Consider the following 54,326-nt stretch of genomic DNA (forward strand, 5'->3'; position numbering starts at 1 on the left):
CGGTGGTCGCCGTGCTCGATTCCTTCGCCCTCGGCTTCGGGCTCGACTACGCCTCGCCCGACGACATCTGGCAGCCGGGGACGCCGACGCGGAGTCTCGGCCGCCTCATCGCCACCGCCGAGCGCGGCGACGCACGCTCCGACCGGGTCTTCGAGCTCGGCCTCGAGCTCGTGCTCGACGCCCTGCGGCTCCGGCTCGCGCGACTGCGCGACGACTGAGCGCACGCCGCCGCCCCGCGGCATCCCCGGGCGCCCGCGGGGCGCCTCTTCCGTAGCCGCCGCCCAGCCCGATACCGTGATTCCGCGGCGCCCCGACGGCGGGCGCGCAGAAATGGGGAACTCGAAATGGCCGCAATCGACGACATCATCGCCGACCTCCCGATCGGCGACATCGCCGCCAAGCTCGGGGTCGACGAGGCCACCGCGAAGCAGGCCGTCGGCGACGCGCTGCCCGCACTGCTCGCCGGCATGGGCGCCAACGCCGCCGACCCGGCCGGCGCGGCGTCGCTCGAGAAGGCCGTCGCGAAGCACGACCCGAAGCTCGTCGAGGGCGGGGTGAACCTCGCCGACGTCGACGAGGCCGACGGCGAGAAGATCGTGAAGAACGTCTTCGGGGGCAACACCGACCAGGTCGTCAAGGCGCTCGACACGAAGGAGGGCGGGGCGGGCAACCTCATCGGGCAGCTCCTCCCGATCCTCGCGCCGATCGTGATGAGCTTCCTCGCGAAGCAGTTCCAGCAGAAGCAGGCCGCGCCGGCCGAGAGCGAGGCCTCCGGCGGCGGCATCGGCGACCTGCTCGGTGGCCTGCTCGGGGGCGGCTCCGGCAGCTCGGGCGGCTCGAGCTCGGGCGGTGGCCTCGGCGACCTGCTCGGGGGGCTCCTCGGGGGCGGCTCGGGTGGCTCGAGCTCGGGCGGTGGCCTCGGCGACCTGCTCGGCGGCCTCCTCGGCGGCGGCAAGCGCTGAACGGTCGACCCGCCCCGAATAGACTGTCCGGGTGTCACTGAACCCCGAGCTGCAGGGGCGGGTCTACCCGTCCACCGAGCCATACCTCGTCGGCCGTGAGAAGGTGCGCGAGTTCGCCCGCGCCGTGTTCGCGACGAACCCCGTCAACCTCGACCCCGAGGCCGCCGCGGCCGCGGGCTACGCCGACGTCGTCGCCCCGCCGACCTTCGCCGTCGTCGTGCAGGAGCACTCGCTCGCCCAGCTGCTCGCCGACTCCGATGCGGGCATCGACTTCTCGCGCGTCGTGCACGGCGACCAGCGCTTCACCTCGACCCGGCCGATCGTCGCGGGCGACCTACTCAGTGCGACGCTCACGGTCGCGAGCGTGAAGAGCCTCGGCGCCCACTCGATGGTGACCGCCGAGACGGCGATCACCGATGCCGCGGGCGAGCACGTCGTCACCGCGATCTCGACGCTCGTCATCCGAGGAGAAGACTGATGGCCGCCCCCGACTTCGCCTCCCTCGCCGTCGGCGACGTGGTCGCCGAGCGCGAGTTCCCGCTCACCCGCGACTCGCTCGTCCGCTACGCCGGCGCATCCGGCGATTTCAACCCGATCCACTACCGCGACGACGTCGCCGCGTCGGTCGGCCTGCCGGGCGTGCTCGCCCACGGCATGCTCACGATGGGCTTCGCCGTGCAGCCGGTCGTCGACTGGGCCGGCGACCCCGGCCGCGTCGCCGACTACCAGGTGCGGTTCACTCGTCCCGTCGTCGTCGACCCCGTCGACGGCGCCCTCGTCACGGTCTCGGCCAAGGTCGGCCAGCTCGACGAGGCCGCGACCGTCGCCCGCATCGACCTCACCGTCAAGCTCGGCGACGACACCGTGCTCGGCAAGGCGCAGGTTCGCGTCGCGCTCGCCTGACATGACCGGCGCCGCCTCGTTCTCGGAGCTCACGACCCTGCGGGTCGGCGGGCCGATCGCCCGTCTCGTCACCGCGACCACCCAGCGCGACCTCGTCGACCTCGCGGTCGAGTCATGGTCGACGGATGACCCGTGGCTCGCGCTCGGCGGCGGCTCGAACCTGCTCGTCGGCGACGGCGGCTTCGACGGCACCGTCATCCGCGTCGCGACCAAGGGCATCGAGGTGCTGCCCCGAGCAGGCGAGGGCGACGACGTCGCGCGCCTGCGTGTGCAGGCGGGCGAAGTGTGGGACGACCTCGTCGCGTGGACGGTCGAGCACGGCTACTCGGGCCTCGAGGCGCTCTCGGGCATCCCCGGCTCGGTCGGCGCGGCACCCGTGCAGAACATCGGCGCCTACGGCCAGGAGCTCGAGTCGACGCTCGTCGCGATCGAGTTCCTCGACGAGGGCGCCGAGCGCCCGCGGCGCATGACCGCGGAGGAGCTCGAGCTCGGCTACCGCACCTCGGTGCTGAAGCAGGGGCTTCGCGGCATCGTCGTCTCGGTCGAGCTCGAGCTGCACGACACCGCCTCCGAGTTCGCGGTGCTCGGCGAGGCGCCGGGGCAGCCCATCGCCTACGCCCAGCTCGCGGGCGCCCTGAACGTGCAGCTCGGCGACCGGGTGCCGATCGCGCGGGTGCGCGAGACCGTGCTCGCGCTGCGCGCCTCGAAGGGCATGGTGCTCGACCCCGACGACCCCGACTCGGTGAGCGCGGGCTCGTTCTTCACCAACCCGATCGTGACCGAGCGCACGGCCCGCGCGATGCCGGCCGACGCGCCTCGCTGGTACCTCGAGCCCGACGAGCCCGACGAGGTGACGCCGCTCTCGACGATCGCCTCGGGCACCCCGCTCGACGCGTTCCTCGAGCTGCAGGCCGAGATCGAGGCATCCGACCCCGAGGCGCCGGCGGAGGCCGCCGGACCCGGACCGCTCGTGAAGCTCTCGGCCGCGTGGCTCATCGAGCACTCGGGCATCACGCGCGGGTTCGCCCTGCCCGGGTCGCGCGCCGCGATCTCGTCGAAGCACACCCTCGCGCTCACGAACCGGGGCGGGGCGAGCGCCGATGAGCTCGCGCAGCTCGCGCGCTTCGTGCAGCAGCGCGTGCAGGCCGAGTTCGGCATCGTGCTGCGGCCCGAGCCCGTGCTCGTGGGCATCGAACTCTAGGCGGGCGCCGAGTCGCACTAGGGTCGGACGGGTGGACCGCACCGACTTCATCGAACACCGCCGCCCCGACGGCGAGCTCGTCGGCTGGCTGCGCCCCGACGGCGAGGGGTTCGTGCCCGTCGACCTGCTCGGTCGCGAGCTCGGCGACGCCGTCGACTGGCTCGCGGGCGAGGAGCAGCTCGAGGCGCACGGCATCGGCTACCTCGCCGACCCGTACGTGCTGCGGCTCGACGACGGCTCCGAGTTGCGGGTGCGCATCACCGAGGTGAGCACCGACCGCATCGTGGTCAAGAAGGACGACTTCGGGGCGATCGACATCCCGCTCATGCGGTTCGAGCTCGCCTGGCCGATGCCGGCCGAGCTCACCCCGCTCGGCGATCGCGAGCTGCCCGTCTGGTGAGGCGCTGAAGCCGTCGCGTGCCGCGGGCGGTCAGCCGCGTGCGGCGCGGCGCTGGCGCTCGCCCCTGCGGATGAGCCCGACGATGCCGAAGAGCGCGACGACGACGCCGACCACGGCGAGCAGGTAGAGCGGCACGAGCGGCATCGGCACGGCGGCGATCCAGAACAGCACCTCGTCGCGGTGCTGGAGGTCGACGAGCGTCCAGAGCGTGAACCCGGCGATCGTGCCGAACAGCAGCGCCCAGACGAGCGCGCCCCAGCGGATGGTCGGGCGGGGGAGCGGTGCGACCGCCCCGGCGTCGTGGCCGGTCGAGGAGGTCGCGGTCGCGGTGGGCCGGTCGCCCGGTGCGGGCGCGGGCGGCGGCACCAGCGGGGCGTCGTCGGCGAGCACTCGGTCGAAGGCGAGCGTCTCGATGCCGTCGTCGAGACGGGCTGTGGTGTCGAGACGCGCGGTCTCGTCGAGACGGGCCGTTTCGGCGAGCCGCTCGGTGTCGTCGCGGCGCTCGTCGGGCGTGGGCTCGGGCATGTTCGCTCCGTTCATTCGAAGACCTCGATGAAGACCGATCCGCTGTTCTGCCGGAGGACGAGTCGCGCGTCGGCGGTCGTGCCCTCGGAGTCGTCGGTCGCCACATCGCCGAGCACCAGGATGCGGCGGTCGACGTCGACGTCGCCGAACTGCCGCTGCGACGGATTGCCGTCGGCGTCCCAGACGGTGTAGCTGATGGCACCCGCGTCGCTCGCGTCGAGCACGATCGACGTGTTCGGGTCGACGGTGATGTAGGTGTCGCCCGTGCCCTGGGTCAGGGTGATCACCTGCGCGTCGTTCGGATAGCCGTCGTACGAGCCGACCGAGACGTACGCGTCGCCGACGGGCTGCAGGAGCTGCTGCGGGTAGCCGAGCGAGATCGACTGGTTGGGGGCGATGAGCGTGCCGTACGGGGCGAAGGCCGACACCGCGGTGCTCACGAGCATCGCCACGAGGCTCGCCGCGGTGATCGTGGCGAGGATGCCGCTGCGGCGGCGTCGGAGGGCGGCGACGACCATGCCGAACGAGAGCACGAGGGTCGCGGCGGCGAGGGCGATCGCCGTGCTGAACGCCGCGGTCTCGGGGTCGCCGAAGGCCCAGATCGCCGTGATCGCGCCGGTCACGACGGCGATGCCGAGGAGGGTGAACACGTACGCGGCGCTCGCTCGGGGGCGGCTCGCCCTGCGGGCGGCGCGGGCGGCGGTCGCCTGCGCCTGGAACTCGAGTGCGCGAGCACGCGTCTCCTCGGCGGCCTGCTCGCGCGCGGCCCGGTCGGCCTCCGCCTGACCGGCCTTCCACTCGGCGTGCGAGGCGCGCCAGGCCTCGTGCTGGGCCCGCCAGTCGGCGATCGCGGCCGCGTCGGCGCCCTCGGCGGGCACCGGCGGCTCGACGGTCGAGGGCGGCTGGGCGGGGGCGGTGGTGGATGCCCCGGCAGCCGCGGTGCCGGCCGTGAACGCGACGGCCGAACCGGCGGGTGCCGTGCCGGCGACACCGGCGTCGACGATGGGCCCCGTGCCGGCGGCACTCGGCGCGGAAGCCATTCGTGCCGCACCGCCGGCCGGGGAGCTGTTGGAGGCCCGACGGACGAGCCAGACGATGAACCAGACGATCGCGCCGACGACGAGCAGGCCCCAGACGACCCGCAACGGCCAGGTGAGGTCGAACCCGAAGACCGGGTCGGCGATCTGCCAGTCGGGCCACCAGCGCCAGCCGAGCCATCCGCCCTGCACCAGCGGGATGAACCCGATGACGCCCATCACCGCGATGCCGACGACCGCGGGGTCGACGATGCCGCGAGTGAGGCGCTCGAGGTGGATCTCGCCCTCGACGTCGGGCAGCAGCAGCCAGGCGATCGCGTAGACGAGTACGAACGGCGCTCCGAGCACGGCGAGCACGACGACGATGCCGCGCACGATGATCGGGTCGATGCCGAGTCGGGCGCCGACGCCCGCGCAGACGCCGCCGAGCCAGCCGGCCCGCCGCGGCACCCCGAGGCGGCGGAGCCAGGCGTAGAAGCCGGGGCCCGTGGCATCCGGGCCGTTCGGAGACGAACCGACCGCCCCGTCGGCCTGCTGGCCGGCGGACGTGGAGTCCCCCTGCACATCCTCCGGCGCTGGGCCGGCCCCTGGGGCGGTCTGGTTCGTCTCCATGCTTCGATGCTGGCAGCCGGGCAGGGCCGCCCGCCATGGGGTGGATCCCTGATTCGACCCTGATCGTCGGACCCCAGCCCGTGGCCGCGGCCCCGTGGTCTGCTTGGATTGCAGTCATGGAGCAGCGTGCGGTGCCGGAGGAGGCCGCCTCGGCGACCGCTTCGACGCCGCCGAGGATGACGCGCCCCCGCGACTGCCTCGCGACGGGCACCGCGGCGGGGCTCGCCGAGCACCTCGGCTGGCCGGTGTGGATCGTGCGTGCTGCGTTCGTCGTGACGAGCCTCGCGAGCGGCGCCGGGCTGCTGCTCTACCTCTGGCTCTGGGCGCTGACCCCGTGGCGGGAGGGCGAAGCGCAGCCGACCCGGCGCGCGCCGGTCGCCTGGATCCTGATCGTCGCCGCGACCGTGTGCCTCATCATCGCGTGGGCGACGCCGGGGCGCGTCGTCGAATCGGGCGGGGAAGGCCTCGTCGCCTGGCTGGGCCTCGTCGCCGCCGGGGTCGCGCTCGCCGCCGGAGCGGGGGCGTGGGCGACGCTCGTCGACCGTCCTGACCCCGAGCGCGGGCCGCGGGCCGAACTCGCGATCCGCATCGTCGCGACGGTGCTGCTCGCGGTCACGGCGCTCGCCCTCGTGCTCGGGCCGACCGCGTCGTGGTACCCGGTGCCGACGTTCGTCGCCGCGTTCGCCGCACTCGTCGGCATCGCGCTCGTGTACCTGCCGACCCTGCTCGCCCAGTGGCGCGAGCTCAGCGACGAGCGCACGAAGCGCATCCGCGAGGAGCAGCGCAGCGAGATCGCCGCGCACCTGCACGACTCGGTGCTGCAGACGCTCGCCCTCATCCAGAACCGGGCCGGCGCGACGAGCGAGGTCGCCCGCATCGCCCGGGCGCAGGAGCGTGAGCTCCGCGACTGGCTGTTCGCGGGCGACGGCCCGGCCGACAGCGACCTCGGCACCGACCTGCGGGACTTCGCGGCGGCGCTCGAGATCGACTATGCGGTGACGGTCGACGTCGTCGTGGTCGGCGAGATCCGCGAGCGGGCGAGCGGCGAACTCGCGGCGGCGGCGCGCGAGGCGATGTTGAACGCGGCGCGTCACGCCGGGGGAGAGGTGTCGGTGTACGTGGAGTCGAGCCACGAGGCGGTCGAGGTGTTCGTGCGCGATCGCGGGCCGGGGTTCAGCCTCGCCGAGGTGCCGGGCGACCGGCTCGGCGTGCGCGAGTCGATCATCGGCCGGATGCGCCGGGCCGGCGGCTCGGGCTCGGTCGCGCCGGGTGCCGGCGGGGTCGGCACCGAGGTCCGCCTGCGCTTCCCGGCCGAGCGCGTGAACGGGGAGGCGAGCCGTGGCTGAGCGGGTGCGGGTCGTCGTGGTCGACGACCATTCGATCTTCCGGTCGGGCCTGAAGGCCGACCTCGACGACACGATCGAGGTCGTCGGCGAGGCGCACGACGTCGAGTCGGCGGTCAGGGCGGTGACGGATGCCTCGCCCGACGTCGTCCTCCTCGACGTGCACCTGCCCGGGGTCGCGGTGCCCGCGGGCACGAGCGGCGGGGCCGAGGTGATCCGGCGCGCGGCGAACGCCGTACCGGGCACGAAGTTCCTGGCGCTCTCGGTCTCGGACAAGGCCGAGGACGTCGTCGGCGTGATCCGAGCCGGGGCCCGCGGGTACATCACGAAGGGCTCCTCGGGCGCCGACGTCAGCCGGGCCGTGCACGCCGTCGCGGGCGGCGACGCCGTGTTCTCGCCGAAGCTCGCGGGCTTCGTGCTCGACGCCTTCGGCGCCGCGGTCGGCGAGACGGCGCAGGCGAGCGACGAGCTCGACCGGCTCTCGGCGCGCGAGCAGGAGGTCATGCGGCTGATCGCCCGCGGCTACGCCTACAAGGAGGTCGCCGCCGAGCTCTTCATCTCGACGAAGACGGTCGAGACGCACGTCTCGGCGGTGCTGCGCAAGCTCCAGCTCTCGAGCCGCCACGAGTTGACGGCGTGGGCGAACGCGCGGCGCCTGCTCTGAGGCATCCGCACGCGTCGCGGCGGGCGCGGGCTACCGCTCGAGGAGGGCGTCGCGCACCTCGCGGCGCAGCACCTTGCCGATGAGCGAGCGCGGCAGCTCGTCGAAGGGCTCGATGCGCTTGGGCACCTTGTACGGCGTGAGGCTCGCCCGGCAGAAGTCGCGCAGCGCCGTCTCGTCGAAGACCGCGCCCTCGCGGAGCTCGACGCCGGCGGCGACGATCTCACCGCCCGAGCGGCCGGGGAGGCCGACGACGGCCGCCCCGCGCACGTCGGGGTGCGCGAGGAGCGCGACCTCGACCTCCGACGGCGAGACGTTGAATCCGCCCGTGATGATGAGCTCCTTGCGGCGGTCGACGATCGTGACGAAGCCCTCGCCCGAGACGCGCACGATGTCGCCGGTGCGCAGCCAGCCGCCCGGCAGCAGGGTCTCGGCGGTCTCGGCGGGCCGCCGCCAGTACCCCTGGAACACCTGCGGCCCGCGCACCAGCAGCTCGCCGGCCTCGCCCTCGGGCAGGTCGACGTTCGGGTCGTCGGGGTCGATCACGCGGATCTCGGTGCTCGGGAACGGCACGCCCACCGTGCCGGGGCGCCGCGTCGGCCCCATCGGATTGCCGAGGGTGATCGGCGAGGACTCGGTCATGCCGTAGCCTTCGACGAGCAGCCCGCCGGTCGCGTTCTCCCACAGATCCACCGTCGCGATCGGCAGGCTCATCGCCCCCGAGATGGCGAATCGGATGTTGCGGAGCGCGCGCGGGTGCTTCACGGCGTCGCGCACGAGGCGGTCGTAGATCGGCGGAACAGCGGGCAGGAACGTCGGCGGCGAGTGCCGCGCGGCGTCGAGCACGAGCTTCGAGTCGAACGTCGGGAACAGCACGAGCCGCGCGCCGATGCTCATCGCGAAGGTGAGGCAGAGCGTCATGCCGTAGGCGTGGAACAGCGGGAGCACCCCGTAGAAGACCTCGTCGCCCTCGGTGAGGCCCGGCACCCAGGCGCGGCCCTGCATCGCGTTCGCCCGCAGGTTGCGGTGGCTCAGCACCGCGCCCTTGGGCGTGCCGGTGGTGCCGCTCGTGTACTGCAGCACGGCCGTGTCGTCGAGCCCGGGGCGCGGGTGCCGCTTCGAGAGCGCGCGTCGCGAGACGAGGCGCTCCCACGCGACGAGGCCGCGCGCCGTCGGGGTCGTCGTGAGCGCGGCGCGCGAGCGGCGCGCCTGCGGGATCGGCAGCCGGAGCGCCAGGCGCTTGCCGAACGGGAACGCGCGCGTCAGGTCGATCGCGACGATGTGGTCGGGCCGGATGTCGCCGGGGAACTCCGCGACCGTGTCGGCGACCTTGTTCCAGACGATCGCGACCTTCGCCCCGTGGTCCTCGAACTGGTGCCGCAGCTCGGGCGGCGTGTAGAGCGGGTTGTGCTCGACGACGATCGCGCCGAGCCGCAGCACCGCGTAGAACGCGACGACGTGCTGCGGGCAGTTCGGCAGCACGATCGCGACGCGGTCGCCCGCCTCCACGCCGAGCCGGCGCAGCCCCTCGGCAGCCCGGGCGATCTGCTCGCCGAGCTCGTCGTAGCTCGTCTCGGCGCCGAAGAACTCGAGCGCGGTGCGACGGCGGAACCGGCCGACCGCGTCGTCGATCATGTCGACGAGGGTCTGCGACGGCTCCTCGATGGTGTGCGGCACGCCCTCGGCGTAGTGCGCGAGCCAGGGGCGGTGTTCATACGGGGTCATGCGAGCCTCTCGAGGCCATCGAGCATGCGTCGACGACGGGCTCGGCCCCTCGTTCCGGCGGTGCATGCGGATGCCACGTCAAGCGTAGGCGCATCCGCATGCACCGCACCGAATGGGTGCCGGTCAGCCCTGGGCGGGCGTCGACCCCGTCGCCGAGGAGACCGCCTCGCCGTCGTCGGCCGGACCCGTCACCACGGTGCCGCGTCCGCGCAGGGCCTGCTCCGCGGCATCCGCCTCTGAGCCTGCGATCGCCTCGCCGCGGGCGACCATGCCGGCCTCGTCGGAGAGGGGGATCTGCTTGAGGAACAGCGCCAGCACGAACGCCGCGAGGATGAACGGGATGAGGTACCAGAAGACGGGCGCCAGCGAGTCGGCGTAGGCCGTCACGATCGAGTCGCGCACGGGATCCGGCAGCTCGGAGAGGCGCTGCGGGTCGAGCGTCGACATCGCGTCGCCGGCCTGCGCGGCGCTCGCGCCGGCGTCGGTGAAGATCTTCGTGAGGTTCTCGGAGAGTCGGGTCGTGAACATCGCGCCGAAGATCGCGACGCCGAGCGACGCGCCCACCTCGCGGAAGTAGTTGTTCGTGCTGGTCGCGGTGCCGACCTGGGTGGCCGGCACGGCGTTCTGCACTACGAGCACGACGACCTGCATGATGAGGCCGAGACCCGCGCCGAACACGAACAGGTACACGCAGATCAGCCAGATCGGGGTGTCGGCCGAGAGCGTCGTCATGGCGAGCATCGCCGCCGCGGTCACGAGGGTTCCGGCGATCGGGAATGCGCGGTAGCGGCCCGACTTCGAGATCGCGATGCCCGACCAGATCGAGGTGCCCATCATGCCGGCCATCATCGGCAGCATCAGGAGACCCGACGCCGTCGCCGAGGTGCCCGACGACATCTGCAGGAAGGTCGGCACGAACGCGATGGCCGAGAACATGCCGATGCCGAGGGTGAAGCCGATCGCGGTCGCGTTGATGAAGACCGGGTTCTTGAAGAGCGAGAGCGGGATGATCGGGTCCTCCGCGCGGGCCTCGGCCCAGACGAACGCGCACGCGGCGGCGAGGAGGCCCACGCCCCACGCCCAGGTCTCGATCGCGTCCCAGCCGTGCTCGGCGCTGCCGCCGAAGTCGGTGAAGAAGATGAGGCAGACGGTCGCGGCCGAGAGCAGCATGACGCCGAGCACGTCGATGCGGTGCGTGGCCTTCTTGCTCGGCAGGGTCAGCGTGAACCAGGCGATGGCGAACGCAGCAATGCCGATCGGGATGTTGATGTAGAACGCCCACTGCCAGGTGAGGTGGTCGACGAAGTAGCCGCCGAGGAGCGGCCCGGCCACGGCCGAGAGGCCGAAGATCGCGCCGAGCGGGCCCATGTACTTGCCGCGCTCGGAGGCCGGCACGATGTCGGCGATGATCGCCTGCGACAGGATCATGAGCCCGCCGCCGCCGAGGCCCTGCATGGCGCGGAACGCGACGAAGGCCCAGAAGGTCGGCGCGAACGCGGCGCCGATGGAGGCCACCGTGAACAGTGCGATCGCGATGAGGAAGAGGTTGCGGCGCCCGAGCACGTCGCCGAACTTGCCGTAGATCGGCATGACGATGGTCGTCGCGAGGAGGTAGGCGGTGGTGATCCACGCCTGGTGCTCGACGCCGCCGAGCTCGCCGACGATCGTCGGCATCGCGGTGGAGACGATGGTCTGGTCGAGGCTCGAGAGCAGCATGCCGGCGATGAGCGCCGAGAAGATGATCCAGATGCGCCGCTTCGTGAGGAGGAGCGGCGCGGCCTGGGCGGGCGGTGCGGTGGTCATTCGGTTCCTTCGGGGGTGGGGGAGAAGAGGGCGCGTGCCGAGTCGAGCGACTCGAGGAGCAGCGCCGCGAAGTCGGTGGTGTTGCCGGGGGCGAAGTAGCGTGCGGCCGAGGCGCGCACGACCGTGCCGATGAGCTGCACGGCCATCGCGGCCCGGGGGTCGCCGGGGGCGAGACCCTCGCGGAACTCGATGACCCCGGTCATCCTGCGCTCGAGCTCTGCGCCCTCGCGCATGAACTTGGGGAGCAGCCCCGGCTCCCGTTCGACGAGCATCTCGGGGTTCGGCTCGTCCTCGGGGTGTTCCACGTCGAAGGGGATGCTCGCGATCGCGAGGCCGACGAGATCGCGCATGAGCGTCGCCGAGATGCCGGCGGCATCGCTCGGCCGCGCGTTCACGAACTCGGTGAGGGCCTCTTCGTCGAGCGTGTCGTCGCGGTGGCCGACGACCGCGTCGTCCTTCGCGTGGAAGTAGTTGAAGAAGGTGCGGCGGGAGACCCCGACGCGTTCGCAGAGCTCTTCGACGGTGAATCCGCTGAGGCCGCGCTCCATGGTGAGGAGGCGCGCCTGCCGGGTGAGTTCACGGCGGGTGCGCTCCCGGCGCTGTGCGCGGACGCCCTCGGGTTTCGTTGCACTCTCGCTCATGAAGTGCAATTTTGCACTATTCGATCAAGAGTGCAAAATCAGAGTAGGCCGAGCTCCATCGCCCGGGTCACCGCACGGGTGCGGTCGTTCACCTCGAGCTTCTCGAAGATGTGCAGCAGGTGCGTCTTCACCGTCGCCTCGCCGATGAACAGCTCGCGTGCGATCTCGGGGTTCGACCGGCCGGCCGCGACGAGGCGCAGCACCTCGAGCTCGCGCGGCGACAGCGAGGGCGCGGCATCCGCCGGCTCCGCGGCGTCCGCGCGCACGCGGGCGACGAGCTTCGCCGCGATCGACGGCGCGAGCACGGTCTCGCCGCCCGCCACTGCGCGGATCCCCGCGAGGATCTCCTCCTGCGGCGCCGCCTTCAGCAGGTAGCCGCCCGCGCCCGCCTCGATCGCCGACAGGATGTGCTCGTCGGTCTCGTAGGTCGTCAGCACGAGCACCCGGGTCCCCGGCACCTCGGCGACGATCTCGGCGGTCGCCGACGCGCCGTCGACCCCTGGCATGCGCAGGTCCATGAGCACGAGGTCGGGATGCTCCGTGCGCGCGAGCTCCACCGCCTCGGCCCCGTTCGACGCCTCCCCGACGACCTCGATGCCGGCTGCCGTGCGGAGCAGCCCGACGATGCCGGCCCGCACGATCGGGTGGTCGTCGGCCACGACGACGCGGATCGGATTCATCCCCGCTCCTTCCGCGGCACCGTCACCCGCAGCAGCGCACCGCCGCCCGGGGCGGCACCGAACTCGAACGCCCCGCCGACGAGCGCCGTGCGGTCGCGCAGGCCCGCCAGCCCGAAGTTCCCCGGCTCCGCCGGCTCGCCTGCGCGCGAGGGTCCGACGCCGTCGTCGCGCACGGTCAGCTCCACCCGCTCGGCCGACGCCCGCACGGCGATCTCGGCCCGGTTCGCCTGCGCATGCTTGCGCACGTTCGCGAGCCCCTCCTGGGCGCACCGCAGCAGCACGACCTCGAGCTCGCGGTCGAGCCCCGTGGCATCCGCGTCGATGCTCACCCGCACCCCCGTCTCGCGCTCGAAGGCGGCGCCGAGCCGGCCGAGCGCGGCGGCGAGGCCGCCGTCGGCCGAGACCGGGGCGAGCGAGGCGACGAGGCCGCGGGCTTCGGTGAGCGCCTCGCGCGCCATCTGCTCGATGAGCTCGACATCGCCGCGCGCCGCAGCCACCGCCTCCCCGTCGACCGCCGCGAGGCGGTTCTCGGCGCGTTGGGCCACCATCACGAGGCCCGTGAGGCTCTGGGCGATCGTGTCGTGGATCTCGCGGGCGAGCCGGCCCCGCTCCTCGTTCACGCCCGCGTCGCGGTGCATCGCCGCGAGCTGGCCCTGCGCCGCCTGCAACTCGTCGTACAGCCTGATCCGCTCCTCGCCGATCTGGGCGATGTGCGTGATCCAGAGGCCGAGCGCGAGGCTGAAGCCGAGCGAGAGGCCCGCGACCGTGAGGCCGGCGAACCAGCCGCCGAGTCCGAAGTGCGCGAGGTACCCGACGAACAGCGCGAGCGCGACCACCACGTTGGCGATGATCGCGCGCCGCGTCGACGGGGCCGTGATCCAGATGAAGGGGTAGGCGAAGGCCTGCAGGATCGACGCGCCCGGGTCGTAGGCGACGCCCGTTCCGACGACGGCCGCGAGCACGATCGTGATGACCACGTGGCGCGTCGCGTCCTCGCCGCCGATGCCGCCGCGCAGGTAGGCGAAGTAGAGCACCAGGAACACGCCCGAGACCGCCCACGCGCCCCAGTCGCCGGGGCCGTAGGGCGGTTCGGCGAGCCCGAACAGCACCGTCACCGCGGCGACCGCGAGCGCCCCGAGATCCCACCAGCGGCGGTTCAGCATGTCGTCATGCTCTCACGGGGCGATCACGGCGCTCGCGCGGCCCGCGCGCCTCAGGCATCCCGTCGGATCCAGCGGAACGTGATCCGGCTGAGCACGAGCCCGACCACGAGCCAGATGCCGAGTGCGATCGCGACGCCGGGCAGGTTCCACGACTCGTTCTGCTCGAGCACCTCCCAGCCCTCGGGCAGGAACACGTAGCGCATGCCCTGTGCGATCCACTTGAGGGGGAAGAGGCTCGCGATGTCCTGCAGCCAGGTCGGCAGCATGTTCCACTGCAGGTAGACGCCCGAGATGAACTGCAGCAGCAGCACGATCGGGATCACGACGGCGGTCGCGCTCTTGCCGCTGCGCGGCACGGCCGAGAGGGCGATGCCGACGAGGGCGCAGGTCACGAGGCCGAGCACGAACACCCAGGCGAAGGTGAGCCACTTCTCGGGTTCGGTGGGCAGGTCGATGCCGAGCACGAGCCATCCGGCGAGGATGAGCAGCGCCGCCTGCAGCGTGCCGGTCACGAAGACCTGGCCGATCTTGCCGAGGAAGTAGCTGATCGGCGACAGCGGGGTGCCGCCGAGGCGCTTGAGCGTGCCGTTGCTCTTCTCCAACGCGATGTCGACCGCGAGGTTCTGCACGCCCGACAGCAGGATGCCTGCGGCGATCATGCCAGGGAGGTAGTAGGCGGCGATCGAGATCTCGGCCCCGGGAGGGCCGACCTCGCCCTGCGCGCTGAACGCGGCGGAGAAGATCGCGAGCATCACGAACGGGAAGAGGAACGTGAAGAACAGGGTGTCGATCGAGCGGAAGTAGGTCTTCGTCTCGTAGCCGATGCGCGAGGCGCCCAGCGTCATCATGCTCATGCGAGCACCTCCTCGGATTCGGCGGCGTCGTCGACGCTGCGCACGAGTTGCAGGTAGATGTCCTCGAGGCTCGGTCGGATCACCTCGAGGTCGGCGGGTTCGCCACCGGCGGATGCCACGACGGATGCCACGACCCGGCCCGGCTCGTGGGTACGCTCCTCGCGGAGCACGCCGCCCGCGTCGCGCCAGCGCACGAGGGGCACGCGCGCGTCGGCGCCGCCGATCTCGTCGATGCCGCCGAGGTCGACGAGCCGGCCCGCGGCGATGACGCCTGCGCGGTCGGCGAGCTTCGCGGCCTCGTCGAGGTAGTGGGTCGTGAGCAGGATCGTGGTGCCCTCGGCCTTGAGCCCTCGGATGACCTCCCAGAAATGGCGCCTGGCCTCGGGATCGAAGCCCGTCGTCGGCTCGTCGAGGAAGAGCAGCTCGGGGCGCCCGATGATGCCGAGCGCGACGTCGACGCGCCGCTGCTGGCCGCCCGAGAGCTTCGCGATGCGCGTCTTCGCCTGCGCCTCGAGGCCCACGGCCGCGATGACCTCGTCGACCTCGCGCGGGTTCGGGTAGAACCCCGCGAAGTGCCTCAGCTGCTCGGCGACGGTCACGAGCCCCGTCTCACCGGTCGACTGCAGCACGATGCCGAGCCGGGCCTTCCAGCCGAGGCCGCCCTTCGCCGGATCGACGCCGAGCACGCTCACCTCGCCCCCGGTGCGGTTGCGATATCCCTCGAGGATCTCGATGGTGGTCGACTTGCCGGCGCCGTTCGGCCCGAGCAGGGCGAAGGTCTCGCCGGGGCGGATGTCGAAGCTCACCCCGTCGACCGCGGTCTTCTGGCCGTACTGCTTGCGGAGCTCCCGCACGCTCACGGCCGCCTCGTTCGTCTTCATGGCTCCAGCGTGGCAGCCGGCTCGCCCCGGCGGCAGCGTCCGACGGGTCGATTCCGGCATCCACCGGTCGGTGGATGCCGCCTGACGGGTGCTGCCCCGATGTCGCCTATCGGATCGAGATCTCGGCCAGCCGACGTTCGAGGAATCGCCGTTCGGGTCCGGTCGGCGCGAGTGCGATCGCGTCGCGGCAACGGGCTGCTGCCTCATCGAGCCGGCCGGCACGGCGCAGGAACTCCGCCTGCGCCGCCGGCAGCAGATGGTACCCCGCAAGGCGGCCCCCCGCCTCGACCTCGGCGAGGGCCGTGAGCCCGGCGCCGGCACCGTCCGCCTCGCCGATCGCGATCGCGCGGTTCAGCCGGACGAACGGCGAGTCGCCGTGCCGCGCGAGATCGTCGTAGCGGGCGGCGATCTCGGCCCAGTCGGTTTCGGCGGCGGTCGCCGCACGTGCGTGCACCGCCTGGATCTCGGCCTGCAGGCGGTACGGGCCGTCGCTCGCACGAGTCGCCCGAGACCCCCCGGCGAGCAGGGCGAGCCCTTCGGCGATCTCGTGCGCGTCCCAGTGCGCGCGATCCTGCTCGGCGAGCGGCACCAGGTCGCCCACCCCGTCGACGCGGGTCGCCGCTCGCGAGTGCTGCAGCAGGAGCAGTGCGAGCAGCGCCCGGGCCTCGTCCGTCTCGGGCATCACGTCGGTGAGGAGCCGGCCGAGCCGGATCGCCTCGGCCGCGAGATCGAGGCGCTGCAGCCGATCGCCCGAGGACGCGAGGTAGCCCTCGTTCGCGATCAGGTACACGACCGCGAGCACTCCGCCGAGCCGCTCGGCCAGCGCGTCGGCCGGCGGCACGCGATAGGGGATCCCGGCGTTCCGGATCTTGCGCTTCGCCCGAGCGATCCGCTGCCCCATCGTCGACTCCGGCACGAGGAACGCCCTCGCGATCTCGCGGGTCTCCAGCCCGCCGACGGTGCGCAGCGTGAGCGCGACGCGCGCCTCCATCGGCAACGCCGGGTGCGCGCACGTGAAGACGAGGCGGAGCCGGTCGTCCCACGCCTCGTCCTCGCTGCGCGCGACGACCTCGGCCGGGTCGGCGGGGCCCTCGAAGCTGCCGTCGGCTCGAGCGTCCATCAACCACTCCCTGACCTTCTCCGCCTCGACGCCGCGGCGCCGGAGTCTGTCGAGCGCGATGCGGCGGGCGCTCGTCGTGAGCCAGGCGCCCGGATTGCGCGGAAGCCCGTCGCGCGGCCACGTCGCGGTCGCCCGTTCGAACGCCCCTGCCGCAGCCTCCTCGGCGACGTCCCAGTCGCCGGTCACGCGGATGAGGGTCGCGACGACGCGCGCCCACTCGCCGTCGAACGCGTCGCGGAGCGCTCGGTCGACGTCGACCGGAACGGCCCCGCCCTGCTCGGGCGGAGCCGCATCCGGCGCGCCGTGCGCGCGACCGGCCTGCGTCAGGACCCCGCCCCCGCGACGGCCCCGACCGCGTCGGCCGCGCGGGGCTCGAGTCGCACCGCGACCTCGGCCGCCTCGCGCTCGACCCGTTCGGTGTGGTCCTCGTGCGGGTCGAACGGCCACAGCGGGCGCAGCTCGAGCGTTCCGCCACGGGCCATCGGATGCTTCGACGCGACCTCGATCGCCTCGGCGAGGTCGGCCACCTCGAGCAGGTCGAAGCCGGCGATCCACTCCTTCGCCTCGGTGAAGGGCCCGTCGGCGACGAGCACTTCGCCGTCCCTCCGGCGCACGAAGGTGGCGTCCTCGGGGCCGCGCAGCACCTCGCCGAAGAGTCGCACGCCGCGGCCGTCCATCTCGGTCACCCACGCCTCGGGACCGTTGTCGTCATCGGCGCCCTCGCTCGCGGGACGCTCACCGGCGGGGTCGGCGATCACGAGCAGGAGGTACCGCCGGCCACGCGGCTCCCGTTCCGCGAAACCGGCGGGCACGATGCGGGCGCCCGGCTCCGCGTCGGGCCATCGCATGAACGGGCGAACCTCGACGCGACCGAACGACGCGACCGGGTGCCGCGATGCGATCTCGATCGCCTCGTCGAGGTCGCGGGCGTCGATGACGTCGAACCCGCCGATCGATTCCTTCGATTCGGTGAATGGGCCGTCGCTCACCAGCAGCTCGCCGCCCCGCACGCGAACGGTCGTGGCATCCTGCTCGGGGCGCAGCCGCTCGCCGAACTCGGAGACGCCGCGCGCGACGACCTCGTCGACCCACTCGCCGACGTTGTCGTCGGCGGCGACGTAGGGCAGGGCGTCCGCGCCCTCTGCGTACAACAGCGCGTATTCCATGGTGGAATCCTCTCTCTCGATCACGCTACGCAGGTACGACGAACGGCGGTAGCCGTTTTCGACACCTCACGCGAGCTCGCGGAGGAGAGACGCTCCCGAAACCCGGTCAGGCGCCGACGAGGAGCCTCGGGTGCTGGGCCTCGACGACGTTCGGGTGGGCGCGGAGCCGGCTCTTCAGCCAGTTCTCCCCGAACACCGCGTGCAGGGGGTTCGCCGGGTCGCGGGTGATGCCGGGCGCCTCCGCGGCGAGCTCGGGGGCGAGCTCGACCGTCGGGATCACGGCGTCGAGCGCGGGGCCGTGGAAGTACGGGATCGAGATGCGCTCGGTGCCCGGCTCGGGAGAGACGACGCGGTGCTTGGTCGCCTTGAGGTAGCCGTCGGTGGCGATCTCGAGCAGCTCGCCGATGTTCACGATGAATGCGCCGGACGGGGCGACGACGTCGATCCACTCGCCGTCCTTCTCGACCTGCAGGCCGGCCTTGCCGTCCTCGACCGAGAGCAGGGTGAGCACGCCGAGGTCCTTGTGGGCGCCGACGCCCTGCGCGGGCTGTTCGGCCGAGACACCGGGGTAGCGCACGATCTTCAGGTACGGCGAGGGGCGTTCGAAGGCGGCGTCGAAGGTGTCGGGTGCCGCGCCGAGGGCCTCGGCCCAGCTGCGCAAGAGCCGCGTGCCGACCTCGTCGAGCCGGGCGATCCACTCCTCCGACACGGCCCGCAGCTCGGGCAGCGCCTCGGGCCACAGGTTCGGGCCCTCGAGGATCCAGTAGTCGGGGGTGTCGGCGGTCATCGGGACGGCCGGGCGCTCGGCGCCGAGGTCGATCTGCTCGCGGATGTCGACGCGACCGAGCGTGCGTTCGCCGCCCATGCGGGTGTAGCCGCGGAAGTGCGGGCTGGTGACGTTCTCGATCGCGAGCTTGTGCGACTCGGGGAGCGCGAAGAACGCGCGCGCCGCGGCGTAGGCGCGGTCGATGAGCTCGGTCGGCACGCCATGGCCGATGAGCGAGAAGAAGCCGACCTCGTGCGTCGCACGGCGGAGGTCGTCGCGGAACTGCGCCTGCTGCTCGGTGGTGCCGTTGAGCAGGGAGAGGTCGAGAACGGGGATGCCGGACATGGGATGGTCCTTTCGAGTGCCGGATGGTGCGCCGACGACGCGGCGGCCCCGGCATCCGTTGACGTCGGCTGGGCGGCATCCGGGTTCGAGATCGATGCGGGGATCGAGTCGAGGCGGATGCCACGGAGCTGACGCGGACGCGTCGGATGCGGCGTGAGCACGGGGCTGCGGTCGGCGGCGCGGGGAATCGCGCCCTGGGGTCGTCGGGGAGACGACCGCCTAGCGGCGACAGCAGCGACAGGTGAAGGTGCTCACGATGTCGGACACGGTAGCACGGTCGCGGACGACCTCGCCATTCCCGGTCAGTGCGGCAGCACGAGCGAGGCCGCGATGGCGAACATGACGACCGCGATCACGCCGTCGAGGATGCGCCAGGCCCGCGGCGTGGCGAGCACCCGGCCGAGGAGGCGCGCACCGTACGCGAGGGCGAAGAACCAGACGAGGCTCGCAGCCCCGGCGCCCGCGGCGAACGCCCAGCGCCCGTCGCCGTGGCTGTTCGCCACCGAGCCGAGCAGGAACACCGTGTCGAGGTAGACGTGCGGGTTCAGCCACGTGAGCGCGAGGCAGGTGAGCAGTACGGGCGCGAGGGTCGATCGCGCCGCCCGGGAGCGCGTCGGCGTCAGCACCGTCGCGGGCGCCGTCGTGCGGGCGGATGCCGCCGAGTCCGCGGACGCGGTGGGAGTCCCGGCCCCCGCGTCCGCGGGCTCCACGGCATCCGTCGCCTCCTCCTCGGCGACGAGCGCCTCGCCGCCGGGCTTCAGCGCACGCCGGGCCGCGAGCAGCCCGTAGCCGACGAGGAACGCGGCCCCCACCCAGCGGATGACCTCGACGAGCCACGGCACCGCGGCGAGCACCGCGCCGATGCCCGAGACGCCCACGAAGATGAGCGCGAGATCGCTCAGCGCGCAGATCGCCGCGACGGCGAAGACGTGCTCGCGACGGATGCCCTGACGCAGCACGAACACGTTCTGCGCACCGATCGCGACGATGAGCGAGAGGCCGAGGCCGAGGCCGGCGAGCGCGGAGGAGAGGGGCATGGGAACGAGGCTACGAGGGGAATTCTCATGAATCCAGCTCAAGATCCTTCAGAACCATTAGCCTTGCTTCAGATGCAGATCCCCCTCGACCTCGCCCGCACGCTCGCCGCCGTCATCGACGAAGGCACCTTCGACGCGGCCGCCCGACGGCTGCGGCTCACCCCGTCGGCGGTGTCGCAGCGTGTGAAGACCCTCGAGCAGCAGCTCGGCCGGGTGCTCGTCGTGCGCTCGAAACCCGCTCGGGCGACCGAAGCGGGTGCCGCGGTCGTGCGGCTCGCGCGCCAGCTGGCGCTCCTCGAGCACGATGCGCTCGCCGAGTTCGGGCTCGATTCCGACGCGGCCCCCGCGGGTGCTGCCGCAGCCGGCACCGGCGTCCGATCCGCCTCGGTCCGGCCGGTGCCGATCCCGCTCGCGGTGAACGCCGACTCGCTCGCCACCTGGTTCCTGCCCGCGCTCGCCCGCGTCGCGCGGGCCCACCCCGTCGTCTTCGATCTGCACCGCGACGACCAGGACTTCACGGCCGGGCTCCTCGAGTCGGGCACCGTCATGGGGGCCGTCACTTCGCAGGCCACCCCGGTGGCCGGATGCCTCGTGCGCCCCCTCGGCGTCATGCGCTACGAGGCCGTGGCGACGCCGGCGTACGTCGCCCGGTGGTCCGCCGGGCACGGCGACGGCGGCGGCACGGCGCCCGTGGCATCCGCGCTGCCCGACTGGCTCGCGCACGCACCGCTCGTCGACTTCGACCGGCGCGACCATCTGCAGCACGACGCGCTCGAGGCCGCCGGATTCGACCCCGAGCGCGCCCCGCGGCACTTCGTGCCCGCGTCGAACGACTTCGCGAGCGCCGTGAAGCTCGGCCTCGGCTGGGGCATGCTGCCCGAGTTCCAGTCGTCGGGCGAGCTCGAGCGCGGCGAGCTCGTGCGGCTCGGCGGCACGCCCGTCGCCGTGCCGCTCCACTGGCAGCAGTGGAACCTCAGCTCGCCCCTGCTCGACGCGGTGGCCGTGGAACTCGCGCGCGAGGCCCGGAGCGCCCTGGTCTGAGCACGCTGTCGCGTGAGATTCCAGTGCTGGCACGCATGCGATCTCCAGTGCTGGCACGCATGCGGTCGGCCGACGCCTGCGCTACCGTCGCCGCGACCCGGGCGAGGAACTGCCAGTCCTGGCGAGGAGCTGCCCATGAAGATCTGGGTGGTCGCGGCGATGGTCGCCACCGCCACCATCGCCGCGGTCGCTGCCGCCTACGGCGTCGGGACCCTCGTCGGCATGCAGGTCGCCACCTCGAGCGGGGCGCCGACGGGGCTCCAGGTGCCCGAGCCGCCCGTCTCGCGGGGCGGTGACCTCCGTGACGATCTCGTGCTGCGCGACGCCCCCGAGATGCTCGGGTCGTTCGACCGCGGGGGCTCCGCCGTCGCGTACTGCGAGCGGGGCGAGCTCGCGATGGGCGGCGGGCGCCTCGGTACGAGCAGCGGGCTCCGGGTGGTCCATGACGGGCCCGTCGCCGGGAGCGGCGGTGCCGCCCGCCCGATCGGCTGGCGGATCGAGGTGGAGCGGACCGAACCGGATCGCAGCCCGAGGTTCTTCACGGCCTATGTGGTCTGCCGGGCGGGTTGATCGGGCCCGACCCACACCCGCAGGGGTGCGAGGGGCCGGAACCCGGCGGCGAGGGCGTCGGCGAGCGCGTCGTCCGACTCGTAGCCGACGATCGGGAGGCCCGGCCAGCGCACCCCCGCCTCACGCCGGAGCGCGCGGTACAGCTCGAGCCCGCCGCCGAAGGCGTTCGACAGGCCGACGACCTCGCCGGTGCGATTGAGGACGCCGCCCGCGGCCGGAGTCGCGTGCGCCGGCGCCGTGCCGAGCACGAGCACGCCGGGCGCCTCGAGGAGCGGCGAGGCGAACGCGTCGGGCAGGCCGTGGGACTGCCCCCACCGGGCGAGCCCGGCGCCGCCCGTCACGGGGACGAGCCCGAGCGAGCCATCGGTGCCCGTGGAAATCGGCGCCGTCGCCGGCGTCGCGGCGTCGGCGACGACCCACGTCGCCTCGAACAGGGGTGCCCAGCCCGCCGAGCCGAGTTCGAGGTCGGCGAACGAGTCCTTGAGGCTCGAGGCCGCGGGGGAGCACCTCGCGAGCGCCGCGAGCACGGCCGACGGGTCGAGCCCGGCTTCGAGGGTGACGGCCTCGGGGTACCCGACCGGCGTCGGCGACTCGGCCACCCAGAGTGCGCCGTCGAGGGTGAAGGCCGAGGCGATGCCGTGGCTCGTGGCCACCGCGCGGCACCACTCCGCGTTGTTGCGCGCGGCGAGGCGCGCGAGCGCGGCGTCGCCCCGCGGCATCCGACTCAGCCGAAGAGGCGCTGCAGGCGCTGCACGCCCTCGAGCAGCGGCTCGTCGCCGAGCGCGTAGCTCAGCCGCAGGAAGCCGCTCGGCCCGAACGCCTCACCGGGCACCGCGGCGACCTCGGCCTGCTCGAGGATGAGGTCGGCGAGCTCGAGCGAGGTCGTCGGCGTCACGCCGCCCCACTCGCGGCCGAGGAGGCCGGTCACGTCGGGGTAGACGTAGAACGCGCCCTCGGGCACCGGCACCGTCATGCCGTCGATCTTCGAGAGCTCGGCGACGATGAGGCGGCGGCGGCGGTCGAAGGCCTGCCGCATCGCCTCGACGGGCTCCTGCGGGCCGGTGAGCGCGGCGATGGCGGCGCGCTGCGAGATGTTCGACACGTTCGACGAGAGGTGCGACTGCAGGTTCGCGGCGCCCTTGATGACGTCGGCGGGGCCGACCATCCAGCCGAGGCGCCAGCCGGTCATCGCGTAGGTCTTGGCGACGCCGTTCACGAGGATCGTCTGGTTCGCGAGCGCCGGCACGGCCTCGACGATCGAGACGGCGCGCGGGGCGGCGCTGCCGACCTCCGAGTCGAGCGCGCCGTAGGTGAGGTTCTGGTAGATCTCGTCGGCGACGACCCAGATGCCGTGCTCGAGGGCCCACTCGCCGATCGCGCGCGTCTGCTCGGGCGAGTAGACCGCACCCGTCGGGTTCGACGGCGACACGAACAGCAGCACCTTGGTGCGCTCGGTGCGCGCGGCTTCGAGCTGCTCGACCGTGACGAGGTAGCCCTGGTCGCTGCCCGCGAAGACGTCGACCTGCGTGCCGCCGGCGAGCTTGATCGCCTCGGGGTAGGTGGTCCAGTAAGGAGCGGGGACGAGCACCTCGTCGCCCTCGTCGAGGAGCACCTGGAACGCCTGGTAGACGGCCTGCTTGCCGCCGTTCGTCACGACGACCTGGCCGGGGGAGACCTCGAGGCCCGAGTCGCGCAGCGTCTTCGCGGCGACCGCCTCGCGGAGCTCGGGCAGGCCCGCCGCGGGCGTGTAGCGGTAGTTCTTCGGGTCGCGCGTGGCGGCGAGCGCCGCCTCGACGATGTGCTCGGGCGTCGCGAAGTCGGGCTCGCCGGCGGCGTACGAGATGACCGGGCGGCCCTCGGCCTGGAGGGCCTTCGCCTTCGCGTCGACCTTCAGGGTCGCGGACTCGGCGATGGCGGCGATGCGGGCGGAGAGACGGGCGCGTTCGGTCACGGGAACCAGCCTACGGCGCGCGCGCCGCTGATGACAGGCGGTGTCATGGCGCAATCCATCCGGAGATGGCGGCGGTTCAGCCGAGGTGTTCGAGCTCCTTGCCGTGCACGGTGAGCGCGTAGATCACGAGGATGTCGAGGGTGAGCACGATGAGCGACCACCAGGGCTGCACCGGGAGCAGCGCGAGCTGACCGAGTGCGTTGACGATCACGAGGATCACCGCGATGACGCGCGCCCAGGTCGCGCCCGAGAAGAGGAAGGCGCCGACGAGGATCAGCAGTGCCCCGCTGATGACGTGCCACCAGCCCCAGCCCTGCACGTCGAACAGGAACAGGCCGCCCTTGGAGGTGAGGAAGTAGGCGCTGTCCTGCATGAACAGCGCGATGAATCCGTAGAGCAGGTCGAAGCCGCCCGCGACGATCAGCATGATGGCCGCGAATGCGCCCCAGCCGACCCACCCGGTGGGGCGTGTACCGGTCTGCGTCTCAGTCATGTGAACCACTCCCTCGTCGATTCGGGATGCGTCGGCCACGGTGAGCACGGCGCGATGGTGCTGGGCCACATGCTACTCGCGGATGGAGTACAGGGAATGGATCGGCGCGTTGATCTGGTGAAACACCGGGTCGCCCAGAAACGGAGGGCGGATGCCGCGGCACCTCGCCGCGGCATCCGCCCTCTCGTGGGACCCGTGACTCAGCCGGCGACCGTGACCGCGACGTCGGGCTGGTCGCTGAACACGCCGTCCATGCCGGCCGCGAGGTACACGGCGATCTCGCCCGCGAGATCGCCGGGCGCGATCGGGTCGGACGACGAGCGGAACTCGACCGGAAGGAACTGGTTCTCGAGGCGGAAGGTCCAGCCGTGGACCTCGAGGCCCGCCGCGTGCGCATCGGCGATCACCGGCGTCGGGGCGGTGAGGCCGCCCGCCGGAGTGCGCGGGATGAGCACCGACTTCTCGGCCCCGATGCCGTCGGCGTAGCCGGCGATCTCGGCGAGCCCCGAGGGCGTCACGAGGTCGCTGTAGCGGCGCGCGTCGCCCGCGAGGGTGAAGTCGTAGGGCCGGCCCGAGTTGCTGATGAGCTGGGCGAGGCGCACCTCGGTCATGCCGTCGAGCTCGCGGAGGTTCGACACCTCGAAGCTCTGCACGATCACCGGGGCATCGGCGTCGTCGACGCCGTTCGCCTGCAGCGCCGCGACGAGCGGCTCCTCGAGCGAGAGGCCGATCGAGTCGAAGTAGCTCGGGTGCTTGGTCTCGGGGTAGACGCCGACCTGACGGCCGTCGCAGCTGATCGAGTGGCGGGCGAGGTCGATGACCTCGTCGAGGGTCGGCACGAGGTAGAGCCCGTCGAACGCGGTGTTGGCCGGGCGCGTCTGCGGCAGCCGCTCCTTCGCACGCAGCGTGCGCAGCTCGGCGAGCGTGAAGTCCTCGGTGAACCAGCCGGTCACCTTGGCGCCGTCGATGGTCTTCGTGGCCTTGCGATCGGCGAACTCGGGGCGGGCGGCGACGTTCGTGGTGCCGCTGATCTCGTTCTCGTGGCGGGCGACGAGCACGCCGTCCTTCGTCGACACCACGTCGGGCTCGATGTAGTCGGCGCACTGCACGATGGCCTGCTCGTAGGCGGCGAGGGTGTGCTCGGGCCGGTACCCGCTCGCGCCGCGGTGGCCGATGACCGTCACCTGCTCGGGCTCGATCTTCGTGCGGTCGAGGTCGATCACGGCGAACTCGGTGTCGTCGGGCGTGCCGGGCACGCGGGCGTCGTTGCCGGGGTAGTTGTTGTCGTTGCCGATCAGCAGGCGCCCGTCCTTCAGCTGCACGATCGTCTCGAACGACTGCACGGGCAGCGAGAACACCTCGCCGGTGCCGTAGCCGTCGCCGGCGCCGATGCCGTTCGGGTTCGCGATCCGGAGCGCGTCGAGCACGAGCGTCTTCTCGAGGCGGCCGTCGGCGTCGGTGCGCGTCAGGTCGACCTGGTAGACGCGCTTCGTGACCGACTGCTCGCCCTCGAAGTCGTCGCGCTCGACGACGAGCAGCACGTTGTTCTTCACCGTGAACGCGTCGCCGATGACGTTCGCCTCCTGGTCGGTCTGGTAGCTCCAGGTGCGGCCGGTGTACGCCCCGCGCTTCGTGTCGAACTCGTGGATCTCGCGGCGCCGGAGGTCGGCGTCGTCGGCGTACGAGCCCTCGACGATCGGGTAGAGGTAGCGGCCGTTCTTCGAGGCGGCGAGCGCCTCGAAGCCGCGGCTCGCGCGCACGCGCGGGGTCTCGCCGGGCTCGAGGTACGGGTTCTGCGGCGACTTCGCGCCGTCGAGCGAGTACGGCTTCTCGAGCAGCGTGCCGTCGGCGCCGAAGTGCAGCAGGAACGGCCCGAACTCCTCGCCGACCCAGAAGCTGCCGTCCTTCGCACGCACGACCGACTCGATGTCGAAGTCGGCACCGGTGAGCAGGCGCTCCTCGGTCGCGTCGTTCACGATCGGGAAGTCGAGGATGCCGTCGCGGTCGTTGTACGAGATGAATCGCAGGGCCTCGATCGAGCCGTCGCCGCCCTCGGCGGTCTGCCAGGCCGGGCGCACGAGGTAGTTGCGCAGGAGGAAGTCGGCCGAGTTGCCCTTCGCGCCGAAGCCGTTGTCGGGCTGGGCCCAGAAGGTGCCGTCGCCGTTCTCGATCACGGCGGAGAACCCGGGGATCACCTGGCCGTCCCACGGGCCCTGGCGCCCGTTCGCGGCGGAGGCGAGCGCGCCCGAGGCGGGGCCTTCGGCGAGGAAGTCGGCCGAGAGGGTGGCGCGTGCGACGAGCGTGGGCTCGAACGCGTGCATCGGCGAGGTGGGCGTGGTCTGGCCGTTGCCGACGGCGTGGGCCGGCGCGGCGAACAGGATGGCGGCCGCCGTGGCGGTCGCGGCGGTGACGGCGATGGCGCGCGGAAGGGCGCGTCGCGTGAGGTTTCGGCTCATGCCGCGAGCCAATCGGCCGCGGCGTGCGCCACCGTGTCGGTTCGGCGACCGTTCGGCGACGACCCGGTGAACGGATGCCCCGGGCGGCGCCGTGCCCGAGTCGCGTCAGAGATTCTGGCCGATGTCCCACAGTCGGTCGGGGCGGCCGTCGATGGCCTCGGAGACCGCGAGCGCCTGGTCGTCGGAGAGTGAGGCGACGTAGTCGACCACGCCGCGCCCGACACCGAGGCGGCGCACCGCGCCCGCGTCGGGGACGGGCACGCCGTCGGGCCGGGTGGCTCGCACGAGCTCGTAGCCGGCGGTCGCGATGTCGACGAGCTCCTTCAGCCGCTGCGGCACGCGGTGCCGGTCGTAATCGTCGGTCACCCACGCCGTGAGTCCCTTGACGGCCCGCGTCAGCACCCGGCTGAGGCCGCGCTGGTACATCGCGATGTCGGCCCGGTCGAGGATGAAGTGCCGGTGCACGAACTTCAGGATCTCGACCTCGTGCCACGCGCCGCGATCGAGCGCGACGAGCCCGGTGCGCGCGACGCCCTCGGGGGCGGGAACGACGGAGGTCTGCAGGTGGCCGATCCAGCGGTTGGTGAACGAGGAGAGGGCCCGCTCCGAGGCGATCGATCCGTCGAAGGGCGTCGCGAGCAGGCCGTCGACGAGGTCGTCGGCGACGGTGTCGACCGCGGCGGCGAAGGCGTCGTCGTCGGCGACCCACGCGTCGCTCGCGCGGAGCTTGCGGCGGAGCGCCTCGAGCGCGGCCCCCGCGGGCGCGGTGCGGGAGGCGAGCTCCTCGTCGTCGAGCCCGCGCAGCTCGCTCCAGCCCTCGACCCAGCCGCGGAACTCGCGCGCCACCGCCCCGTGGCTCAGCAGCCCGGCGCGGTAGAAGTCGTCGACGTCGTGGATCGAGTAGGCGATGTCGTCGGCGGTGTCCATCACGGAGCACTCGAGCGACTGCACCATCGGCGGGAGGCCGGCCCGCGCCGCCGCGAGGTCGGCCGCGTCGAGGCCGTAGGCCGAGAACTTCGTCGCCACCGCCTCGCCGTCGACGAGCCGCATGCCACGGGGCAGCCCGCCGTCGGGGAACGGTGCGGTGGTGGCGAAGCGGGTCCACGGGTACTTCGCGATCGCCGAGCGCACCGCGGCGGTGAGGTTCAGGCCATGGGATGCCGCGGTGCTGACGTCGAGGGTCGCGATGATGCGGTAGCTCTGCGCGTTGCCCTCGAACCCGTCGTCGAGGCCGAGCGTCTCGCGGGCGAGCCGGTCGAGCACGCGCTCGCCGAGGTGCCCGAACGGCGGGTGGCCGAGATCGTGCGCGCTCGCCGCGGCCTGCACGACGACGGCGTCGCAGCCGTGCCGGGCCGCGAGCGCATGGGCCGGCGACGAGGCATCCGCGAAGCCGACCGCGATCGCGCGCGCGACCGCGGTGACCTTGATGGAGTGGGTGAGCCGGTTGTGGATGAGCGGGCCGGCGCCCGGCTGCGCGATGACCTGCGTGACGGCCGAGAGCCGCGAGAAGTAGGGCGAGAACCGGATGCGCTCGAGGTCGAGGCGGAACTGCGAGTGCTCCCCGACGACCTCGACGCTCGAGCTCGGCTCGGGGGTGCGGCGGGCGGCGCGATCGACGGTCATGAACCCAATGTAGGCGTCGGTTCGCGCGAGCCGCTCGCGTCGCATAGACTGTTCGATGTTGCTTTCCTCAGCAAAGCTTCATTGCGCCTGAAATCTCGTATTCCGGGTGCGTGAGTCGAGGCGGTGACTCCGAGGCGCCCTCGCAACAGGGCCCGAGGGCGGTGGCTCAATTGGTAGAGCAGCGGTCTCCAAAACCGCAGGTTGCAGGTTCGAGTCCTGTCCGCCCTGCGAGCCGGCAGTGATTGCCGGCCCACGAAAGGTGTACGAGGTGGCACGGAAAGTAATCGACGAACCGAGTGAGGACGTCGTCGCCAACGCGAAGCGCGACCGCGCCGCGCGTCGGAATCCCTTTTCGCGCATCGCCCTGTTCATCCGGCAGGTCATCGCTGAGCTGAAGAAGGTCGTCACCCCCACGCGGAAGGAGCTCTTCAGCTTCACGGTCGTGGTGCTGGTGTTCGTCATCATCATGATGGCGCTCGTCTGGGGCCTCGACCAGCTGTTCGGGTGGCTGGTGCTGTACGTCTTCGGAACGACCGGGGTCTGATCGAGGCCTTCGGCTCGCCAACCCGTTCGCCGTAGGCGCACGAAGAGAAGGATCGAGAATTGTCAAGGACTGAGCACGACGACGTCGATTGGGCCACGGCTGCAGAGCAGTCGGCCGAAGACGACGAGGCGCAGACGGGCAACGTCAACGAGCACGAGGAGCAGTCCTCGGAGCCGGCCGAGCACGTGGCCGTGCACGTCGTCGACGACGAGGGCAACGACGTCGACCTCGACGCCGTGCTCGACTCGCTCGCCGAGGCGAACGACCCCGAGGCCGACGCGATCGTCGACGACGCACTCGACATCGACTCCGCCGACGAGGCCGAAGCCGCACTCGAGGCGGTCGAAGAAGAGGCCGACACCGAGTTCGACCCGTACGAGGAGTTCCGCGCCGAGCTGCGCTTCCTCCCGGGCAAGTGGTACGTCATCCACTCGTACGCGGGCTTCGAGCGCCGCGTGAAGGCGAACATCGAGCAGCGACGCGAGTCGATGGCGATGGCCGACTACATCTACCAGGTCGAAGTGCCGATGGAAGACGTGGTCGAGATCAAGAACGGCCAGCGCAAGATGGTCACCCGCGTCCGCATCCCCAGCTACGTGCTCGTCCGCATGGAGCTGAACGAGGAGAGCTGGTCGGTCATCCGCCACACTCCCGGCGTCACCGGCTTCGTGGGCAACGCGCACAACCCGACCCCCCTCCGCTTCGAGGAGGCCTTCGGCATGCTGAAGAGCCTCGTCGAGATCAAGGACGTCGCGCCCGCCAAGGGCGCGAAGGCCGGCGCCGCCACCGGTGCCGCCCGCCAGATCCCCGCCGAGGTCGACTTCGAGGTCGGCGAGACGATCACCATCAAGGATGGCTCGTTCGCGGGCCTGCCCGGCACGATCAGCGAGATCAAGCCCGAGAGCGGCAAGCTCACCGTGCTCGTCTCGCTCTTCGAGCGCGAGACCCCGGTCGAGCTCAGCTTCGACCAGGTCACCAAGCTCTAACGCCGCTCAGAACCTCCACAGCCAGCCCTCCGGTATACTCGGGGGGTTGTGCTGCGTTCGGCCCGGCCGAACCACACGAACCACCGCCCTCCGGAACCGCCGGAGCGACGGGAGAGTGCCCGCCAGGGCGTTCGAACAGAAAGAGAGAAATCATGGCACCGAAGAAGAAGGTCACTGGTCTGATCAAGCTTCAGATCAACGCCGGCGCCGCCAACCCCGCACCGCCCATCGGTCCGGCCCTTGGTCAGCACGGCGTGAACATCATGGAGTTCTGCAAGGCCTACAACGCGGCGACCGAGTCGCAGCGCGGCAATGTGATCCCCGTCGAGATCACGGTCTACGAAGACCGCTCGTTCACCTTCATCCTGAAGACCCCGCCCGCCGCCGAGCTCATCAAGAAGGCCGCCGGCGTCGCCAAGGGTTCTGGCGTCCCGCACACCACCAAGGTCGGCAAGCTCACGCAGGACCAGGTCCGCGCGATCGCCGAGCAGAAGATGGCCGACCTCAACGCGAACGACCTCGACGCCGCGTCGAAGATCATCGCGGGCACCGCTCGCTCGATGGGCATCACGGTCGAATAAGGCCGCGGCGGAGATCGTCTGATCTCCGCTCCTCAGAACTCAGCATCAGTGGCAGCGCCCGCCAGGCGCAGATGACCACACTCTCTCAAGGAGAAGCAACATGGCACAGAAGTCCAAGGCCTACCGCGCCGCGGCCGAGAAGATCGAAGACGGCAAGTTCTACACCCCGAGCGAGGCCGTCGCCCTCGCGAAGGAGACCGGCTCGGCGAAGTTCGACTCGACCGTCGAGGTCGCGCTGAAGCTCGGCGTCGACCCCCGCAAGGCCGACCAGATGGTGCGCGGCACCGTCATCCTCCCGCACGGCACCGGCAAGACCGCTCGCGTCATCGTGTTCGCGACCGGCCCCGCCGCTGAGGCGGCCATCGCCGCCGGCGCCGACGAGGTCGGCGGCGCCGAGCTCATCGAGAAGGTCGCCGCGGGCTACACCGCGTTCGACTCGGCGGTCTCGACCCCCGAGCTCATGGGCCAGGTCGGCCGTCTCGGCAAGGTGCTCGGCCCCCGCGGCCTCATGCCCAACCCGAAGACCGGCACCGTGACCCCGAACGTGGGCCAGGCCGTCTCCGACATCAAGGGCGGCAAGATCGAGTTCCGCGTCGACAAGCACGCCAACGTGCACTTCGTCGTCGGCAAGGCCTCGTTCACGACCGAGCAGCTCGAAGAGAACGCGAAGGCGGCCCTCGAAGAGGTCCTCCGTCTCAAGCCGTCGAGCTCGAAGGGCCGCTACATCCAGAAGGGCGCCGTGTCGACCACGTTCGGCCCCGGCATCCCCCTGGACGTCAACGCCATCTGAGTCGACCGACTCGTCACGAAGGCCCCGCCGGTTCGCCGGCGGGGCCTTCGTCGTCGTGCGACGGTTCAGTGGGTGATCGCGTCGTGGTGGGCCTGCATGCTCGGACGGATGGCGAGCACCGCGGCGACGAGCGCGACGGCACCGCAGATCCACGACATCCAGGCGGCCCCGAAGGTCATCGCTTCGGCGTAGCCGCCGATCCAGGGCGAGACGATCAGCAGGATGCCGAGCGCGGCCTGCACGTACTCCATCGCGACGAGGCCCGGTGCGGCGAGGTTGACGAGCCCGGAGATGACGAGCAGTGCACCGAGCACGAGCATCAGGGCGACCGAGGCGCCCATCGGGGGAACGAACATGGTCGAGAGCATGGCCGCCGCACCGGCGGCGATCGCGACCCAGTCTTCCCAGCGAGTCCACTTCTTCATAGAAACCAGCCTCCTCAAGGTGGTGGCTCCCATTCGGGGGTCACTTCAACGGTACGACTGCGACGACCGGCGGTCAATGAGCGCGTGGGCCCTCCGACGCGCCCGGAACCGGGCCGGCGCGATCAGCGGGTGATGCGGAAGCCCTCGTCGTCGCGGGGGTCGAGATCGGTGACGACGAGCCCCGTGACCTGCGAGCCCGGCGGGCCCGCCTCGAGGCGGCGGAGCATCTCGTCGACCGCGGCCTCCGAGCCCTGCACCTCGGCTTCGACCGAGCCGTCGGGGAGGTTGCGCACCCACCCCGTGACGGCGAGGCGCTCGGCGTGCTTGCGGGCGAGGTAGCGGTAGCCGACGCCCTGCACGAGGCCGCTCACCAGCACGTGCCGTCGGATCATCCGCTCACCCTATCCCGTGAACGACGACGAGGGCGGGCTCGGGCTTTCGGCCCGGGCCCGCCCCGTGCGAGGTCGCGGAGCGCTCGTCGCTCAGCGAGCGGCCGGCGCGTCGACCGCGGCGGTCGCGCCCGTGCGGGTGCGGATCTCGTCGGCGACCGCGATCGCGTCGCCCGACGGGGCGTCGGACTTGCGGTCGGGGCGTGCGATCAGCAGGTACAGCAGCCCCGAGACGACGACGACGCCGAGGCCGATGAGCACGACGTAGTCGGTGAGGAACACGCCCGTGGCGCCCGGCGTCGCGAGCAGCACCATGGCGAACACGCCGTAGGCGAGCGCGAGTGCATTCACGATGAAGCCCAGGCCGCCGAGCGAGAAGGGGCCGGCCGGCTTCCAGCCCTTGAGGCGCTGGCGGAGCGCGGCGAGCACGACCATCTGGAAGGCGACGTAGATGCCGAGCACCGCGAAGGAGGTGATGGGCAGCAGCAGGCCGTCGTTGAGGAAGATGAGCACCGCGAGGAGCGCGGGCACGGTGCACGCCACGATGAGCGCGTTCGTCGGCACCTTGTTCTTCTCCGACACCTTCGCGAGCCAGCGGTGACCCGGGATCATGCCGTCGCGGGCGAAGGAGAACAGCAGGCGGCTGGCTGCGGCCTGCAGGCTCAGCACGCAGGAGATGAACGCGGTGATCGCGACCACGAGGAAGAGCTTCGCCCCGACGGGGCCGAGCGTCGACTCGAGGATGTGCGGGATCGGGTCGGTGTCGTCGCCCGCGACGATCGCGCCGAGGTCGGGCGCGGCGAGCACATAGCCGCCGAACGAGAAGAGGGCCGAGACGCCGCCGACGAGGATCGTCATCACCATCGCCTTGGGGATGCGACGGGCGGGGTTCGACACCTCCTCGGCGACGTCGCCGCAGGCCTCGAATCCGTAGAAGAGGAAGAGCCCCGCGAGGGCGGCGCCCATGAACGCGGTGAGGTAGCTGCCGTCGCCCTCGACGCCCATGGTGTCGAAGAAGACGCTGAACTCCTGCTTGCGCTGGAAGATCAGCAGGTAGAGCCCGAGCCCGATGACGCCGACGAGCTCGGCGGCGAGGCCGATCTGCGCGACCCGGGCGAGGGTCTTCGTGCCCGAGAAGTTGAAGAAGAACGCGAGCAGGAGCAGCGAGAGGGTGATCGCGAGGTTCACCGTCGGGGTGAGCTCGAGGTCGAAGAGGCTCCCGACGAAGACCGACCCGAACTCGGCCACCGCGGTGATCGTGACGATCATCGCCCAGATGTAGACCCAGGCGGCCATCCACGCGTAGCGACGGCCCCAGAGGCGTCGCGCCCACGGGTAGATGCCGCCGTGGATCGGGTACTGCGAGACGACCTCCCCGAACACGAGCGAGACGAGGAGCTGACCGGCGCCGACGATGACGATCCACCAGATCGACGGCGGGCCGCCGACCGCGAGCGCGGTGGCGAAGAGCGAGTACACGCCGACGAGGGGGGAGAGGTAGGTGAAGCCGAGGGCGAAGTTCGCCCAGAGGCTCATCGAGCGGTTGAAGGAGCCCTCGTAACCGAGGACCTTCAGGTGTTCGTCGTCGCCGAGCTGGTTCGGCGTGGGTTCTGCTGGCATGATGCCCTCTCGATCGACATTGATCTCGCGCCCACCCCACCCCGCGGGCGCACGGTACGGGTCAGCATAGCCATACATGCGGCGCTAAAGCTATAGCACCAGATGATTAATTTCGGATGCCGCGCAGCGGGCCTCATGGCAGGATGCCCGCATGGGAACCGTCACCGACTACCTCGCCGAACGCGAGGGCGAGAACCAGGTCGCACTCGAGCACGTCATGGCGATCGCCCGCGAGCTCTCGCCCGACGCCGTCGAGGGCGAGAGCTACGGCATGCCGGCCCTGCTGCACCGCGGCAAGGGCCTTGCGGCGGCGCTCGAGGCGAGGCAGCACCTCGGCCTCTACCCGTTCAGCGGGCGGATCCTGCCGGGGCTCGCGGCCGAGCTCGACGCGGCCGGTCTGAAGTGGTCGCCGGGGGCGCTGCAGTTCACGGCGGAGCATCCGGTGCCCGACGCGCTGCTGCGCCGCATCTTCAGCGAGCGCATCGCGGAGATCGACGCCCAGCTCGAGAAGAAGCGCTGACCCTCGCCCGCCGGTCGGCCGGCATGGGGGAAATCATGCAGCCGAGACGGGCGGGCTCCGGGGTTCGGCCGATGCAGCGCGGGCGAGCGGGCGGCTACCTTCGCCGCATGGACCTCGTGATGCTCGCCGGAACGGCCTCGGCCGTCGTCTTCGCCGTCAGCAATCTGCCGATGCTGCGGAAGGCGCTGCGCACCGGGGACGTCTCGTCGTACAGCCTCGCGAGCGTGGTGATGATCAACATCGCCAACCTCGTCTACTCGATCTACGTCTTCAGTCTTCCGATCGGGCCGGTGTGGATGCTGCACTCCTTCTACCTCGTCTCGTGCGCGACCCTCCTCGTGCTGTGCCTCCGGTCGGTGCGCGGTCGGGGCGACGACCGGCGAGCGGGCCGCGACGCGTTGCCGGCAGAACCGGTGCGGGGCTAGCCTGAGGGCGGACGCTGCCGGAGCCGGCTGCCCGCGCCGACGAGCGCGGCGCCCGGGCTGGAGGCGTCATGGGCGGAGCCGCACTCGACGTGGGCCGAGCCGCGTATCGCGAGAATCGCTGGAACGAGGCGGTCGCCGAACTCGAGTTGGCCGAGCGCGAGGCCGTCACCACGCCGCTCGATCTCGAGAACCTCGCAACGGCGGCGTTCCTCGTCGGGCGCGCCGCCGACGGGCTCGACTGGCTCGCCCGGGCGCACGAGGCGTTCCTCGCCGACGGCGACGACGTCGCGGCGATCCGCTGCGCCGCGTGGCTCGGGATGATGCTGTCGAACATCGGCGACCATGCTCGGAGCAGCGGGTGGTTCGCACGTGCCGAGCGGCTCGTCGACGACGCCGAGGAGCCCGACGCCGATCACGGCTTCCTGCGAGTGCCGCGCGGCCTGCAGGCCCTGTACTCCGGCGACGCCGAGGGCGCCGAGCAGATCTTCCGCGAGGCCGAACGGTGTGCGCGGCAGGCGGGCGACGCCGACATCGCCGCGCTCGCCGGCCTCGGGCTCGGCCAGTCGCGGATCATGCTCGGCGACCTCGGCGCCGGCATGAAGCTGCTCGACGAGGTCATGGTCGCGGTCACGACGGGCGAGCTGTCGCCGGAGGCGTCCGGCATCGCGTACTGCGCGCTGCTGCAGTCGTGCCGCTTGGCGTTCGACCTCCGGCGTGCGCAGGAGTGGACCCGCGCGCTCGATCGGTGGTGCGCCGAACGCCCCGACCTGATCGTCTTCACCGGGCAGTGCCATGCGCACCGCGCGGCGCTCTTCCTGGCGCACGGCGCGTGGGCCGAGGCCGAGGCCGCAGCTGCCGAGGCCAGGCAGCGCTCGGCGCGCGGCGACCACGACGGCGTCTACGCCTCCGCCTACCTGGAGGGCGAGGTGCACCGGTTGCGGGGTGAGGACGCCGCCGCCGAGGCGGCGTACGAGTCGGCGGCGCGAACGGGCTTCGAGCCGCAGCCGGGGCTGGCGCTGCTCCGGCTGGCCCAAGGCGAGGCGTCGACGGCGCAGCGGATGATCCTCGCCGCAGTCGATCGACTCGACCCCTCGGAGCGCCGGGCGCTCCTGCCCGCCATCGTCGAGATCCAGCTGGGCGCGGGCGAGGTCGCGGGTGCTCGCGACGCGGCCGACGAACTCGTCGCGTTCAGCCGCCGCGAGTCGACGCCCATGGTCGCCGCGCTCGCCGACTCTGCCGAGTCGGCGGTGCTGCTCGCCGAGGGCGACGTCGCCGGGGCCCTGGCCGCCTCGCGCAGGGCCTGGGCGAAGTGGAGGGAGCTCGAGGTGCCCTTCGACGCGGCGCGCTGCCGGGTGCTCGCCGCTCGGTGCTACCGGGCATCGGGTGACGAGGCGTCCGCCGTCATGGAGCTGGACGCCGCGCGGGCGATCCTCGACGAGCTGGGCGCCGCACCCGTGTTCGCGGCCGTCGAGTCGCTCACGAAGACGCCGGGCGGGCTCTCGCCGCGGGAGGTGGAGGTGCTGCGCCTCGTGGCGGCCGGGCACTCCAACCGGGAGATCGGTGCAGAGCTCTACCTGAGCGAGAAGACCGTCGAGCGCCACCTCAGCAACATCTTCGGCAAGCTCGGTCTCGCGTCGCGGTCGGCCGCGACCGCGTACGCGTTCCGACACGGCCTGGCCGAGTGAGGGCGCGCGGCGGCTGCGGGGTGCATGGGGGATTTCGCCGATGCGATGCCCGCCGGCGCCTCGTACCGTGCCGAGCATGGACCACGCACAGCACGCTTCGGATGGATCCGGCCACGAGTTCGACACCGTCGTCGTCGGTGGCGGGCAGGCCGGGCTCACCATCGGATTCCATCTCGTACGACGCCTGCACCGGGACATCCTGATCCTCGATGCCCACGCCCGCGTCGGTGACGCCTGGCGGCGTCGCTGGGACTCGCTCCGGCTCTTCACCCCCGCGAAGTACGACGGCCTGCCCGGGATGCCCTTCCCCGGCGACCCCCTCGCGTTTCCGACGAAGGACGAGATGGCCGACTACCTCGAGGCGTACGCCGCCCGATTCGAGCTGCCCGTGCTGACGGGCATCCGGGTCGATCGGGTCGGCAGGGTCGACGGTCGATTCGTGGTCGAGGCCGGGGAGCGGAGCTGGATCGCGCGCAACGTCGTGATCGCCGCGGGCGGCCACCAGGTTCCGCGGGTGCCGGCGTTCGCCGACCAGCTCGATGCGTCGGTGCAGCAGTTGCACTCGGAGGACTACCGGAACCCCTCGGAGCTTCGCGCGGGGCCGGTGCTCGTCGTCGGGCTCGGCAACTCGGGGGCGGAGATCGCGCTGGAGGTGAGCCGAAGCCACGCCACCACCCTGGCCGGCACGCCGGGCGGGCAGCTCCCGTTCCGCCACGGTCGCACGCTCGCCCGGTTCGGCCTGCCGCTCATCAGATTCGCCGGGGTGCATGTGCTCAACGGCGGGAACCCGATCGGGCGACGGGTGCTGCCGAAGGCAGCGAAGAGCGCGACCCCGCTCATCCGGACCCGCCTCGCCGAGCTCGAGGCCGCGGGGGTCGCGCGCGCCGGCCGGGTCACCGGGGTCGAGCGCGGCATGCCGGTCGTCGACGGGCGCGCACTCGACGTCGCCGACGTCATCTGGTGCACCGGGTATCGAGACGATCTGAGCTGGATCGACCTGCCCGTGTTCGACGAGGACGGCCGGCTGCAGCAGACCCGCGGCGTGGTCCGCGGCGGCGGCACGGGACTCTACGTCGTGGGGCTCGACCTCATGTACGCGATCGTGTCGGCGACGCTGCCCGGGATGCCGCGCGACGCCGCATATCTCGCACGGCGAATGCGGCGGGTCGATGTACCCGAAACAGCGGGGGTCGCGAGGTCGACGAGCGGCGTCGGGGTATGGGGATGACCGGGCGCTGCCCGCAACGACGGATGCCCCGGGGCGAACCCCGGGGCATCCGATCGCGAAGCGGGTGATCAGCCGATGCGGATCATCTTCTTGTTGACGAACTCGTCGGCGCCGAAGCGGCCGAGCTCGCGGCCCGAGCCCGAGCGCTTGACGCCGCCGAAGGGCAGTTCGGCGCCGTCGGCGCCGACCACGTTCACGAAGACCATGCCGGCCTCGATGCGGTCGGCGACGCGGAGCGCCTGCTCCGAGTCGGTCGTGAAGACGTACGAGCCGAGGCCGAACGGGGTGTCGTTCGCGAGCTCGATCGCCGCGGTCTCGTCGGCGACCTTGAAGACCTGCGCGACCGGGCCGAAGAACTCCTCGTGGAACGCGTCGGAGCCGGGCTGCACGTCGGTGAGGATCGTCGCCGAGTAGTAGTTGCCGTTCTTCTTGCCGCCCGAGTGCAGCGTCGCGCCCTGCGCGACCGCGCGCTCGACCTGCTCGGCGAGGCCCTCGGCGGCCTTCGCCGACGAGAGCGGGCCGAGTGCCGTGCCGTCGGCGGCGGGGTCGCCCTCCTCGACCGCGTTCATCGCGGCCGTGAACTTCTCGAGGAAGGGCTCGTAGAGGTCTTCCACGACGATGAAGCGCTTCGCCGCGTTGCAGGCCTGGCCGTTGTTGTCGACGCGGGCGAAGGTCGCCGCCTCGACGGTCGCGTCGAGGTCGTCGGTCGAGAGCAGGATGAAGGGGTCGGAGCCGCCGAGCTCGAGCACGACCTTCTTGAGGTGGCGACCGGCGATCTCGGCGACGATCGCGCCGGCGCGCTCGGAGCCGGTCAGCGAGACGCCCTGCACGCGGCGGTCGGCGATCACGGTCTCGATCTGCTCGTGCGAGGCGTAGAGGTTGACGTAGGCGCCCTCGGGGAAGCCGGCGTCGAGGAAGATGCGCTCGATCGCGGCCGCCGACTCGGGGCACTGCTCGGCGTGCTTCAGCAGGATCGTGTTGCCGATGATGAGGTTCGGTCCGGCGAAGCGGGCGACCTGGTAGTACGGGAAGTTCCACGGCATGATGCCGAGCAGCACGCCGAGCGACGAACGGCGGATGAGCGCCGAGCCCTCGCCGGCGAGCAGGTCGATCTGCTCGTCCTTCAGGAGCGCCTCGGCGTGGTCGGCGTAGTACTCGTAGATCGCGGCCGAGAACTCGACCTCGCCGACGGCCTGCTCGCGGGGCTTGCCCATCTCGCGGACGATGATGTCGGCGAGCTCGTCGACGCGCTCGTTGTGGAGTTCGGCGACGCGGCGGATGAGCGCGGCGCGCTCGGCGACGGTCGACTGCTTCGACCAGCCGCGGTGCGCCTCGTCGGCCGAGGCGATCGCTGCCTGGAGTGCCTCATCGGTGATGGTGTCGAAGCTCTTGACGACCTCGCCGGTGGCGGGGTTGGTCACGGCATAGGGCATGGGGATTCTCCTTCTCGGGGCACGCACGCCAGTCGGCCGGGGCCTGTCGGAGGGGGTCGTCTGCCGCGGTGCATACGCTCGTCCGTCAAAGATATAACAACGGATGATTCTTCTCGACCCGTGCTCAGGGGATGCTCGGGTTCGGGGTTCCGCCGTCAGCGATCGGCGGAGGCGGGCCCCACGAGCACGCGGAACGGCGTGCCAGGGCAGTCGAGCGAGTTCGGCGCCGAGGCATCCGCCAGCTGGCCGACCTGCAGCGTCGGCTCGGTGGAGAGCACCACCCGGCCGTCGGCGTTCACGAGCGCGAGCGGCACCGGGGCCCCGAGGAACCGGGCGAGGAGCTCCTGTTCGAGCCGCCGGACCGAGATGTCCGCGCCGACGACGCCGACCATGCGCTCGCCGCCCTCCCCGTGCACGGGCATCGTGAGCGTGAGGATGTAGTCGCACGTGCAGAGGTGGTCGACGAACGGGCCCGTCACGTGCGCGTGGCGAGTGGTCGCGGGGATGCGGTACCACTCGAGCGCGCGGAAGTCGCGGAGGTACTCGGTGTAGCCCCGCGTCGAGAGGTCGAGCCGCGTCGGGCCGTCGGTGGAGCCGAGCACGGGGTTGTCGTCGAGCGGCCCGAGCCACCAGGCGAAGTGCACCTCGTGGCCGCGCACGATCTCGCCGTCGGCGATGAACCCCGCCCCGGTGAGCAGTGCGTCGGGCTCGACGAGTCGGGGGATCACGAGGTCGGCGACGGTCTGGTCGAGCTCGGCCGGGCGGACCTCGCCGCCGGAGGCGGAGGAGCGGGCGATCATCGCCTCGATCGGGGTGCGCCAGTCGGCGAGCTGGTCGAAGACCCGCGCGAATACCTCGCCGACGGCGTCGGCGACCGGGGCGAGCTGCTCATTCGTGGTCATCGAGACCGCCTCCGCGTTCGACTCTGGCCTTCGCCGCGAGGAGGCTGGCCGAGAGCGCCGTGACGAGCAGGCCGGCGGCCTCGCGGGCCCGCGCCGGGCGATGGGTCGTGACGGCGCGCACGATGCGGCGGTCGGCCGCGGCCGCCTCGGATCGGGCGGCGTCGTCGTCGAGGCCGATGAGCAGCAGCGGGCCGAACTCGGCCTGCAGACGGATCTGCTCGCGGACGAGCCGGGCCGACTGGCTGAGCACGGCGAGCTCGAGGAAGAAGCCGCCCTGGTTCGTGCGGGCGCTCGCCGCGGTGCTGAAGTCGGCGGCGTCGAGCCAGGCGGCGAGGCGGCTCGCCTCGGGGTCGCTCGCGCGCTCGGCGGCGCGCTCGGCCGCCCCGGCGAGGATCGCGCCGAAGTAGACGGCCATGTCGCTGAGCTCGACCTGGGCGAGCCCGCGCAGCCGCGCGGTGAGCAGCGTGCGGTGCTCGGCGTCGTCGTGCACCACGAAGCTGCCGCCGTCGCGGCCGCGACGCGTCTCGACGAGGCCGGCCTCGCGGAGGATGCCGAGCCCCTCGCGCACGGTGATCAGGGCGACGCCGAACCGTCGGGCGAGCTCGGGCTCGCTCGGCAGGCGCTCGCCGGGGTCGAGCACGCCGAGCACGATGCCGTCGATGAGGCGCTGCGCGACCTGTTCGGCGCGGCCCGCGTCGGCGAGCTGGGCGAACACGGCTTCGCGCGCGCCGGGGCCCACCCTCGATTCCATGCGTTCACGATAGCCGAGCGCGCCCCGGCCGAGTGGCGGCGCGCGCAAAAAAGATTCACTATAGGATGAATGGACGGCGGCCGAACGGCCGGCACATGCGAAGGCGGATGACCCATGCACGAGCGACCCGAGACGACGACCGGCGACGCGCCACGCGGCGCGGCCGGCGGTGCGCCCGGCGGGCCGGATCACGGGGTGCTCGCGGGCCTCCGCGTCGCCGACTTCTCGCGCGTGCTCGCCGGCCCCTACGCGACGATGATGCTCGCCGACTACGGCGCCGACGTCATCAAGATCGAGCCGCCCACCGGCGATGACACCCGGCACTGGAAGCCGCCGGTCGACGCCAACGGCACCGCCACCTACTTCGGCAGCGTCAACCGCAACAAGCGCTCGGTCGCCCTCGACCTCGCGAGCGAGGAGGGCCTCGCCGAGGCCCGGCGCCTGGCCGCTACGGCCGACGTCGTCATCGAGAACTTCCGCCCGGGCGTGATGCGCCGCTTCGGCCTCGACCACGACACCGTGCGCGCGGAGAACCCCCGGGTCGTCTACTGCTCGATCACCGGCTTCGGCGCGGGCGAGGGCGCCGGCCTCGCGGGGTACGACCTCCTCGTGCAGGCCGTCGGCGGCCTCATGTCGATCACCGGCGAGCCCGAGGGCGAACCGTCGAAGGCCGGCGTCGCCCTCGTCGACGTGCTCTGCGCGCAGAACGCGCTCGCCGGCATCCTGCTCGCCCTGCGCGATCGCGACCGCACCGGCGAGGGCGCGCACGTCGAGATCAACCTCATGCAGAGCCTGCTCTCGGCGCTCACCAACCAGGCCGCGTCGACGCTCGTCACCGGCCGCGCCCCGCGCCGGCTCGGCAACCAGCACCCGTCGATCGCGCCGTACGCCGTGTTCCCGGCCGCAGACCGCGACCTCGTCATCGCCGTCGGCAACGACAAGCAGTTCCGCGCGCTCACCGCGATCCTCGGGCTTCCCGGGCTCGCCGACGACGAGCGCTACGCGACCAACGAGGCGCGCGTGGCCCATCGCGAGCACCTCCGCGCCGAGATCGAGGGCGCGCTCGCGGGCGCCCGCGCGGCCGTGTGGGCCGAGCGCTTCAGCGAGGCGGGCGTGCCCGCCGGGCTCGTCAACGACGTCGCCGAGGCGATCGCGTTCGCCGAGTCGCTCGGCCTCGAGCCCGTCGCCGAGACCGACGGCAGCCGCACCGTGGCGAACCCGATCCGGCTCTCCTCGGCCCGCGCCCGCTACCTGACCCCGCCGCCCCGGCTCGACGAGCACGCGGGCGCCGACTGGCACCCCGTGACATCCGACCCCACCGCCGACCCTTCGAAAGGACCCCGCGCATGACCACCGCCCCCAGCATCGACCAGGTCTTCGACTTCGACGCCCTCCTCAGCGAGGAGGAGCGCACCTGGCAGCAGAAGGCGCGCACCTTCGCGCAGGAGCGGCTGCTGCCGGTCATCGAGGAGGACTTCGAGCAGAAGCACTTCCGTCGCGAGTTCGTGAAGGAGCTCGGCGACCTCGGGTTCCTCGGCATGCACCTGAAGGGCTACGGATGCGCCGGGGCCGGCGCCGTCTCGTACGGCCTCGTCTGCCTCGAGCTCGAGGCCGCCGACTCGGGCTGGCGCACCTTCGTGTCGGTGCAGGGCTCGCTCGCGATGAGTGCGATCCACAAGTACGGCTCCGAGGAGCAGAAGAACCGGTGGCTGCCCGGCATGGCCGCGGGCGACCTCGTCGGCTGCTTCGCGCTCACCGAGCCGCAGGGCGGCAGCGACCCCGCCGGCATGACGACGACCGCGCGCCGCGACGGCGACGGCTGGGTCATCGACGGTGCGAAGCGCTGGATCGGGCTCGCCTCGCTCGCCGACGTGGCCGTGGTCTGGGCCAAGGTCGACGACCCCTCCGGCGCGTTCGGCGAGGGCGGCAGCGCGGTGCGCGGGTTCCTCGTGCCGACCTCGACGCCCGGCTTCACGGCGACGCCGATCGACGGCAAGCTGTCGATGCGCGCCTCGGTCCAGTGCGACATCGCGCTCGACGGCGTCCGTGTCGACGGCGACGCGATCCTGCCCGGCGCCCGCGGACTGAGCGGCCCGTTCGGCTGCCTCAACGAGGCCCGCTACGGCATCGTGTGGGGCGCCATGGGCGCCGCGCGCTCGTGCCTCGAGGCCGCGATCGAGCGCTCGACGTCGCGCGAGGTGTTCGGCAAGCCGATCGGCGCGAACCAGCTCATCCAGGCGAAGCTCGCCGACATGTTCCTCGAGGTCGAGAAGGGCATCCTGCTCGCGCTGCACCTCGGCCGGCTCAAGGAGCGCGGTGCCCTGACGCCCGCCCAGATCTCGGTCGGCAAGCTCAACAGCGTGCGCGAGGCGCTCGCGATCGCGCACGAGGCGCGGGCCATCCTCGCCGGCGACGGCATCACGAACGCGTGGCCGGTCATGCGCCACGCAGCCAACCTCGAGTCGGTGCGCACCTACGAGGGCACCGACGAGATCCACCAGCTGATCCTCGGCCGCGAGCTCACGGGGCTCAACGCCTTCTGAGGGTGGCTCGGCAGACGCGAGCGCAGTGACGAACGAGAAGGGTTCACGATGACGAACACGGATGCCACGGGGATCGCCCCGCGCGATGAGCCGGCGACCGGCGGCGACGAGCGGGTCGAACTGTCGGCGGACGCCTCGGTCGAGCTCGCGGTGCGGCTCGCCGGGGCGTCGGGCCTCGGGCGCTCGAGCCGTGCCGAGCGCGGCCGCTGGCTCGGCGCGATCGCCGACGCCGTCGAGGCCCACCGCGACGAGCTCGTCGCCCTCGCGGGCGAGGAGACCCACCTCTCGGCCGCGCGCCTGGGCGGCGAGCTCACCCGCACCTCGACCCAGCTGCGGTTCTTCGCCGGCGTCATCGACGAGGGCTCCTACCTCGAGGCGACGATCGACTCGCCCGACGCCTCGCTCCTGCCGCCGCGACCCGAGCTGCGGCGGATGCTGCGTCCCCTCGGCGTGGTCGGCGTGTTCGCGGCCTCGAACTTCCCGTTCGCGTTCTCGGTGCTCGGCAACGACACCGCCTCGGCGCTCGCCGCGGGCTGCCCGGTCGTCGTGAAGGCGCATCCGGGGCACCCGCGGCTCTCGCGCCGCATCACCGAGGTCGCGCACGAGGCGCTCGCCGCGGCGGACGGGCCCGCGGGCGCGCTCCAGCTCGTCGAGGGCATGGAGGCCGGCCTCGCACTCGTGCAGCACCCGCGGGTCACGGCGGTCGGCTTCACCGGCTCCACCCGCGGCGGCCGCGCCCTCTTCGACCTCGCCGCCGCACGCCCCGAGCCGATCCCGTTCTACGGCGAGCTCGGCTCGCTCAACCCCGTCGTCGTGACCCCGACCGCGGTGTCGGACGCCGGACCGGGCGCCGCGTCGATCGCGGCGGGACTCGCGGGCTCCTTCACCCGCGACGGCGGCCAGTACTGCACGAAACCCGGCCTCGTGTTCGTGCCCGAGGGGTCGGGCGTCGAGGACGCGCTCGTGGCCGCGCTCGGCGACGCCACGCCGCAGCGCCTGCTCACCGAGGGCATCGCGGCGGCGTTCGACCGCGGCTCGGTCGAGCTGGCCGAGCGCGACGACGTCGACCTCGTCTTCGCGGGGGAGCGCGCGGCCGACGTCGCGGCTCCCGTCGTCGTCGCGACGAGCACCGAGGCGTTCGTGGAGGGGCGCGAAGCCTTCCTCGAGGAGTGCTTCGGCCCGCTCACGCTGCTCGTCCGCTACGCCGACGACGCCGGGCTCGGCCGGGCGCTCGCCGTGCTCGAGGGCTCGCTCACCGCGTCGATCCACCACGCGCCCGACGAGGACGTCGCCGACCTCGCCGAGGCGCTCGAATCCGTCGCCGGCCGCATCGTCTTCAACGGCTGGCCGACGGGCGTCGCGATCGCGTGGGGTCAGCACCACGGCGGCGGCTGGCCCGCCACCACCGCCTCGGTGCACACCTCGGTCGGCGCGACCGCGATCCGCCGGTGGCTGGCTCCCGTCGCCTGGCAGGATGCCCCGGCCGCCGTGCTGCCGGCCGAGCTCGCCGACGGCAACCCGCTCGGCGTGCCCCGCCGCGAGGACGGCGTGCTCGTGGTGCCCGCCCCGCCGGTCGAGTAGCGACGAAGGAGCGTCTCGAGATCACCGGACGCGTGGTCCCGAGACGCGCGCTCCTTCGTCGCGCACCACGCGACCGACGAGGAATGGGAATGCAACGCGGGGTAATGCCGTTTCACCTTGCGGCCGGGTCGTGATGGACTCGACCCCATCGTCGCCGCGTACCTGCGGTCGCACCCCTCCCCACGAACGGAGCCCCCATGTCCCGCGCACCCCGTGCCCGCACCCTGCTCGGCCTCGCCGCCGCCTCCCTCGCCGTCGTCGCGCTCGCCGCCTGCTCGTCGAGCGCCCCCGCCGCGAGCGACTCGGCCGCCGGTGACGACGAGTTCGGGCTCGTGAACGCCGGAACCCTGACGGTCGCGACCGAGGGCACCTACCCTCCGTTCACGTTCCACGAGGGCGGCGCGGGCGAGCTCGTCGGCTACGACGTCGAGGTGGCCGAGGCCGTCGCCGACAAGCTGGGCCTCGAGATCACGTTCGAGGAAACCCAGTGGGACGCGATCTTCGCGGGCCTCGACGCGGGCCGCTTCGACGTCATCGCGAACCAGGTCTCGATCAACCCCGAGCGTGAAGAGGACTACCTCTTCTCGACGCCGTACACCGTGTCGCCGAGCGTCGTCGTCGTGAACGAGGGCGACGACTCGATCTCGAGCTTCGAGGATCTGAAGGGCAAGACCACCGCGCAGTCGCTGACGAGCAACTTCTACCAGCTCGCCGTCGACGCCGGCGCGAACGTCGAGGCCGTGGAGGGCTGGGCGCAGGCCGTCGCGCTCCTCGAGCAGGGCCGTGTCGACGCCACGGTCAACGACAAGCTCACCTACCTCGACTACGTGAAGCAGACGCCCGACGCGAAGCTCGCCGTCGTGGCCGAGACCGACCCGAGCGAGAGCGCCCTCACCTTCACGAAGGACAAGACGGCGCTCGTGAAGGCCGTCGACGAGGCGCTCGCCGAACTCCGCGAGGAGGGCGTGCTCGCCGAGCTCGGCGAGAAGTACTTCGGCGAGGACGTCTCCGAGTAGCGCTCACCTGATCGACGGGCGGATGCCGCGTTCCGCCCCTGGTTCGCACGGGGAACACCCCCGGTGGAATCATGGGGTGACGCGGCATCCGCCGTATCTCGGAAGGCGGTGAGGCGATGACCGACTGGCAACTCGTCCTCGACTCGTTCTGGCCACTGCTCTGGGGCGGCCTCAGCGGAACCATTCCGCTCGCGCTGGCCTCGTTCGCGCTCGGGCTCGTGCTCGCGCTCGGCGTCGCGCTCATGCGGATCAGCCGCAACCGGGTGCTGAGCGGCATCGCGAGGTTCTACATCTCGGTGATCCGCGGCACGCCGCTGCTCGTGCAGCTGTTCGTGATCTTCTACGGCATGCCCTCGGTCGGCATCACGATCGACCCGTGGCCGAGCGCGATCATCGCGTTCTCGCTCAACGTCGGCGGCTACGCGGCCGAGGTGATCCGGGCAGCCATCCTCTCGGTGCCGAAGGGCCAGTGGGAGGCCGGCTACACGATCGGCATGTCGTCGGGCACGACGCTCACCCGGCTGATCCTGCCGCAGGCGGCCCGCGTCTCGGTGCCGCCGCTGTCGAACACCTTCATCTCGCTCGTGAAGGACACCTCGCTCGCCTCGCTCATCCTCGTGACCGAGATGTTCCGGGTGGCGCAGGAGATCGCGGCGTTCAGCCGGGAGTTCCTGCTCATCTACATCGAGGCGGCCGTCATCTACTGGCTCTTCTGCCTCGTGCTCTCGAGCGGGCAGAACCTGATCGAGAAGAGATTGGACCGCTATGTCGCCCACTGATCGCGACGGGTCGGCGAACGACGGCGCGGTGAACGGTTCGGATGCCTCGGGCGCCGACCCGCTCGCCCCGGGCCAGACCCCCGACGACAGCGTGCTGCTCGAGGCCAGCGGCATCCGCAAGTCGTTCGGCGACAACGAGGTGCTGCGGTCGATCGACCTCGAGGTGCGCCGCGGCGAGGTCGTCGTGCTCATCGGCCCGAGCGGCTCGGGCAAGACGACCGTGCTGCGCTCGCTGAACGGTCTCGAGACGCCCGACGCCGGCACGGTCGAGGTCGCGGGCGGGCCCTCGCTCGACTTCTCGACGCCGATCTCGAAGGCCGAGCGCTTCGCGCTCCGCGACCGTTCGGCGATGGTGTTCCAGCAGCACAACCTCTTCCCGCACATGACGGTGCTGCAGAACGTCATCGAGGGCCCGGTTCGGGTGCAGAAGGTGCCGAAGGCACATGCCGTGGCCGAGGCATCCGCCCTGCTCGATCGCGTCGGCCTCGCCGAGAAGCGCGACGCCTACCCCTTCGAGCTCTCGGGCGGGCAGCAGCAGCGCGTCGGCATCGTGCGCGCGCTCGCGCTGAAGCCGCAGCTGCTGCTGTTCGACGAGCCGACGAGCGCGCTCGACCCCGAGCTCGTGGGCGAGGTGCTCCAGGTCATCAAGGAGCTCGCCGACGAGGGCTGGACGATGGTCGTCGTCACGCACGAGCTCGGGTTCGCGCGGCAGGCCGCCGACGAGGTGCTCTTCATGGACGGCGGCGTCGTCGTCGAGCGGGGAGCGCCCGAGCAGATCTTCACCGCGCCGCGCGAGGAGCGCACGCGACGGTTCCTGCAGCGCATCCTGCGCCCGCTCGACTGAGGCTCGCGCTGCCGCCGGCGGCGGCTAGCGTGGAGGCATGCCGGGCCCGCGTTCACCGAACGACGCGGGTTCGCCGCGCGCGCGGCGAACGCTGGGCGTCTTCCGGCTCGCGATCGCGGTGCTGGAGATCGTCGCGCTCATCGGCAACTTCGAGTACGTGCTCGGGTTCCGATTCTTCGCGACCGCGAACTTCTTCAGCTACTTCACGGTGCAGTCGGCGTTCCTCGCGGTCGTGACGCTCGGCATCGCCGGCGGGTTCGCGCTCGCCGCGCCGCGCGACCCGCCCTGGCTCGGGGTGCTGCGCACGATGGTGACCGTGTACGTGCTGGTGTCGGGCATCGTGTTCGGCATCATCGTCGCCCAGGCGTCGACGCGCGACTACCGCGTCGACGTGCCCTGGTCGGACACCCTGCTCCATTTCGTCGTGCCGGCGCTCGCCGTCATCGCCTGGACGGCCGACAGCATCATGGCGGTGAACCCGCGGGTGCCGTGGTCGACGGTCGGCTGGGTGCTCGTCTACCCCACGGTGTGGCTCGGCTACACGCTCGCCCGCGGCGCCGACCTCGGGTGGTACCCGTACTTCTTCCTCGACGAGGCGCAGGTGGGCGGCCCGGTCGGCGTCGCGCTCTACTGCGCGCTCGTGCTCGTCATCTTCGTGACGCTGACCGCCGGCCTCGTCGCCGTCAACCGGTGGCTGTGGCGAAGGGCACGAGATCGGCGAGTACGGCCTCCCGGAACGCCGCGTCGTCGAGCGCCTCGAGACGTTCGGCCTGCGTCGCGGCGATGAGCCCGACGAGCACGGGCTCGCCGTCGGGTGCTCCCGCGTCGAGCCAGGCGGCGACGCTCGGCGTCTCGCCGACGACGGTCAGCACCGCGACGGATGCCTCGGCCCCGGTGTCGCCGGCGTCGCCGGCCTCGTTCGCGGGGCGCCAGAACGCCTCCTCGAAGCGCAGCCACACCGTGTCGACGAGCCCGACGCCGAGGCGCGAGATCGCCCGCTGGTGCAGGAGCGGCAGGGCGGGGGAGAACTGCAGCGTGTCGGTCTTCAGCACTCCGAGCGGCACGGTGACGACGACCCGGTCGACCGTGAGCGACTCGCCCGAGTCGAGGCGCAGGCTCACCCGGCGCTCGTCGTAGGCGATGCGGGTGACGACGCTCATGACGGCGATGTCGAGCGCGTCGGCGTCGGCGTCGAGGGCGCCGGCGAGGCCGCGGGCGAGCGCCGGCGCGGTCGACGAGGGCGCGTCGGGATCGGCGCCGGTCGCGGGGCCGGCGGCAACCGCACCCCGGCCGAGCTCGGCGAGGGCGGCGACGCGGTTCGCGGTCGCGCCCGTCTCGACCCCGACCCCGCTCGTCACCGAATGGGCGAGCCAGGCCGCGGGCGAGACGCCCGTCGCGTCGGGCTCGTTCGAGAGAGAGGCGGTCGTGCCCGACTCGACGAGCGCGGTCGCGAGCGAGAGCTCACCGACCCGAGCCCCGGTCTGGGCGGCGGCCCACGCCTGCGCCGCGGCGATCGCGTCGGGGCCGGTCGTCGGGATCGCCACCGTCGTACCGTCCGCAGTGCGCGCGTCCGCGGGAGCGGCGATCGGCAGCAGCTCGACGGAGTCGGGCAGCGCTGCCTGCAGCACGGCGCTGCCGACGACGAGCGCGCCGAGCTCGATGGGGCCGTCGAAGCCGTCGGCGTCGACGGTGTCGATGCGCCCGCCGATGCGGTCCCTGGCTTCGATGACGACGACCTCGAGATCGCGCTCGGCGAGCTCGCGAGCGGCGGTGAGCCCCGCGAGCCCGGCGCCGATCACGGCGACGCGTTCGCCGGGCTCCGCGAGCTCGAGCACGAGGGACGCCGCGTGCGCGCCCGAGCTGCGGGCGCCCTGCAGGGTGCCCGGCGCCGCGGTGTCGCAGGCCTCGCCCGCGAAGAACACCCGTCCGGCGACGGGCTGCGCGAGTGCCTCGCGCAGCTCGTCGGGGCCGCCCGCCGCGTCGAAGGTGAACGCACCGCGGGCGAAGGGGTCGGCGCCCCAGCGCGATCGGCGCAACCCGAGCGGTTCGGGCACGGGCGAGGGCGTCGGCGCGGGGGAGGGCGTCGGGGAGGTGGTCGGACTCCCGGTCGGCGGCGGGCTCGGGGTCGGCTGCGGTTCGGTGCAACTCGCGAGCACGACGGTCGCGAGGCCGGAGAAGGAGGCGGCGAGGAACGTTCGCCGGGCCATGCCGCCGGGCGTCGCCCGTGAGTCCATGTGGTTCAGGCTAGCCGACGCCCGCGGCGGCGTACGCGGCGGCGAAGCGCGGGAGGGACGCCTCGATCGTCTCCAACGTGGCGGTCAGCGAGATGCGGAAGTACCCGGGTGTCTCGAACATGCGCCCCGGCAGCACGAGCACGCCCTCGCGGTCGAGCAGCCGGGCGAACTCCGCGTCGTCGGCGAGCGGAGACTCGGGGAACAGGTAGAAGGTGCCCTCGGGCACGGCGACGCGGTACCCGAGCTCGCGGAGCGCCGCCACCATGACGTCGCGCTTGCGCTGGAACAGGGCGAGGTCGAAGCGCAACTGCTCGAGCCGGGGCAGCGCGTACTGCATCGACGCGTTCGGGAACAGCCATCCGCCGGTGATCTGCACGGTCTCGACGGCGCTGCGGATCTCGTCGCGGGCCGCGGCCGGCATCGTCGGCGGCACGGCGAGGTAGCCGATGCGCTCGCCCGGTGAGAGCAGGGTCTTGCCGTAGCTGTAGGCCAGGAAGCTCCACGGGTAGAACTCGACGGGGCTGCGGAAGCGCACCCCGTCGTACACGATGCGGTTGTAGGCCTCGTCGGAGACGAGGTGGATGCGACGTCCGTGCAGTGCGGAACGGTCGTCGAGCAGCGCGGCGAGGCGCTCGAGGAGAGCCGGCGGGTAGACGCGCCCCGTCGGATTGTTCGGGCTGTTCACGATGACGACACGCGTGCGCGGCGTGATCGCCGCGGCGATCGCCTCGAGGTCGAGATCGAAGGTGCGCCGGTCGATCGGGACCTTCACGGGAACCATGCCCGCCTCGAGGATGAGCCCCTCGTAGAGGAACCAGGGCGGCAGGCTGTACACGACCTCGTCGCCCGGGTCGCCGACGACCTTCAACGCGGCCGAGATCGCCGCGAAGCCGCCCGTCGTGAGATGGACGTCGTCGGGTTCGAACGGGATGCCGAGGTGCGCGCGCATCGAGTCGGTCGCGGCTCGGATGGCCGCCGGGTCGCCGAAGTTGTAGGCGAACCACAGCTCGTGCTGCGGAACCGTCGCGTCGCGGAGGATCTCGACGTACTCGGCCGAGGGCGGGTCGTGCGGGTCGCCGAAGGTGAAATCGAGCACGCCGGGCTCATGCCGTCGTCGCTCGTAGCCCGACAAGCGGTAGAAATCGTAGAGCATCTGGAACGGCGTCGCCGCGGCGACGGTCTCCACGCGGTTCGAGATGTGACGGTCGTCCATGAGCGCTTCCCCCGATCCGGGCGCGCCGTCGGCACGGCGGCCCGTGAACGACGCCCATGGTACTCCGCACGAAAGGCCCGGGCCTCGGGGCGGACCCCGAGGCCCGGGCCTCTGCGACGCCGGTGCGCTCAGCCGGCGGTGACGTACCCGTCGGCGACCGTGAGCGCCTCGTCGATGATGTCGAGGCCGCGCACGAGCTCCTCCTCCGAGATGACGAGCGGCGGGGCGACGTGCATGCGGTTGAAGTGCACGAACGGCCAGAGGCCGGCCTGCTTGCAGGCGGCGGCCACCGCGCCCATGGGCGCCGCGTCGGCGCCCGAGGCGTTGAACGGCACGAGCGGCTCGCGCGTCGAGGCATCCTTCACGAGCTCGATCGCCCAGAACAGGCCGATGCCGCGCACCTCGCCGACCGAGGGGTGCTTCGCGGCGATCTCGCGGAGGCGGGGGCCGACCACGCGCTCGCCGAGGTCGCGCACGCGCTCGAGGATGCCGTCGCGCTCGAACACCTCGAACGTCGCGACGCCCGGAGCGCACGCGAGCGGGTGGCCCGAGTAGGTCAGGCCGCCCATGAAGGCCACGGTGTCGAAGTGCGAGGCGATCTTCTGCGAGATCACGACGCCGCCGAGCGGCGCGTACCCCGAGTTGACGCCCTTCGCGAAGGTGATGAGGTCGGGGGTGACGCCGAAGTGGTTCACCGCGAACCACTCGCCGATGCGGCCGAAGCCGACCATGACCTCGTCGGCGATGTAGACGATGCCGTACTTGTCGCAGAGCGCGCGCACGCCCTCGAGGTAGCCGGGCGGCGGCACGAGCACGCCGTTCGTGCCGACGACCGTCTCGAGGATGACCGCGGCGACGGTCGACGCGCCCTCGAGCACGATGACCTGCTCGAGGTGGGCGAGCGCGCGCTGCGCCTCCTCCTCGGGCGTGGTCGAGCCCCAGGCGGAGCGGTACTCGTACGGTCCGAAGAAGTGCGCGACCGAGCCGTCGGAGGGTTCGTTCGCCCAGCGGCGCGGGTCGCCCGTGAGCGAGATCGCCGTCGCGGTGCCGCCGTGGTAGCTGCGGTACATCGAGAGCACCTTGCGGCGGCCCGTCACGGCGCGCGCCATGCGCACCGCGTACTCGTTGGCGTCGGCGCCGCCGTTGGTGAAGAAGACCTTGTCGAGGTCGCCGGGGGCGACCTCGGCGATGCGGCGGGCGAGCTCGCCGCGTACGTCGGACGCCATCGAGGGCTGGATCGTCGCGAGACGTCCGGCCTGCTGCTGGATGGCGGCGACGAGGTCGGGGTGCTGGTGCCCGAGGTTCAGGTTCACGAGCTGCGACGAGAAGTCGAGGTACGCGTTGCCCTGGTAGTCCCAGAACGTCGCGCCCTCGCCCGCGGCGATCGGCAGCGGGTCGATGAGGGCCTGCGCGCTCCAGGAGTGGAAGACGTGGGCCCGGTCGTCGGCGCGCACCTGCGCGTCGGCCGCGGCGTCGGGCAGCGCGCGCACGGCGCCGTGGCGGTCGGTGTAGACCGCCTCGGTGCCGGCTGCGAGCTCGTCGCCGGTGACGTCGGTGATGGTGTCGGTCATGTCGGAGTCTCCTCGCCGGGTCAGTGGTTCTGGGGGAAGCCCAGGTTGATGCCGGCGTGCGCGCGGTCGCTGCGCGTGGCCGGGTCGAGCCAGCGGCTCGTGATGGCCTTCTCGCGGGTGAAGAAGTCGAAGCCGTGCGTGCCGTAGGCCTTCGAGTCGCCGAACAGCGACTGCTTCCATCCGCCGAACGAGTGATAGGCGACCGGCACGGGGATCGGCACGTTGATGCCGATCATGCCGACCTGCACCTCGTTCTGGAAGCGCCGGGCCGCGCCGCCGTCGTTCGTGAAGATCGCGGTGCCGTTGCCGAACTGGCCGGAGTTGATGAGGTCGAGGCCCTCGTCGTACGACTGCACGCGCACGATCGAGAGCACCGGGCCGAAGATCTCCTCGGTGTACGCCCGCGAGGTGGTCGGCACATCGTCGATCAGGGTCGGGCCGAAGAAGAAGCCGTCCTCGTGGCCGTCGACGGTGAAGCCGCGGCCGTCGACGACGATCTTGGCGCCGTCGGCCTCGGCGATGTCGACGTACGAGGCGACCTTGTCGCGGTGCACGTCGGTGATCAGCGGGCCCATGTCGGGTTCGACGCCGTCGACGCCCGCGCCGTTGCCGATCTTCAGCTCGGCGATGCGCTCGGTGATCTTGGTGATCAGCTCGTCGGCGACGGGCTCGACGGCCAGCACGACGGAGATCGCCATGCAGCGCTCGCCGGCTGCGCCGTAGCCGGCGTTCACGGCCTGGTCGGCGACGAGGTCGAGGTCGGCGTCGGGGAGCACCAGCATGTGGTTCTTCGCGCCGCCGAGGGCCTGGACGCGCTTGCCGTGCTTCGAGGCGGTCTCGTAGATGTACTGCGCGATCGGGGTCGAGCCGACGAACGAGATCGACTGCACGACGGGCGAGGTGAGCAGGCCGTCGACGGCGAGCTTGTCGCCCTGCAGGACGGTGAACACGCCGTCGGGGAGACCGGCCTCCTTCCACAGCTCCGCGAGCCAGAGCGCCGCCGAGGGGTCCTTCTCGCTCGGCTTCAGGACGACGGCGTTGCCGGCGGCGATCGCGATGGGGAAGAACCACATCGGCACCATCGCCGGGAAGTTGAAGGGGCTGATGATGCCGACCACGCCGAGCGGCTGCTTCAGCGAGTAGACGTCGATGCCCGAGGAGGCGTTCTCGGAGAACGCGCCCTTGATCAGGTGGGGGAACCCGGTGGCGAGTTCGACGACCTCCTGGCCGCGGAGGATCTCGCCCATGGCGTCGGAGAGCACCTTGCCGTGCTCGGCGGTGATGATCGCGGCGAGCTCGCCCTTGCGCGAGTTGAGCAGCTCGCGGAACGCGAACAGCACGGACTGGCGCTTCGCGATCGAGTAGCCGCTCCACACCTCGAAGCCGGCCTGCGCCGACGCGATCGCCGCGTCGATCTCGGCCTGGTCGGCCAGCCCGACCTCGGCCTGCACCGCGCCGGTGGCGGGGTTGTAGACCGGTGCGGTGCGGCCGGAGCCCGACGCGCGCAGTGCGCCGTCGATCCAGTGCCCGATCGCCGGCACTTCGGGGCTCGAGGTGGGCGACGTCGCGGTCTCGGTGATACTCATGGCAGGTCCTTCCGGGCGGTGCATCAGGGCGTTCAGACAGAATGGCCGACGCTCGACTAAGCTTCTGTTTCCCAGTGTTGCAGAGGCGAAGAGAGCGAAGCGGTGCCAGATCGTCGCGAAGATGAGCCGATCCGAACGGATCGTCCGGCCAGCCCGAACGGGGCGCAGGCGGGTGCGTCCGGCGACGGTGCGGCGCTGCCGACGGTGCGCGAGATCCTCGCGCTGCCGGCCGTCGCCGCAGGGGTGCCCGAGGTGCTCTCGGGCGATGACGGCGCCCTCGACGCCCGGGTGCGCTGGGTGCACGTCTCCGACAGCGCGGGCGTCGCCCGGCTCCTCGACGGCGGCGAGCTGCTGCTGTCGACCGGCTCGGGCTGGCCGACCGACCCCGACGAGCTCCACGACTTCGTCTCCGGCCTCGTCGACGCGGGCCTCGCCGGCCTCGTGCTCGAGCTCGGCGTGCACTACCGATACGTGCCCGCCGTCGTCGAGCAGGCCGCGCGCGAGCGCGGGCTCGCGCTCGTCGCGCTCCACCGCGAGGTGAAGTTCGTCACGCTGACCGAGGCGGTGCACAGCCGCATCATCTCCGAGCAGACGGCCGCACTCCGCGCCCGCGACGAGGTGCATGAGCGATTCACCGCGCTGAGCCTGCGCGGTTCGCCTGCCGACTACATCGTCGCGCAGCTCGCGCAGACCCTCGGGTCGCCGGTCGTGCTCGAGAACC

Annotated in this window: 53 protein-coding genes, 1 tRNA gene and 1 pseudogene (1 of these 55 running past the window's edge); 27 read left to right on the plus strand and 28 right to left on the minus strand. The window is 72.1% G+C overall.

Features of this window, described 5'->3' with window-relative positions; all coding sequences use genetic code 11:
* The 6 genes and pseudogenes from ACFVTR_RS00005 to ACFVTR_RS00030 all read left to right on the plus strand — a co-directional run.
* Window positions 1–218 (plus strand): annotated as a pseudogene (locus ACFVTR_RS00005) (TetR family transcriptional regulator); the annotation flags it as partial.
* 126 nt (window positions 219–344) lie between these two features.
* Entirely contained in the window at window positions 345–962 is a 618-nt protein-coding gene (locus ACFVTR_RS00010; protein ID WP_387033903.1) for a DUF937 domain-containing protein, read from the plus strand.
* Between the two features lie 31 nt (window positions 963–993).
* On the plus strand, window positions 994–1,440 hold the full coding sequence (locus ACFVTR_RS00015) for a MaoC family dehydratase N-terminal domain-containing protein (RefSeq protein ID WP_387033905.1): 447 nt from the start codon (window positions 994–996) through the stop codon (window positions 1,438–1,440).
* On the plus strand, window positions 1,440–1,865 hold the full coding sequence (locus ACFVTR_RS00020; protein ID WP_387033907.1) for a MaoC family dehydratase: 426 nt from the start codon (window positions 1,440–1,442) through the stop codon (window positions 1,863–1,865). Before ACFVTR_RS00015 ends, ACFVTR_RS00020 begins: the two co-directional genes overlap by 1 nt.
* Before the next feature lies 1 nt (window position 1,866).
* On the plus strand, window positions 1,867–3,066 hold the full coding sequence (locus ACFVTR_RS00025; protein WP_387033909.1) for a UDP-N-acetylmuramate dehydrogenase: 1,200 nt from the start codon (window positions 1,867–1,869) through the stop codon (window positions 3,064–3,066).
* 31 nt (window positions 3,067–3,097) lie between these two features.
* On the plus strand, window positions 3,098–3,466 hold the full coding sequence (locus ACFVTR_RS00030; protein WP_387033910.1) for a hypothetical protein: 369 nt from the start codon (window positions 3,098–3,100) through the stop codon (window positions 3,464–3,466).
* A gap of 30 nt (window positions 3,467–3,496) precedes the next feature.
* On the opposite strand, the gene ACFVTR_RS00035 is transcribed toward ACFVTR_RS00030, so the two are convergent.
* Window positions 3,497–3,991, minus strand: coding sequence for a hypothetical protein (locus tag ACFVTR_RS00035; RefSeq protein ID WP_387033912.1), 495 nt, complete (start codon window positions 3,989–3,991; stop codon window positions 3,497–3,499).
* Window positions 3,992–4,002: 11 nt separating this feature from the next.
* Entirely contained in the window at window positions 4,003–5,640 is a 1,638-nt protein-coding gene (locus ACFVTR_RS00040; protein WP_387033914.1) for a PspC domain-containing protein, read from the minus strand.
* A gap of 116 nt (window positions 5,641–5,756) precedes the next feature.
* Between ACFVTR_RS00040 and ACFVTR_RS00045 the strand changes: the two genes are divergently transcribed.
* Both ACFVTR_RS00045 and ACFVTR_RS00050 read left to right on the plus strand, forming a co-directional pair.
* Complete coding sequence (locus ACFVTR_RS00045) at window positions 5,757–6,986, plus strand: PspC domain-containing protein (RefSeq protein WP_387033916.1); 1,230 nt, start codon at window positions 5,757–5,759, stop codon at window positions 6,984–6,986.
* Window positions 6,979–7,647, plus strand: a complete 669-nt coding sequence (locus ACFVTR_RS00050; RefSeq protein ID WP_376941703.1) for a LuxR C-terminal-related transcriptional regulator — start codon at window positions 6,979–6,981, stop codon at window positions 7,645–7,647. Before ACFVTR_RS00045 ends, ACFVTR_RS00050 begins: the two co-directional genes overlap by 8 nt.
* A gap of 30 nt (window positions 7,648–7,677) precedes the next feature.
* Here ACFVTR_RS00050 and ACFVTR_RS00055 read toward each other — a convergent pair whose 3' ends face one another.
* The 11 genes from ACFVTR_RS00055 to ACFVTR_RS00105 all read right to left on the minus strand — a co-directional run bounded on the left by ACFVTR_RS00055 (window position 7,678) and on the right by ACFVTR_RS00105 (window position 19,825).
* Window positions 7,678–9,369 (minus strand): long-chain-fatty-acid--CoA ligase, encoded by a 1,692-nt coding sequence (locus ACFVTR_RS00055; protein ID WP_387033918.1) that lies wholly within the window; start codon window positions 9,367–9,369, stop codon window positions 7,678–7,680.
* Window positions 9,370–9,492: 123 nt separating this feature from the next.
* The gene (locus tag ACFVTR_RS00060) at window positions 9,493–11,172 is read right to left on the minus strand and encodes an MDR family MFS transporter (protein WP_387033920.1); all 1,680 of its coding nucleotides are present in this window, start codon (window positions 11,170–11,172) and stop codon (window positions 9,493–9,495) included.
* Entirely contained in the window at window positions 11,169–11,813 is a 645-nt protein-coding gene (locus ACFVTR_RS00065; RefSeq protein ID WP_387033922.1) for a TetR/AcrR family transcriptional regulator, read from the minus strand. The genes ACFVTR_RS00060 and ACFVTR_RS00065 overlap by 4 nt, the downstream gene beginning before the upstream one ends.
* A 38-nt stretch (window positions 11,814–11,851) precedes the next feature.
* On the minus strand, window positions 11,852–12,493 hold the full coding sequence (locus ACFVTR_RS00070) for a response regulator (RefSeq protein WP_387033924.1): 642 nt from the start codon (window positions 12,491–12,493) through the stop codon (window positions 11,852–11,854).
* Window positions 12,490–13,656, minus strand: a complete 1,167-nt coding sequence (locus tag ACFVTR_RS00075) for a sensor histidine kinase (RefSeq protein WP_387033926.1) — start codon at window positions 13,654–13,656, stop codon at window positions 12,490–12,492. Before ACFVTR_RS00075 ends, ACFVTR_RS00070 begins: the two co-directional genes overlap by 4 nt.
* A 50-nt stretch (window positions 13,657–13,706) precedes the next feature.
* Window positions 13,707–14,510: an ABC transporter permease gene (locus ACFVTR_RS00080; protein ID WP_387033928.1), complete on the minus strand. Its 804-nt coding sequence runs from the start codon at window positions 14,508–14,510 to the stop codon at window positions 13,707–13,709.
* Window positions 14,507–15,391 carry an ABC transporter ATP-binding protein gene (locus ACFVTR_RS00085; RefSeq protein ID WP_387033930.1) on the minus strand — a complete coding sequence of 295 codons (885 nt, stop codon included), beginning with the start codon at window positions 15,389–15,391 and terminating at the stop codon, window positions 14,507–14,509. Before ACFVTR_RS00085 ends, ACFVTR_RS00080 begins: the two co-directional genes overlap by 4 nt.
* 106 nt (window positions 15,392–15,497) lie before the next feature.
* Window positions 15,498–16,697: an RNA polymerase sigma factor gene (locus tag ACFVTR_RS00090; RefSeq protein WP_387033932.1), complete on the minus strand. Its 1,200-nt coding sequence runs from the start codon at window positions 16,695–16,697 to the stop codon at window positions 15,498–15,500.
* A gap of 137 nt (window positions 16,698–16,834) precedes the next feature.
* Window positions 16,835–17,677, minus strand: a complete 843-nt coding sequence (locus ACFVTR_RS00095) for a YciI family protein (protein ID WP_387033933.1) — start codon at window positions 17,675–17,677, stop codon at window positions 16,835–16,837.
* Between the two features lie 106 nt (window positions 17,678–17,783).
* Window positions 17,784–18,788 carry an isopenicillin N synthase family dioxygenase gene (locus ACFVTR_RS00100; RefSeq protein WP_387033934.1) on the minus strand — a complete coding sequence of 335 codons (1,005 nt, stop codon included), beginning with the start codon at window positions 18,786–18,788 and terminating at the stop codon, window positions 17,784–17,786.
* Between the two features lie 302 nt (window positions 18,789–19,090).
* On the minus strand, window positions 19,091–19,825 hold the full coding sequence (locus tag ACFVTR_RS00105; RefSeq protein ID WP_387033936.1) for a LysE/ArgO family amino acid transporter: 735 nt from the start codon (window positions 19,823–19,825) through the stop codon (window positions 19,091–19,093).
* Window positions 19,826–19,897: 72 nt separating this feature from the next.
* Here ACFVTR_RS00105 and ACFVTR_RS00110 point away from each other — a divergent pair, with 72 nt between their 5' ends.
* Together ACFVTR_RS00110 and ACFVTR_RS00115 are read left to right on the plus strand one after the other, a co-directional pair.
* Window positions 19,898–20,866 carry a LysR family transcriptional regulator ArgP gene (locus ACFVTR_RS00110; protein ID WP_387033937.1) on the plus strand — a complete coding sequence of 323 codons (969 nt, stop codon included), beginning with the start codon at window positions 19,898–19,900 and terminating at the stop codon, window positions 20,864–20,866.
* Window positions 20,867–21,001: 135 nt separating this feature from the next.
* Window positions 21,002–21,436: a hypothetical protein gene (locus ACFVTR_RS00115; protein WP_387033939.1), complete on the plus strand. Its 435-nt coding sequence runs from the start codon at window positions 21,002–21,004 to the stop codon at window positions 21,434–21,436.
* Here the strand turns inward: ACFVTR_RS00115 and ACFVTR_RS00120 are convergent.
* The 5 genes from ACFVTR_RS00120 to dgt form a co-directional block, all read right to left on the minus strand.
* Window positions 21,412–22,155, minus strand: a complete 744-nt coding sequence (locus ACFVTR_RS00120) for a hypothetical protein (protein WP_387033941.1) — start codon at window positions 22,153–22,155, stop codon at window positions 21,412–21,414. The two genes, ACFVTR_RS00115 and ACFVTR_RS00120, sit on opposite strands and share 25 nt — an antisense overlap.
* Window positions 22,156–22,160: 5 nt before the next feature.
* On the minus strand, window positions 22,161–23,387 hold the full coding sequence (locus ACFVTR_RS00125; protein WP_387033943.1) for a pyridoxal phosphate-dependent aminotransferase: 1,227 nt from the start codon (window positions 23,385–23,387) through the stop codon (window positions 22,161–22,163).
* A 76-nt stretch (window positions 23,388–23,463) separates the two neighbouring features.
* The gene (locus tag ACFVTR_RS00130) at window positions 23,464–23,880 is read right to left on the minus strand and encodes a hypothetical protein (protein WP_387033945.1); all 417 of its coding nucleotides are present in this window, start codon (window positions 23,878–23,880) and stop codon (window positions 23,464–23,466) included.
* Between the two features lie 200 nt (window positions 23,881–24,080).
* A complete protein-coding gene (locus ACFVTR_RS00135) occupies window positions 24,081–26,336 on the minus strand; it encodes an esterase-like activity of phytase family protein (RefSeq protein WP_387033946.1) in 2,256 nt (751 codons plus the stop codon).
* Window positions 26,337–26,441: 105 nt separating this feature from the next.
* Window positions 26,442–27,959, minus strand: a complete 1,518-nt coding sequence (gene dgt, locus ACFVTR_RS00140; protein ID WP_387033948.1) for a dGTP triphosphohydrolase — start codon at window positions 27,957–27,959, stop codon at window positions 26,442–26,444.
* Window positions 27,960–28,114: 155 nt separating this feature from the next.
* Here dgt and ACFVTR_RS00145 point away from each other — a divergent pair.
* The 5 genes from ACFVTR_RS00145 to rplA all read left to right on the plus strand — a co-directional run bounded on the left by ACFVTR_RS00145 (window position 28,115) and on the right by rplA (window position 30,860).
* Window positions 28,115–28,187: transfer RNA gene (locus tag ACFVTR_RS00145), tRNA-Trp, on the plus strand.
* A gap of 40 nt (window positions 28,188–28,227) precedes the next feature.
* A complete protein-coding gene (gene secE / locus ACFVTR_RS00150) occupies window positions 28,228–28,503 on the plus strand; it encodes a preprotein translocase subunit SecE (RefSeq protein ID WP_157425182.1) in 276 nt (91 codons plus the stop codon).
* A 59-nt stretch (window positions 28,504–28,562) separates the two neighbouring features.
* Entirely contained in the window at window positions 28,563–29,489 is a 927-nt protein-coding gene (gene nusG, locus ACFVTR_RS00155) for a transcription termination/antitermination protein NusG (RefSeq protein ID WP_376941681.1), read from the plus strand.
* A 152-nt stretch (window positions 29,490–29,641) separates the two neighbouring features.
* Window positions 29,642–30,070, plus strand: coding sequence for a 50S ribosomal protein L11 (rplK, locus tag ACFVTR_RS00160; RefSeq protein ID WP_157425180.1), 429 nt, complete (start codon window positions 29,642–29,644; stop codon window positions 30,068–30,070).
* A 100-nt stretch (window positions 30,071–30,170) separates the two neighbouring features.
* Window positions 30,171–30,860, plus strand: a complete 690-nt coding sequence (rplA, locus tag ACFVTR_RS00165; protein ID WP_022889256.1) for a 50S ribosomal protein L1 — start codon at window positions 30,171–30,173, stop codon at window positions 30,858–30,860.
* 65 nt (window positions 30,861–30,925) lie between these two features.
* Here the strand turns inward: rplA and ACFVTR_RS00170 are convergent, their stop codons facing one another.
* The 3 genes from ACFVTR_RS00170 to ACFVTR_RS00180 all read right to left on the minus strand — a co-directional run bounded on the left by ACFVTR_RS00170 (window position 30,926) and on the right by ACFVTR_RS00180 (window position 33,294).
* Window positions 30,926–31,285 (minus strand): SPW repeat protein, encoded by a 360-nt coding sequence (locus ACFVTR_RS00170; RefSeq protein WP_387033951.1) that lies wholly within the window; start codon window positions 31,283–31,285, stop codon window positions 30,926–30,928.
* 122 nt (window positions 31,286–31,407) lie between these two features.
* The gene (locus ACFVTR_RS00175) at window positions 31,408–31,677 is read right to left on the minus strand and encodes an acylphosphatase (protein WP_387033953.1); all 270 of its coding nucleotides are present in this window, start codon (window positions 31,675–31,677) and stop codon (window positions 31,408–31,410) included.
* 90 nt (window positions 31,678–31,767) lie between these two features.
* A complete protein-coding gene (locus ACFVTR_RS00180) occupies window positions 31,768–33,294 on the minus strand; it encodes an APC family permease (protein ID WP_387033955.1) in 1,527 nt (508 codons plus the stop codon).
* Between the two features lie 151 nt (window positions 33,295–33,445).
* On the opposite strand from ACFVTR_RS00180, the gene ACFVTR_RS00185 reads away from it, so the two are divergent.
* From ACFVTR_RS00185 to ACFVTR_RS00200, 4 genes are all read left to right on the plus strand, one after another.
* Entirely contained in the window at window positions 33,446–33,814 is a 369-nt protein-coding gene (locus ACFVTR_RS00185; protein ID WP_387033956.1) for an iron chaperone, read from the plus strand.
* 107 nt (window positions 33,815–33,921) lie between these two features.
* Entirely contained in the window at window positions 33,922–34,239 is a 318-nt protein-coding gene (locus ACFVTR_RS00190) for a hypothetical protein (RefSeq protein ID WP_387033957.1), read from the plus strand.
* 68 nt (window positions 34,240–34,307) lie between these two features.
* On the plus strand, window positions 34,308–35,924 hold the full coding sequence (locus tag ACFVTR_RS00195; protein ID WP_387033958.1) for a LuxR C-terminal-related transcriptional regulator: 1,617 nt from the start codon (window positions 34,308–34,310) through the stop codon (window positions 35,922–35,924).
* A gap of 76 nt (window positions 35,925–36,000) precedes the next feature.
* Window positions 36,001–37,152, plus strand: coding sequence for a flavin-containing monooxygenase (locus ACFVTR_RS00200; RefSeq protein ID WP_387033960.1), 1,152 nt, complete (start codon window positions 36,001–36,003; stop codon window positions 37,150–37,152).
* Window positions 37,153–37,220: 68 nt separating this feature from the next.
* On the opposite strand, the gene ACFVTR_RS00205 is transcribed toward ACFVTR_RS00200, so the two are convergent.
* The 3 genes from ACFVTR_RS00205 to ACFVTR_RS00215 form a co-directional block, all read right to left on the minus strand.
* Window positions 37,221–38,585, minus strand: coding sequence for an NAD-dependent succinate-semialdehyde dehydrogenase (locus ACFVTR_RS00205; protein ID WP_376941673.1), 1,365 nt, complete (start codon window positions 38,583–38,585; stop codon window positions 37,221–37,223).
* A 155-nt stretch (window positions 38,586–38,740) separates the two neighbouring features.
* A complete protein-coding gene (locus tag ACFVTR_RS00210; RefSeq protein WP_387033962.1) occupies window positions 38,741–39,487 on the minus strand; it encodes a cache domain-containing protein in 747 nt (248 codons plus the stop codon).
* A complete protein-coding gene (locus ACFVTR_RS00215) occupies window positions 39,474–40,238 on the minus strand; it encodes a GntR family transcriptional regulator (protein WP_387033963.1) in 765 nt (254 codons plus the stop codon). The genes ACFVTR_RS00210 and ACFVTR_RS00215 overlap by 14 nt, the downstream gene beginning before the upstream one ends.
* Window positions 40,239–40,352: 114 nt before the next feature.
* Between ACFVTR_RS00215 and ACFVTR_RS00220 the strand changes: the two genes are divergently transcribed.
* The 7 genes from ACFVTR_RS00220 to ACFVTR_RS00250 all read left to right on the plus strand — a co-directional run bounded on the left by ACFVTR_RS00220 (window position 40,353) and on the right by ACFVTR_RS00250 (window position 47,788).
* Window positions 40,353–41,588 (plus strand): CaiB/BaiF CoA transferase family protein, encoded by a 1,236-nt coding sequence (locus ACFVTR_RS00220; protein WP_387033964.1) that lies wholly within the window; start codon window positions 40,353–40,355, stop codon window positions 41,586–41,588.
* The gene (locus ACFVTR_RS00225; RefSeq protein WP_376941669.1) at window positions 41,585–42,781 is read left to right on the plus strand and encodes an acyl-CoA dehydrogenase family protein; all 1,197 of its coding nucleotides are present in this window, start codon (window positions 41,585–41,587) and stop codon (window positions 42,779–42,781) included. Before ACFVTR_RS00220 ends, ACFVTR_RS00225 begins: the two co-directional genes overlap by 4 nt.
* A gap of 48 nt (window positions 42,782–42,829) precedes the next feature.
* A complete protein-coding gene (locus ACFVTR_RS00230) occupies window positions 42,830–44,362 on the plus strand; it encodes an aldehyde dehydrogenase (NADP(+)) (protein ID WP_387033965.1) in 1,533 nt (510 codons plus the stop codon).
* Between the two features lie 197 nt (window positions 44,363–44,559).
* The gene (locus ACFVTR_RS00235; protein ID WP_387033966.1) at window positions 44,560–45,378 is read left to right on the plus strand and encodes an amino acid ABC transporter substrate-binding protein; all 819 of its coding nucleotides are present in this window, start codon (window positions 44,560–44,562) and stop codon (window positions 45,376–45,378) included.
* Window positions 45,379–45,494: 116 nt separating this feature from the next.
* Window positions 45,495–46,157, plus strand: a complete 663-nt coding sequence (locus tag ACFVTR_RS00240) for an amino acid ABC transporter permease (RefSeq protein WP_387033967.1) — start codon at window positions 45,495–45,497, stop codon at window positions 46,155–46,157.
* Window positions 46,144–47,001 carry an amino acid ABC transporter ATP-binding protein gene (locus ACFVTR_RS00245; protein WP_387033969.1) on the plus strand — a complete coding sequence of 286 codons (858 nt, stop codon included), beginning with the start codon at window positions 46,144–46,146 and terminating at the stop codon, window positions 46,999–47,001. Before ACFVTR_RS00240 ends, ACFVTR_RS00245 begins: the two co-directional genes overlap by 14 nt.
* Window positions 47,002–47,038: 37 nt before the next feature.
* Complete coding sequence (locus tag ACFVTR_RS00250) at window positions 47,039–47,788, plus strand: Pr6Pr family membrane protein (protein WP_387033971.1); 750 nt, start codon at window positions 47,039–47,041, stop codon at window positions 47,786–47,788.
* Here the strand turns inward: ACFVTR_RS00250 and ACFVTR_RS00255 are convergent.
* The 4 genes from ACFVTR_RS00255 to ACFVTR_RS00270 form a co-directional block, all read right to left on the minus strand.
* Window positions 47,685–49,235, minus strand: a complete 1,551-nt coding sequence (locus ACFVTR_RS00255; RefSeq protein WP_387033973.1) for an FAD-dependent oxidoreductase — start codon at window positions 49,233–49,235, stop codon at window positions 47,685–47,687. The two genes, ACFVTR_RS00250 and ACFVTR_RS00255, sit on opposite strands and share 104 nt — an antisense overlap.
* A gap of 10 nt (window positions 49,236–49,245) precedes the next feature.
* Window positions 49,246–50,448 (minus strand): aminotransferase class I/II-fold pyridoxal phosphate-dependent enzyme, encoded by a 1,203-nt coding sequence (locus ACFVTR_RS00260; protein ID WP_387033974.1) that lies wholly within the window; start codon window positions 50,446–50,448, stop codon window positions 49,246–49,248.
* 128 nt (window positions 50,449–50,576) lie between these two features.
* A complete protein-coding gene (locus ACFVTR_RS00265) occupies window positions 50,577–52,019 on the minus strand; it encodes an aspartate aminotransferase family protein (RefSeq protein WP_387033976.1) in 1,443 nt (480 codons plus the stop codon).
* 20 nt (window positions 52,020–52,039) lie between these two features.
* Window positions 52,040–53,605, minus strand: coding sequence for a CoA-acylating methylmalonate-semialdehyde dehydrogenase (locus ACFVTR_RS00270; protein WP_387033977.1), 1,566 nt, complete (start codon window positions 53,603–53,605; stop codon window positions 52,040–52,042).
* 102 nt (window positions 53,606–53,707) lie between these two features.
* Here ACFVTR_RS00270 and ACFVTR_RS00275 point away from each other — a divergent pair, with 102 nt between their 5' ends.
* Window positions 53,708–54,326: the start of a PucR family transcriptional regulator gene (locus tag ACFVTR_RS00275; RefSeq protein WP_387033979.1), read on the plus strand. It continues 1,043 nt past the right edge of the window; only the first 619 of its 1,662 coding nucleotides appear in the window; the start codon lies at window positions 53,708–53,710; the stop codon falls past the right edge of the window.

It is taken from the genome of Agromyces sp. NPDC058126 (assembly GCF_042884595.1).
Lineage (GTDB): Bacteria > Actinomycetota > Actinomycetes > Actinomycetales > Microbacteriaceae > Agromyces.

Bases quoted from the DNA above. Each gene is read 5' to 3' on its own strand.
- ACFVTR_RS00010 (WP_387033903.1), top strand. From the start codon at position 345: ATGGCCGCAATCGACGACATCATCGCCGACCTCCCGATCGGCGACATC.
- ACFVTR_RS00020 (WP_387033907.1), top strand. From the start codon at position 1,440: ATGGCCGCCCCCGACTTCGCCTCCCTCGCCGTCGGCGACGTGGTCGCC.
- ACFVTR_RS00025 (WP_387033909.1), top strand. From the start codon at position 1,867: ATGACCGGCGCCGCCTCGTTCTCGGAGCTCACGACCCTGCGGGTCGGC.
- ACFVTR_RS00035 (WP_387033912.1), bottom strand. From the start codon at position 3,991: ATGCCCGAGCCCACGCCCGACGAGCGCCGCGACGACACCGAGCGGCTC.
- ACFVTR_RS00040 (WP_387033914.1), bottom strand. From the start codon at position 5,640: ATGGAGACGAACCAGACCGCCCCAGGGGCCGGCCCAGCGCCGGAGGAT.
- ACFVTR_RS00045 (WP_387033916.1), top strand. From the start codon at position 5,757: ATGGAGCAGCGTGCGGTGCCGGAGGAGGCCGCCTCGGCGACCGCTTCG.
- ACFVTR_RS00055 (WP_387033918.1), bottom strand. From the start codon at position 9,369: ATGACCCCGTATGAACACCGCCCCTGGCTCGCGCACTACGCCGAGGGC.
- ACFVTR_RS00060 (WP_387033920.1), bottom strand. From the start codon at position 11,172: ATGACCACCGCACCGCCCGCCCAGGCCGCGCCGCTCCTCCTCACGAAG.
- ACFVTR_RS00065 (WP_387033922.1), bottom strand. From the start codon at position 11,813: ATGAGCGAGAGTGCAACGAAACCCGAGGGCGTCCGCGCACAGCGCCGG.
- ACFVTR_RS00070 (WP_387033924.1), bottom strand. From the start codon at position 12,493: ATGAATCCGATCCGCGTCGTCGTGGCCGACGACCACCCGATCGTGCGG.
- ACFVTR_RS00075 (WP_387033926.1), bottom strand. From the start codon at position 13,656: ATGCTGAACCGCCGCTGGTGGGATCTCGGGGCGCTCGCGGTCGCCGCG.
- ACFVTR_RS00080 (WP_387033928.1), bottom strand. From the start codon at position 14,510: ATGAGCATGATGACGCTGGGCGCCTCGCGCATCGGCTACGAGACGAAG.
- ACFVTR_RS00085 (WP_387033930.1), bottom strand. From the start codon at position 15,391: ATGAAGACGAACGAGGCGGCCGTGAGCGTGCGGGAGCTCCGCAAGCAG.
- ACFVTR_RS00095 (WP_387033933.1), bottom strand. From the start codon at position 17,677: ATGGAATACGCGCTGTTGTACGCAGAGGGCGCGGACGCCCTGCCCTAC.
- ACFVTR_RS00100 (WP_387033934.1), bottom strand. From the start codon at position 18,788: ATGTCCGGCATCCCCGTTCTCGACCTCTCCCTGCTCAACGGCACCACC.
- ACFVTR_RS00105 (WP_387033936.1), bottom strand. From the start codon at position 19,825: ATGCCCCTCTCCTCCGCGCTCGCCGGCCTCGGCCTCGGCCTCTCGCTC.
- ACFVTR_RS00110 (WP_387033937.1), top strand. From the start codon at position 19,898: ATGCAGATCCCCCTCGACCTCGCCCGCACGCTCGCCGCCGTCATCGAC.
- ACFVTR_RS00115 (WP_387033939.1), top strand. From the start codon at position 21,002: ATGAAGATCTGGGTGGTCGCGGCGATGGTCGCCACCGCCACCATCGCC.
- ACFVTR_RS00120 (WP_387033941.1), bottom strand. From the start codon at position 22,155: ATGCCGCGGGGCGACGCCGCGCTCGCGCGCCTCGCCGCGCGCAACAAC.
- ACFVTR_RS00130 (WP_387033945.1), bottom strand. From the start codon at position 23,880: ATGACTGAGACGCAGACCGGTACACGCCCCACCGGGTGGGTCGGCTGG.
- ACFVTR_RS00135 (WP_387033946.1), bottom strand. From the start codon at position 26,336: ATGAGCCGAAACCTCACGCGACGCGCCCTTCCGCGCGCCATCGCCGTC.
- dgt (WP_387033948.1), bottom strand. From the start codon at position 27,959: ATGACCGTCGATCGCGCCGCCCGCCGCACCCCCGAGCCGAGCTCGAGC.
- rplK (WP_157425180.1), top strand. From the start codon at position 29,642: ATGGCACCGAAGAAGAAGGTCACTGGTCTGATCAAGCTTCAGATCAAC.
- rplA (WP_022889256.1), top strand. From the start codon at position 30,171: ATGGCACAGAAGTCCAAGGCCTACCGCGCCGCGGCCGAGAAGATCGAA.
- ACFVTR_RS00170 (WP_387033951.1), bottom strand. From the start codon at position 31,285: ATGAAGAAGTGGACTCGCTGGGAAGACTGGGTCGCGATCGCCGCCGGT.
- ACFVTR_RS00175 (WP_387033953.1), bottom strand. From the start codon at position 31,677: ATGATCCGACGGCACGTGCTGGTGAGCGGCCTCGTGCAGGGCGTCGGC.
- ACFVTR_RS00180 (WP_387033955.1), bottom strand. From the start codon at position 33,294: ATGCCAGCAGAACCCACGCCGAACCAGCTCGGCGACGACGAACACCTG.
- ACFVTR_RS00185 (WP_387033956.1), top strand. From the start codon at position 33,446: ATGGGAACCGTCACCGACTACCTCGCCGAACGCGAGGGCGAGAACCAG.
- ACFVTR_RS00190 (WP_387033957.1), top strand. From the start codon at position 33,922: ATGGACCTCGTGATGCTCGCCGGAACGGCCTCGGCCGTCGTCTTCGCC.
- ACFVTR_RS00195 (WP_387033958.1), top strand. From the start codon at position 34,308: ATGGGCGGAGCCGCACTCGACGTGGGCCGAGCCGCGTATCGCGAGAAT.
- ACFVTR_RS00200 (WP_387033960.1), top strand. From the start codon at position 36,001: ATGGACCACGCACAGCACGCTTCGGATGGATCCGGCCACGAGTTCGAC.
- ACFVTR_RS00205 (WP_376941673.1), bottom strand. From the start codon at position 38,585: ATGCCCTATGCCGTGACCAACCCCGCCACCGGCGAGGTCGTCAAGAGC.
- ACFVTR_RS00210 (WP_387033962.1), bottom strand. From the start codon at position 39,487: ATGACCACGAATGAGCAGCTCGCCCCGGTCGCCGACGCCGTCGGCGAG.
- ACFVTR_RS00215 (WP_387033963.1), bottom strand. From the start codon at position 40,238: ATGGAATCGAGGGTGGGCCCCGGCGCGCGCGAAGCCGTGTTCGCCCAG.
- ACFVTR_RS00220 (WP_387033964.1), top strand. From the start codon at position 40,353: ATGCACGAGCGACCCGAGACGACGACCGGCGACGCGCCACGCGGCGCG.
- ACFVTR_RS00225 (WP_376941669.1), top strand. From the start codon at position 41,585: ATGACCACCGCCCCCAGCATCGACCAGGTCTTCGACTTCGACGCCCTC.
- ACFVTR_RS00230 (WP_387033965.1), top strand. From the start codon at position 42,830: ATGACGAACACGGATGCCACGGGGATCGCCCCGCGCGATGAGCCGGCG.
- ACFVTR_RS00235 (WP_387033966.1), top strand. From the start codon at position 44,560: ATGTCCCGCGCACCCCGTGCCCGCACCCTGCTCGGCCTCGCCGCCGCC.
- ACFVTR_RS00240 (WP_387033967.1), top strand. From the start codon at position 45,495: ATGACCGACTGGCAACTCGTCCTCGACTCGTTCTGGCCACTGCTCTGG.
- ACFVTR_RS00245 (WP_387033969.1), top strand. From the start codon at position 46,144: ATGTCGCCCACTGATCGCGACGGGTCGGCGAACGACGGCGCGGTGAAC.
- ACFVTR_RS00250 (WP_387033971.1), top strand. From the start codon at position 47,039: ATGCCGGGCCCGCGTTCACCGAACGACGCGGGTTCGCCGCGCGCGCGG.
- ACFVTR_RS00255 (WP_387033973.1), bottom strand. From the start codon at position 49,235: ATGGACTCACGGGCGACGCCCGGCGGCATGGCCCGGCGAACGTTCCTC.
- ACFVTR_RS00260 (WP_387033974.1), bottom strand. From the start codon at position 50,448: ATGGACGACCGTCACATCTCGAACCGCGTGGAGACCGTCGCCGCGGCG.
- ACFVTR_RS00265 (WP_387033976.1), bottom strand. From the start codon at position 52,019: ATGACCGACACCATCACCGACGTCACCGGCGACGAGCTCGCAGCCGGC.
- ACFVTR_RS00270 (WP_387033977.1), bottom strand. From the start codon at position 53,605: ATGAGTATCACCGAGACCGCGACGTCGCCCACCTCGAGCCCCGAAGTG.